The sequence below is a fragment of the Sphaerothrix gracilis Ecp01 genome (genome assembly GCF_030405905.1).
GTDB lineage: Bacteria > Cyanobacteriota > Cyanobacteriia > Phormidesmidales > Phormidesmidaceae > Sphaerothrix > Sphaerothrix gracilis.
Genome location: NZ_JASATW010000011.1, coordinates 1 through 54,707, shown reverse-complemented (window position 1 = coordinate 54,707; position 54,707 = coordinate 1). Strand labels below are relative to the sequence as shown.

Genomic DNA, 54,707 nt, shown 5'->3' with positions numbered 1-54,707 from the left:
TCTAGTGATGATTCATCACAACGTCTTAGAACATCTCCCTGGCCAGTCTGCCAGCGCAATGGGCCAGCGCTACATGCTAAAGAATGCCGCAACTCTGCGATCGCGCCTTCAACAGGTCAATGCGCTTTTGCTCACCGGCCATCTGCATATACAGGACATTGCCGAGCACAACGGTCTGTGGGAAATCACAACGGGTTCTCTAGTCAGCTATCCCCATCCTTACCGCATCGTTGAACTGACAACCGAGCCCCAGGGGCGATCGCAGCTCTCTGTGGCAACTCACTGGATCAATTCAGTGCCGGAATTCCCTGACCTGCCAGCGTATTCGCGTCAGTGGATGAGCGATCGCGCTTTACCGTTCATGAGTAAGCTGCTGACCAGTGCGCCGCTAAACCTGTCACCCCAAGAAGCTGAGCAAATTGCGCCTCATCTGCGGCAGTTTTGGGCCGCGATCGCAGCGGGTGATGCCCAGTTTGATTTTGCTCACCTGCCCGATAGAGTACAGCGGCACTTTGAGCGCTTTAGCGCAGTGGATGCTCAGGGACAACCCCGGCTAATTGACAACGCAGCCACCCTAGAACTCTCATCAAACCCAGCTCAGTCAGTTTCCTCAATTCTCAGCTCATAGATATTCCACAGCATGGTGGTTTCTAAAGCCGAATACTGTACGCCTTTAACCTGATCGCGCACCGCCGCCATGGCAATTGGGTTGACCGTGTAGATCAAAGGCAAATATTCCAGAGCAATTTGCTGAAATTCAGCATAGAGTGCTTTGCGCTTTGCTTCATCGAGTTCCTGCGCCGCCCGAATGTAGAGATCTTCAATTTGCCGCTCCCAGTCGGTAATTTCTCGCCCTGTAATCGGCTCTTGCCCTGCCGTAGCGCTGAGATTAAACATGTGCAAACGCCCTTCAGGCAGCCAGAGATTGGCCGCACTGTTGGGTTCTACGCCCCCCGTAAAGCCCAAAAATACGCAGTCCCACTGCATGGTGTTGTCGATTTTATCGACCAGGGTGCTAAAGGTGACAAACTGCAGGTCGATTTGAATGCCAATGGCCTCCAGATCTTGCTTGATCTGAGAGGCAATTTGATCAACGGTTTGGCTGCCTGTATAGGTCGTGAACGTGAAGCGAACCCGATTGCCTTCAGCATCTAAAAGCTGGCCGCGTGGATTGTACTGAAAGCCTGCCCCTAGCAGCAGTTCTTTGGCTTTTTCCGGTTCGTATTCATAGACCTTCAAGCCCTCTTCTGGAGAGAGATAATAAGGGCTTTGCACCGTGACTGGAGAATATTGGGGGGCACCAATTCCCCGATAAAGGTTATTGATCATGGTGCCGCGATCGATGGCATAGGCGATCGCCTGCCGAAAAGCCACTGTGTTGAACCAGCCCGACTTAATCGGATCAACGAGGGGCGCACCGCTGCGGCTACCTTTATTCAGATTCAGCATAAAAAAGCTGATGCCAGCCGCAGGCCCACCAATATGAATCGTAAAGTTGCCCCGATTTTCCTCTTTCTTCAGCAGCGAATAGTTAGAAGGAGACACCCCCTGAGCGTCCAATCCGCCAGAGCGAAACTGCAGCAGCGCCGTATCCGACTCGTCCAAAATCGGCCGCACTACCCGCTCAATGTAGGGCATCGGATTGCCCGCAGCATCCTGCCGCCAGTAATAAGGATTGCGCTCAAATACCAGCCGCTCATTGGGCTGATAGTCAGTGATGATATAGGGGCCGTTGCAGACAATTTCTAGCGGATTGGTGTCTACTCCCCAGGTAGATAAAAACAGCAGATTACCGTCGGCGTCTTTGGTTTCGATCGTTTCCGCCAGGATATGTTTTGGCATTGGCGCAGTGCCGCCAACGGTACGCAGCAGCGGCGCAAAGGGTTCGGGAGAAATGACTTGCAGGTGGCCTGAATCCAAGGCCGTGATTTCAGGCAGCAGCCCTTGGGCACCTACCCGCAGCCCGTCCCGACCGTTTACCGGAATCGCTTCGTTGTAATAAATTTCGTTGAAAGTAAAAGCAAAGTCTTCTGCCGTCAGCGGTTCACCGTCTGACCAGCGCAAATTGTCTCTTAGGGTGAAGACAACGGTGCGGTTGTCCTCTGAAATTTCCCAAGACTCGGCCAGGGCAGGTTCTAGCTCTCCGGTAATACCGTTTTGCCCTAGCAGCCCTTCATAGGTGAAGTAGTCAAAAACGTTGGGGCGCTCAGCGCTGAGCGCGGCGTTGAAAGTTTTAGGATTTTCGGAAAACGCAACCACAAGCTGAGAAGTTCTAGCGGCGCTGGCCCGGAACTGATCGAGGCTACAGCCTGCAGACGCGATCGCCAAAATACCGCTCAGGGCGATCGCGACCATCTGACGCCACCGCCCCGCTGTTTGCCCAATTAATGATTGCAGCACTGACAACACTGAACCCATAGTGAAGAAAACCCACCAAGCTTAGAGATTCAGTGTACAAAATTCCTCACCACATCATCACTGCCGTATCGCCGGTCGAGAAGTTGTAGTAGAGCCGAATCCGCAAGACATACTTGTGACCCTTAGTCAGCCGCACCGTAAACTGAGCGTTCAAGTCAGTACCGCTGTCGTCATCTCCTGCCAGGAAGCGCAGTTCGCCGTCGCGCTCTTCAAACAGCACCATCACCGTATCTGACTCCCCAAACGTGCGGAAGCTATAGTGGCGGGTGGCAGTTGGAATAACATTGAAGTTCTTTTGCTCTCCGGCTTTTAGTGAAAGCGTCTGAGACTCCAGCGGTCGCAGTTCAGGATAGATAGGCTGTTGCGGCGGATAGAACAGTTTGACCTGGGCAATGTCATTTTCAGACAGGCCGGGTTTGGGGTAGAGGCCACTGCTGTACTGGCTGGGCTCTTTAATCATGCCCGCCGCAAAGGGGTAGTGCATGATAGAGTCGGGATCCCAATCAGAGCCTTCTACCAGCGCTGGCTGAATTTTGCGAATGATGTTGTGATAGGTGACTTCTCTGGGCCAGTAGTTGGGCGGCCCCGCTAGGTCTTCATAAACCGCGTCCTCATTCCAAACAATTCCGGCATTCGGATTTTGGTGCTCGTGCGGAAAGCCCAGGGTATGCCCAATTTCGTGGACAGCCGTGTCAATTTCGTCGGGGTGGTCGGTGAGGCTCCAGCCAAAGTTCATGGTGCGCTCAAACTGTCCCTGGTTCAAGATGTCGCGGCCCAGGTAGGACCAAGCGCCATCTCCCTGTAGAAAACCAATACGGATTTCCGCTTCTTCAATGGCAGTCACTTCCTTAAATTCCAGCCCAATGCCCAGTGATTTCCAAATTTCAAATGCCCGGCGGACAACCGCTTGCTGATCGTCCGTTGTGCCCCAGGGATCGCCTTCAAAAAAGTAGTAGTGCAAAATTGTGCCGTTGACCCACTTGTTCGACATGACGCGAATCAGGCGGGCGCGATCTGCCGATACATCAGGGCCGAATTCCCGCTCCGGCATTTTAGGGACCTGGCAGTAGTGCGGCGCTGAGTTGAGGCGATCGCCTGCCTCTTTACCCTTGGGTGGCGACTGGACTAGCAAACGAGTTTCTAAAGTTTCTAGACGGATCGCTAGTTCTTCCAGCCGCTCGGCGAGCGTTTTTTTATCAGCCATGAGCCATGCTCCAATTGAGTAGTGCCAGCTAGCAGCGGTGCAGTTCACCAGTGCTGTTGCATAACTCCAGCGCGATCGCAATGGGCTTCTGATTTTCGATAAAAATCGTAGCGTTTACAAGGATTTGAGAGTCTCGATCGCGCTGCGATAGAGCGTGGCTAGCTCAATCTCATCTACGCCAGCCGGATTGTTCCAGGTAGTAGTTAGGCAGTAAGCGGTGCCGTCTGCGGCAGTGAGGTGGGTGGTAAAGTTGAGGACCCCGGCTTCCGAACCGCCCTTATAGGCCACCTGTGCCCAGTCCTGCGGCTCGGCAATACCAGGATTGACCTGCATCAGGGGTAAATCAGCCACTGAGGCGATCGCCTGGCACAGCTCCTGTCCTGACAAAAACCACTCCACGTCCAACGCCAGCGGCCCACCTTCAAATAGATTTACGTTGGGCAGTGACAGTTCGGTGAGGCTGTCTAAAGTCTGTCTGCGCTCTGCTGGGTTCTGGCGGTAGCGCTCTAGCAGAGCCGAATTTTGCGGATCTTTGAGCACGAAAAGTTCTCGCGTTGTCAGAAAGGGCTGGTTGCGCGGCGACAGAGCTATCAAAGCCTCCTGGCCAACTAGGTGAATTAAGGCGTCAGTGGCCGTATTGTCGCTGAGAGAGATCATCAGCGTGGCTAGGGTTTGCAAAGTTAAAGGCGCGTTTGCGGGCCAGGTTTGCAGCAGGCCGCTGGGCAAGCTACGCCATTCAGGTTGGAGCTGAATCACCTCATCCCAGCGATGCTGCCCGGCCTCGATTTGCTGCCTGAGCGCCTGCAGCACAATTAGCTTAAAAGCCGAACCGACACCCAGCGGTTTTTCTGGCTGATAGCTGGCAATGTCTGTTCCGTTTTGCTGAATGAGCAGGCTCACTTCCCCCGGAAGCTGGGCAAAGCGCTGGGCGATTTCGTCGAGAGTCAAACCGCTGAGGGCAGGCGGTTGAAACAGTAAACCGGTAATTTGGCCGCGAGCGTTGAGCGCAATCTGGGCCTCAACTGTGCCCCGCTCAAAGGTAACTAAATAGCGATCGCCCTTTGCTTCTGTGCTCTGATAGGCACCCAAACTCGCCTGCATACCCTGCAGAACCTGCTCTACCTGAGCCAGCGATACCTGAGACAAAAAGCTCTCGGCAAACCAGCCCGTCTGGAGCTGAGGACTAGTCAAGACCCGTTCTAGCGCAGCGATAGAATCTAACATGGGGGCCTGAGCGAGATAGCTAGAGGACACAGCAAGAGAGGGCAGCGGCGCGGCGATGGCTACGGGCATACTCCCTAACTGAACAATCAGCATCCAGAGAATAATTTTCAAAAATAGCGCAGCTCTTTGCATTGGCCTCTCATCCCGGCTAAAAGACACTCTCTAAATCTAGAGAAATAGCTCTCTGCCGATCGACAATATGGCAAAATCTTCTCTGCTGCTGCCAGAAATTAGTATTTTGTAACTGCGGGCGATCGCCTTTCAGCGGCTGCATTTTTCTGACACAGACGCGCAGCTAGTGGCGCGACACATCTAAGAATTGGAGCTTTTTAGATGCCTCTGCCAAGCTGGCTAGGCTCAGGCGCTTCTAGTAGAACAGGCTGCAGCGGCTGACCTTGCTGGCGATTGACCAAAACGGTTTCTGACAAAACCGCGATCGCTCTGGCATATTGCGGATCGGAATTGGTTGCTAGCAAATCGGGGTTAGCCTGTAGCTGCTGTACCTGCCGCGCCGTTAGATCGATTTCAATATCGGGGGTAATGCCCTTGCGGCTAATGTCGGTACCGTTGGGAGTATAGTAGTGGGCCACAGTCACCGCCAAACCAGAGCCGTCTGAGAGGCCATGCAGTGACTGAACCAGCGCCTTACCAAAAGTGGTGCTGCCAATTACCGTGGCGCGGCCATTGTCGCGCAGAGCCCCCGTCAAAATTTCACTAGAGCTAGCTGAACGACCATCGACAAGAACCGCTAAAGGGAGTTCCGTTAGAGCCGTGCGGTTGGCGGTGATTTGGTCGTCATTGCCGGAGCGATCAACGGTGCGAACGATTGAGCCACGCTGCAGCCACATACGGCTAATTTCAATACTGGACTGCAACAGCCCCCCCGGATTGCCGCGCAGATCTAGCACAAAGGCGTCAACCTCTTGTTCCAATAGCTGAGCGATCGCGGCCTCCATTTGCTCAGTCGCGTGAGCATTAAACTCAGCTAGGCGAATATAGCCAATGCGTGTATCGCTTTCGGCTTTAACAGCGTACTGCACCGTATCAACCGCAATTAGAGTCCGCGTCAAGATAACGGACTGCCGCTCTCCCTGACCGTTGCGACCGGCAATCGTCAGCGTTACCTGACTGCCTTCCTCGCCGCGAATTAGCTGGGATACTGCCTCTACCGTCAATAGGTCAGTTGAGCGACCATCGACCATCAGCAGATGATCCCCTGCCCGAATACCAGCTTGCTCAGCCGGTGAGCCTTCTATAGTCTCAACCACAATAATTTTTCTGGCGGCGCTGTCTCGCTGTAGCCTGAGCCCGACGCCTGAAATTTCACCTGCTGTTTGATCGGTTAGCTCTGTGTACTGCTCAGGGTCTAAGAACCGGGTATAGGGGTCGTTGAGCTGCCGCAGCGCCTGCCGCAGCGCCGCATAAGCCTCCGCTGATGAGGAGTAGTCCCGTTCTAGCAACGTTTGACGCACTACTTGCCAGTCAACGTGGTTGAAGTCACCGTCTACATAGTCTCGATTTACAATTTGCCAAGCTTCGTCAAGAACCGCTTTTGGACTGTCTTGAAAAGTTTCACTAGCGCTACTGCTCAGAGCGGGAAAAACGGGCGAAAATACAGTAGCGGCGGCGATCGCGCCGCTGACAAGGCACAGTTGCGACAGATAGCGAAAATTGAGGGCTGGGTTCATGGCAAGCTTTGGAGATGACTAGGCAGTATGGAAAAAGCGAGGTCAACGTAACGCAGACTAATCATGACAAGACAGCCAGCGAGTTAAGGGCAGCTATGTGCCAGTCTAGCGATCGCACAGCGCCTGAGAAACAGTAATCTACCGGAATTCTACTTAAATCACTAACTTGCATTCTTAAGATAGCGATTTCAGCAAACCTATGGCTATAACTGTTAAAAAAATTCCGTTTTGGTCCCTGATAGTATTCCGCGCTCAAATTCCTCTGGCTTATCCCTGTGTTCTACCGTTTTCTGGCTTCTAGGCGGCTGCGGCGCTATCTGGGGCGTGGCGGCTTGTTCTTAGTGGCGCTGATCTTTTGCGGATTGATCAGCCTTGCTTTGCGGCTGCAGCAATCAGCTCAGGCTCCGGTTGATACCCTGCTGGTTTTGGGCGGCAGCATTCGCCGGGAAATTCATGCGGCTGAGGTCTGGCACCAGTTTCCTCAAGCACAGGTTCTAGTTTCTTCCGGCTCTCAGCCCCCCTGCATTTGGCTTCTGTTCACCCAAATGCAGGCTCCTTTGGATCAGGTGTGGCTAGAAAATTGTGCTGAGTCCACTTTTGGCAATTTTTATTTCAGCTTGCCCGTACTGCAGCGCTGGCAGACTCAGCGAGTGCGGTTAATTACTTCCTCCACACATTTGCCGCGATCGCTGTGGATGGCCCGCATTATCTTAGGCGCTCACGGCATCTGGGTTGAGCCTGAAATTGCGGCAGAGACAGGTGTACCGGGCAATAGTGAGCAGCCCTTGAAAACAGCCTTAGATATTACCCGCAGCGTTTTCTGGGCGATCGCCAGCCAGGTCTATACGCCTCAGTGTGCAGACGTTTTATCCTTAGCCACAGTGGATTTGCAAGCTTGGCGACAGCGGGGATTCAAGTGTGAGCATCAAGCTGAGATTGAAGGCTCCTAAAAAGCCTCATAGAACATAGCGGTAGTAAAGGCGGTAATAAAAACAGATGCAGATTGAGTGGGAAACATTCACGGTTCATAAGCGAGTACCGCTAACCATTAGCCGAGGTACACACGCTAGCTCAACCAACCTCTGGCTGCGCCTGAGTGCAGATAGTTTTACCGGCTGGGGAGAGGCGACACCTTTTTCAATTGGAGCTGAAATTCAGACAGCAGAAGCGATCGCCGCTGAGCTAGCTCAAATCCAGCCCGACCTAGAAAAGCTGCATCCGCTGCAGCACCAGCTGATTACCAATCTGATACAAGCGGCTAGCCTCAGTTCCGCCACCCGCGCCGCCCTAGATGTCGCCCTGCATGACTGGCTAGGCAAGCGAGTGGGGCTACCGCTGTGGCAGCTTTGGGGCCTTGATCGCGATCGCATTGGGCCTACCGCCGTCACCATTGGCATCAGCTCACCTACCGCCGCCGTTGAGCGCTTGCAAAGCTGGTTGGCCCTGTTTCCGGCCCGCTCAGTTAAGGTAAAGCTGGGCAGTTCTGAGGGTCTTGAGGCCGATCAGGCCATGATGCAGGCTCTTTTAGCGGTCATACCCGCTCAGGCTAAAGTCAGCGTCGATGCCAATGGCGGCTGGTCTTTGGCTGAGGCTGTAGAAATGTCGAACTGGCTGGCAGAGCGAGGCATTGCCTATTTAGAACAGCCTCTACCAGTTGAGCGGTTTGCTGAATTTGCTGCCCTTTATCAGCGATCGCCCCTGCCTATCTTTGCCGATGAAAGCTGCTTCACCAGTCAGGATATTCCTGGCCTAGCCGACTGCGTTCACGGCATTAATATTAAGCTGATGAAAGCAGGAGGACTTAGCGAAGCCAAACGGATGATTGACGTAGCTCGCGCCTGCAAACTGCAGGTGATGTTTGGCTGCTATTCCGACAGCATTTTGTCTAATACGGCCTTGGCCCACCTCGCCCCCTTGGCCGATCATCTTGACCTAGACAGTCATCTCAATTTGCAGGACGATCCGTTTTTAGGCGCTAGCCTAGAGGACGCCTGCCTACGACCCAGCTATCAACCCGGACTAGGAGTTGTCCATGCGTCTAACCCATGAACACCGCATTGCTATTCTGCTTCACGGCGGCACGCAGGGAGCCAAAGGTAAGACAGGCTTAGCCATGCTGCGCTACAGTCCTCTCCCTATTGTGGCTGTCATTGATCAAGACTGCGCCGGACAGCCCTTGGAACAGCTAACAGGCATTAGTCGGAAGGTGCCCATTGTGGCCTCCATTGAGGCGGCGATCGCTTATCAACCCACGGTTTTAGCTATTGGCATTGCCCCTTCTGGCGGAGCGCTGCCAGAAGCCTGGTATCAGGAGGTTAAACGGGCTGCTGCTGCCGGACTTTCTATTGTCAATGGCCTGCATACGCCCATGTCAACAGATGCTAGCTTGACAGCGGTGATGCAGCCAGAGCAGTGGATTTGGGATGTCAGACGCGAACCTCCCGGTCTGACAGTCGGCTCAGGTCAGGCTAAACATCTCAGCTGTCTGCGAGTCCTAACTGTTGGCACCGATATGGCCGTGGGTAAAATGTCCACCAACCTGGAACTCCGTAAAGCTTTGCAGCAGCAGGGCGTTAAAACCAAAATTATTGCAACCGGACAAACAAACTTAATGCTGGGCGATGATGGCGTGGCGTTAGACGCAGTGCGGGTTGACTTCGCCGCCGGGGCAATCGAGCGGCTGATGCTAGAGTATGGCCCCGACCACGATGTCCTGCTAGTCGAAGGCCAAGGTTCGCTCATGAATCCGGCCTCAACCGCTACTCTGCCACTGCTCCGAGGCTCCCAGCCTACTCACCTGATCTTGGCTCACCGGGTTGGGCAGACTCATATTCACAACTTCGCTGAATTTGAAATACCGCCGCTGCCCGAAGTGATTCGAGTTTACGAAACTGTCGCCAGCGCAGGCGGCACATTTGCCCTGGCTCCGGTTGTAGGTATTGCGCTTAACACCGCCCATCTTTCAGAACCGGAGGCCAAAGCAGCGATCGCTCAAACGCAGGAAGAGACAAAGTTACCCTGCACGGATGCTGTCAGATTCGGAGCTGAGCCGCTCTTAAAGGCTATTCTAGAGACGCCATAAGCTTTAATTACTTTTTGCGCAGTCGGTAGGTAATGCGCCCTTTACTCAAGTCATAGGGCGTTAGCTCCACCTTGACGCGATCGCCCGGCAAAATTTTAATATAGTTGCGCCGAATTTTACCTGAGATATGAGCCAGGACATTAAATCCGTTATCGAGATCCACGCGGAACATTGCGTTTGGCAATGACTCCGTCACGGTCCCTTCCATTTCAATTAGATCTTGCTTAGACAACTAGCATTTCCTCAATTCAACAAAACCGTGCAGCCAGTAGCATAAAAACTTACTGATCTACCAGCAGCCAACCAAAAAGACAAAACTGCTCGATCAAGCAGCTCAGCTTTCAACTAGACTTGCCATTCAAAAGTAACAAATATTAGGCCCAACTCGTACCAGACTTAGGAAAGACTTCGCCTCAATCGGTTGATCAGACACTGACGATTTTTCTCAGCTCCTCAGTCACCACTTCCATCGGCTGATTTCCATCTACCGAAACCAACTGCTGACGGCTGCGATAAAAATCGATCAGCGGCTCAGTTTGTTGACGATAGACTTGGAGGCGATTGCGAATAACATCCTCCGTATCATCATTACGGCCTCGTTTCAGCAGCCGAGCAATAATCACTTCGTCAGGCACGTCCAAATTGACCACAAAGTCATAGGGCTGTCGCATTTCTTCCAGCAGCTCGTCTAAAAAAGCGGCCTGAGGTACGTTGCGTGGAAAACCATCTAGCACCCAGCCATTAACGGCATCAGCCTGAGAAAGTCGCTCACGAATTAGACCCAAAATCAGATCGTCGGGCACCAGTTCACCCGCATTCATATAGAATTCGGCTTTTTTACCCAAATCCGTTTGCGCGGCTACGGCAGAGCGGAGAATATCACCTGTAGAGATATGAGGAACTTCACAGATTTCAGAAAGGGCTACGGCCTGGGTCCCTTTGCCAGCACCAGGCGGACCGAGAAAGATTAATCGAGTCACTACTGCTTCACCATTCCCTCGTATCGCTGCGAGATGACGTACGTTTGCACCTGTTTGGCGGTATCAATTGCAACCCCCACTAGAATCAGCAGAGAAGTTGCGCCTAAACCTCTGAATGTTTGAACTCGCGTTGCGCTCTCAACAGCACTCGGAATGACAGCAACCAAGCCCAAGAAAATAGCCCCCAAGAAGGTCAATCGGTTCAGCACTTTACCGATATATTCGGTTGTAGCCTTACCAGGGCGAATACCAGGAATGCTCGCTCCCATTTTCTTCAAGTTGCGAGACATGTCTTCAGGATTGACAATCAGCGAGGCGTAAAAGTAGCTGAAAAACAAGATCAGCAGCAAATAAAGCCCTACGTATAGCCAAGAAGTCGGGCTGAAGTAGGTATTGACAAACTGAGCAAATCCAGGGTTAGCAATATACTGGGTCAAAGAAATGGGAATGACCAGTACGGCTGAAGCGAAAATAATCGGCATTACGCCGCCCTGATTAAGCCGGAGAGGCAGATAATTACTTTTCTCTAGATATAGTTTTCTACCAACCTGACGCCGGGCAGAAATGATGGGAATTCGCCGCGTTCCTTCTTGCACAAAAATAATGCCGACAATCATAGCTAGAAAAACCAGCATGAGAATCAGAATGCCGCCGACAATGCTGCGATCGCCGCTCTGAGCCAAATCGATTGTCTGCCCTAGCGATCGCGGCAGCGAAGAAACAATATTGACGAAAATGAGCAGCGAAGCGCCATTGCCCACACCTTTTTCCGTGATCAGCTCGCCTACCCACATGACGAACATAGAGCCTGCGGTCAAAGCCAAAACCGTTTCCACGATAAAAGGAACGCCCGGCTCGCTAGCAAACTGCATCAGCAGGAATGACGAAAGCAGCGTACTCTGCAAGACTGCCCAGCCCAGAGCCACATAGCGCGTAATCTGAGACAGCTTACGGCGTCCGGCCTCCCCTTCATTCTTTTGCAGATCCTCTAGGGCTGGGATTGCTGCAGTCAAGAGCTGCAGAATAATGGATGCATTAATGTAGGGCAGAATACCCAACGCAAAAATACCCAGCGCTGAAAGTCCGCCGCCCACGAAGATGTCAACAAATCCAAGTACGCCACCAACGCTGTTGCTTTGGAGATACTGATTAAACGCGACCCGGTCAATTCCGGGAACGGGAATAAAAACCCCCAAGCGAACTAAAATCAGCAGTCCCAGCGTTACCAACAAACGGCTTCTTAGACCTGCGGCCTGAGCCATTTGCATAAACGTTTCCTGTGCATTAGGCGACTTGCCGCGACTAACGACCATGTGTAGTACCTCTACCTGTGCTTGCGATCACCTTCGATGTCTTTATACTAGCGACAATCGGCTACAGAATAAATCAGCGCTGGCCTCTGCCGATCCGACAAGATGCCAGGAGTCCCAAAAACTAAATCACTTCGCAGCTACCGCCTGCCGCCTGAATCTTTTCCTGAGCAGAGCGAGTAAACGCAGCGGCTTTAACCGTCAATGCCTTAGAAATTTCCCCGTCTCCCAAGATTTTGAGAGGGCCGTTTTCGGTCGTCAGTAGACCTGCCTCTAGTAGCGATTCCAAGGTCACTTCAGTGTCAGCAGCCAGCACGTCTAAAGCACCTACATTCAGAATGGTGTAACGCTTCTGATTGACAATGGGAAAATGCTTGAGCTTAGGTAACCGCCGATAGAGAGGAAGCTGCCCGCCCTCAAAGCCAGGCCGTGTGCTGCGTCCCGATCGCGATTTTTGTCCTCGCATACCAAAGCCGCCGCTTGCGCCTTGTCCAGCCGAAATACCGCGACCGACCCGCCGCTTGCGCCGTTTGGAGCCTGGCTTAGGCTGAGCGTCTTGTAGTCTCATCAATCAATCCTCTATGCAGCAAAGTAAATTTCTTCTAGCTATACGTACAGTTTCTCAACCGAGACGCCTCTTTCTTCAGCCACATCTGAAAGCGTCCGTAAAGCAGACAGGGCGCTGATAGCGGCTCTAGCATTGCTTAGAGGGTTATCTGAACCTAGCTGCTTTGCCAAAATATTGCGAACACCGGCCAGCTCTAGCACCGTCCGCACCGCCCCACCAGCAATTACCCCTGTTCCAGGAGCAGCAGGCCGCATCATAACCTTAGCGCCCGTACCGACACCATAAGTAGGATGGGGAATAGAGTTAGATTTAGTCAGCGGCACATCCACAATGTGCTTCTTTCCATCGGCAACGCCTTTGCGGACGGCACCAATAACGTCGCTGGCTTTTCCGACACCCACGCCTACCTGACCGCGCTCATTGCCAACAACGACAATGGCTCTAAAGCTTAGCTTTTTACCCCCTTTGACTACTTTGGTGACGCGGCGAATCTGTACGACTCGCTCTTGCCAATCCGTTTCCTTTTCCTTACTGCGATTGTTCTTGCGACGATTCGCCATAGTCTCTAAACCTAAAAATTTGTGCGAAAGTTATAGTCGAAAAATTTGGGTTAAAAATCTAGGCCCGCTTCTCTAGCTGCATCCGCCAAAGCCGCGACTCGGCCATGATAAAGGTTGCCACCGCGATCAAACACAACCTGCTTAATGCCTTGCTGTAAGGCTCGCTCAGCAATAAGCTTGCCCACCTGAGCCGAGGCGTCTTTGTTGGCACCTTTCTCTAGAGTAGCTTTCAAATCGGTGTCTAGCGTTGAAGCTGCGGCTAAAGTCCGATGCTGAGTATCGTCAATCACCTGAGCGTAGATGTGCAGGTTAGAGCGAAAGACGGCAAGCCGAGGTCGCTCAGAGGTACCTTTGAATCGGCGTCGAATACGCGCATGACGCCGCCGCGTCTGTTGTTTACGAGAAATTTTCATAAGTTACTTCTTCCCTGCCTTACCAGCTTTGCGTCTAATTACCTCACCCGCATAGCGAACGCCTTTGCCTTTGTAGGGTTCTGGTGGACGAGCAGCCCGGATTTTGGCAGCCATGTTGCCTACAATTTCTTTGTCAATGCCGCTAACGGTAACATTGGTATTGCCTTCAACTGCAAACTGTATTCCTTCGGGCGGCTCAAATTGCACTGGATGGCTATAGCCAAGGCTTAGGGTCAAGGTTCGTCCTTGTACCTGCGCGCGATAGCCAACTCCCTGAATTTCTAAGCGCTTTTGAAAGCCCTGAGAAACACCTTCCACCATGTTGGCAACCAGGGTACGACAAAGACCGTGCCGCTGGCGGCAAAGTCGCGAGTCATTATTGCGATTCACAACAATCGTGTCGCCTTCTTGCATGACGCTGACCCCTGTTGGCAGCGTTCTATCAAGTTCTCCTTTAGGCCCTTTCACAGCCACATGCTGACCGTCGATAGCAACAGTCACCTTGCTCGGCAAGGAAATAGGGCGCTTACCAATTCGAGACATGGGAACAAATACCTCCTAAACGGCGATCGCCTACGACAGAGTACTGAATATCGAGGAACGACCGTAACAACCTACCAGACATAGCAAAGCACCTCTCCACCAATGCCACGACGACGAGCATCGCGATCGGTCATTATGCCGCTAGACGTTGAAATGATGGCAATGCCGATACCGCCTAAAACCCTAGGAAGATCCTTGCGGTTAGAGTAGACTCGTAAGCCAGGCTTACTGACGCGAGTCAGATTTTTAATAATAGGCTCACGAGTTTTACCCCTGTATTTCAGAGATACAACCAGGAAACGCTTCACGCCTTCTCCGGCCTCGTCAAAGTCGGCAATAAAGCCTTCTTCCTTCAGTACGTGAGCGATACTGCGGGTCATTTTCGTGGATGGAATCTCTACTCGCTGATGCCGCGCTAGGGTAGCGTTTCGAATGCGCGTGAGCATGTCCGCAATGGTGTCGTTAGCCGCCATAATCCTCTTTAAATCTGTAAAGTTTGCCTAGTTCTCTCGAAATGGCATTCCCATTTCTTTCAGCAAGGCTCGTCCCTCTTCATCTGTATTAGCTGTCGTGACGATGGAGATGTCCATGCCCCGCACCTGATCGATGCTGTCATAGTCGATCTCAGGAAAGATGAGCTGCTCACGCAGACCTAGCGTGTAGTTACCGCGACCATCAAAACTTGTAGAGCTAACCCCCCGAAAGTCACGAATCCGGGGCAGGGTTAAATTGATCAGACGATTGAGAAACGCATACATCCGTCCAGAGCGCAGCGTAATCATGACGCCTACAGGCATACCCTGACGCAGCTTGAAGCCTGCGATCGCTTTCTTAGCGCGAGTCACCACGGGACGCTGTCCGGTAATAGTTGCCAGTTCGCTGACAGAAGATTCTAGCGCTTTGGCATTCTGTGAGGCTTCTCCCAGTCCACGATTAATAGTGACCTTCACCAGCTTAGGAACCTGATGAATATTGCTGTATTGGAATTCATCCATCAGCTTAGGAACTATTTTTTCGTGATATAAAGTTTTGAGCTGATCAGTCATCTTTTTTACTTACCTTTCCCTGGGCTTGGTCAGGGATTTGACAGTTACTGAATTGAATCCGGGCCTAGTCGATTACTTCACCCGTTTTCTTCAACATGCGCACCTTACGCCCTTCCTCGTTGAAGGTATAGCAAACGCGGCTGACAACCTTTTCCTTTTCGGAATAGAGCATCACGTTGGAGCTATGAATCGGAAATTCAGACGTTGTGATTTGACCTGATTCTCCTTCCTGGCGGGGTTTGACATGCTTAGTGCGAATATTAACGCCTTCAACAATTACCCGACTTTGCTTGGGAAAAACGGAAACAATTTCCCCAACTTTGCCTTTGTCACGACCGGAAATTACCTGCACGGTATCTCCTTTCTTGACATGCATCTTTTGACGAGTAGACTGGCTCTGCTTGGTTTTCATGATTTACTAAAGCACCTCTGGAGCTAGCGACACAATTTTGGTAAAACTTTTATCGCGCAGCTCTCTAGCAACAGGGCCGAATACTCGCGTACCCCGGGGATTGCCTTCGGGATTGATGATGACCGCAGCATTGTCGTCGAAGCGGATACTCATGCCGCTGCTACGCCGCAAACCTTTGCGAGTGCGCACGACAACAGCCCGTACGATGTCCGACTTTTTAACAGCCATATTGGGAATCGCGTCTTTGACCACAGCGATAATCACGTCCCCGACATTGGCATAACGACGATTGCCGCCCAGAACACGAATGCACATTAGCTTTCGTGCCCCACTGTTATCGGCTACGTTGAGAATAGACTCTTGTTGAATCACGGCTGGCCTCCTTTAAGCTACGCCTCAAATATCTATGCCTCAGAGGCTCGGTCGAGGATGTCTGCAACAATCCATCGCTTGGTTCGACTGAGCGGACGGGTTTCCCGAATGCGAACGCGATCGCCCGAACGACATTCATTGTCCTGATCGTGAACCTTATAGCGTTTGGTGCGCACCATAACTTTCTTATATTTCGGATGAGGTACGCGGTTTTCAACTGCAACCACTACCGTCTTATCCATCTTGTCGCTGACTACAAGGCCAACTCTTTCCTTAACCGCCATCTGCTTGACTCCTATTCCTCTGTTTCGGCAGGCTCAGCAGATTCAGGCAGCTCAGCGGATTCATTTGCTTGAACGCTAGCTGTCAGTTGCCGCTGCCGCTGTACTGTCATCAACTGAGCTAATCGATGATTGGTATGCTTAAAGCGATGAACTTCCGTTTCTAACTGTCGGGTTGCTTTTTGAAAGCGCAGCTGAAACAGTTCTCGTTTTACCGCAACTATTTCGTCGGCTAGCTCCTGATCGCTCAGTTTTCTAGCATCTTCAATCTTTGGAAGTGGCATAAGCTTAAGTCTCCTTGACATCCCGTGTAACAAACTTAGTTTTGAAAGGAAGCTTGAAAGATGCCAAACGCATAGCTTCTCTAGCAGTCTCTTCCGGGACACCAGCAATTTCAAAAATGATGCGACCGGGCTTAACCACGGCTACCCAAAACTCTGGGTTTCCCTTACCAGAACCCATACGAGTTTCGGCAGGTCGCATCGTTACAGGCTTGTCTGGGAATACGCGAATCCAGATCTTACCGCCCCGGCGGATATAGCGAGTCATCGCCCGCCGTCCAGCCTCAATTTGACGCGAGGTTAGCCAGGAAGGCTCGATTGCCTGCAGGGCAAAATCACCAAAATTCAGTTCGTTGCCACGCTGAGCCATACCTCGCATACGACCACGATGCTGCTTACGAAACTTTGTTCTCCTTGGACTTAGCATGGGTTACCACTACCGTAGATTGCAATGCTGAAACGCTAGAAAGACTAGCTATAAAACTAATTAGATGCTTAATTGTCGCTAGAGCGATCTTCAAACTGCTGACGCCGCCGCTGCTGACGTCGTCGAGGTTGATTGTTGTTATTGACAGGCTGCTCTTCTTGCCCTGGAATGACTTCGCCCTTAAAGATCCAGACCTTGATGCCAAGAACACCGTAAATTGTTTGAGCCGTACGGTACGAGTAGTCAACGTTGGCTCGAAGCGTATGGAGAGGAACCCGACCTTCACGAGTCCATTCAGTCCTGGCAATCTCAGCTCCATTGAGCCGACCACTGACCTGAATTTTGATGCCTTCAACGCCTGCCCGCTGTGCCCGCTGAATAGCCTGACGGACTACGCGGCGAAAAGAAACTCGGCGCTCTAGCTGCTGCACAATGTATTCGGCCACTAAAGCCGCATCTGCATCGACGCGCGCTACCTCAACTACGTTGATGCGAATTTGTCGATTGTTATCTTGCAGAATCTGCTGCAGTCCTGTTCTCAGGGATTCAATGCCGGTACCGCCCCGGCCAACTACGACTCCGGGCCGCGCAGTCTTGATCTCTAAGTCAATTTGATCGGCTTTTCGCTCAATGCGAACTTCAGAGATACCTGCATTACTGAGATTTTTCTCAATATGCTGGCGAATTTTATGATCTTCTTGCAGCAAATCAGGATAGCGAGTGCTGTCAGCGTACCAGCGCGAGCGATGGTCTTGAATGACTCCCAAACGGAATCCAGTTGGGTGGATTTTTTGTCCCACAGGTGTGTCCTCTAATCAGATGAAGGCAGAAACGTAAGGCTTAGGCTTTATTCGGCTGCAGGGGCTACAGCAATCGTGATGTGACAGGTTGGCTTACGAATTTGGTAAGCTCGGCCCTGAGCGCGGGGACGAAATCGCCGCAAGGTGGGACCTTGGTCCGCGTAAGCTTCACTTACAATTAGGCCCGCTGGATTTAATCCTTCGTTGTGCTCAGCGTTGGCAACCGCAGAACGCAAGACTTTAAGAATTGGTTGGCAAGACCGATAAGGCATGAACTCTAGAAGAATCAGAGCCTCTCGGTAAGAAAGCCCCCGAATCTGATCGAGAACTCGTCGCACTTTGTGTGGCGACATCCGGACATATCGGGCAACGGCCTTCACCTGTGCAGACGTATCAACAGCCATCTCTATCTACTCCACTCAATGCTTTTCTATCGACGGGCTTTTTTATCGCTCTTGGCGTGACCCCGGAAGGTACGGGTAGGGGCAAACTCCCCTAACTTGTGCCCAACCATTTGCTCACTCACGTAGACAGGAACGTGTTGCCGACCGTTGTGAACCGCGATCGTATGTCCAATCATCTGAGGCAAGATGGTAGAAGCCCGAGACCAGGTTTTAATAACCTGCTTTTCTCCTTTGGCATTCAGCGTTTCAATCTTTTTCAAAAGATGGTCAGCCACAAAGGGGCCTTTTTTCAACGAGCGAGACATAGGATTACCAACTCAACAGGATTGCGTTTCTGACAGGCTGCCGTGCAGCTAATCGACCAGACAAATCTTTAAGCGCTACGCCCACCCCGGCCTCGCTTAGAAGCACGGCGACGGCGACGGACGATCAGTGCATTACTAGCTTTCTTCTTTTTGCGAGTTTTCAGGCCGAGAGCTGGCTTACCCCAAGGCGTAACAGGGCCGCTACGACCAATGGGTGCTCTACCTTCACCGCCACCATGAGGGTGATCGACCGGGTTCATAACGCTACCGCGAACCTCAGGTCTGCGACCGCTCCAGCGCTTACGCCCTGCTTTGCCGAGCGTGACGTTGCGTACATCAGCGTTGCCCACCTGACCGATTGTGGCGTAGCACTCACAGCGAATCATCCGGACTTCACTAGAAGGCAGCTTCAGCGTGACGTAGTTGCCATCCTTGGCAACGAGCTGGGCAGAAGTGCCTGCTGCTCTGACAATTTGGCCCCCACGACCAGGGATTAGCTCAACATTATGAACCTGAGTACCCAAAGGAATATTAGATAAAGGCAGCGCATTGCCGATTTCTAAATCCGCACCGGGACCTGAAACAACAGTTGAACCCACGGCCAAATTAGCGGGATGCAGAATGTATCTCTTTTCGCCATCCTCATAGTGCAGCAGAGCAATTCGAGCATTGCGATTGGGATCGTATTCAATTGCCGCAACCTTGGCCGGAACGTTGTGCTTGTTGCGCTGAAAATCGATGACTCGATAAAGCCGCTTGTGCCCACCGCCGCGATGACGACAGGTGATGACGCCGCGATTATTTCGGCCCTTGGCTCGGTGAACCGAGCGAGTCAGAGACTTTTCAGGTTCACTTCGAGTAATCTCGGTGAAATCTGAAACAGTCCGCTCTCGCGTTCCAGGGGTGTATGGCCGATATGAACGGATTCCCATGACTCAAATCCTCGTTTGCACTACCTAACTTCAGCTCTAAAAAATCGTGACAATATCTGCAATGGAACGCGGCTACACTTCAGGAAACAGCGTAATAGTGTCCCCGATCGCCAAGGTGACTACAGCCCGCTTGTAGGTTGGCTTATACCCTAAGAAACGACCGAAACGGCGCTGCTTGCGAGGCGGATTCACCGTGCTGACGCCAGTTACCTTAACGTCAAATAGCTGCTCGATCGCTGCTTTAATTTCTGGCTTAGTGGCTTTGGGGGCAACTTCAAACGTGTACTGATTGTTTTCTAACAGTAAGGTTGCCTTTTCAGTCACGATTGGGCGGCGAATGATGTCTGCCAAAATGCCAGGATCAAAAGACTTAGTCATTGTAAACCTCCTGGATCTTTTCAAGGGCTGACGCTGTCACAATGAGGCTGTCTGCTAGCAGCAGGTCGTACACATTGAGGTTGGTAGCCGAAATGAGCTTTAGGTTAGCGACATTGCGTACAGACAGATAAAGGTTTTCTGGTAGGTCTGAAGCAATGAGCAAAATTTTGCTGTCGGGATCGACATTCCACCGGGCGATCGCCTGCATTACCTCTTTAGTTTTGGGGCGAGAGAGCTGCTGGGCAAAATCTTCCACCACGACCATGTCTTCAGCCCGACTCTGGAAAGCCGTTCTTAGGGCCAGACGCCGTTCCTTGCGGTTCATTTTGATCTCGTAGCTGCGCGGCTTGGGGCCAAAGATGACGCCGCCGCCCCGCCACAGTGGAGAGCGATTAGAACCTGCACGGGCGCGCCCTGTTCCTTTCTGTCGCCAAGGCTTACGTCCACCCCCGCGCACTTCAGCCCGGGTTTTAGTCGAAGCCGTCCCCTGACGCCCATTGTTCATCTGCCGCACAAGCGCTCGATGCACAATGTGGGAAGCATTTTCTTCCTTGGCAACCTTAAGTTCAAAGGCTGCTGTTCCAGCTTCCTGACCTTGCCAGTCACGGATTACACAATCAACCATAATGCTTTAAACTCTCTGCCCCTCAAGTGACACTGACGCTGCTGATTAGACTTAAAATCAGCAAAAATTTTGTTGGCCTGCTTCTACCCAACGAGGTTAGCCGGAGCAACGCTGAGCAAAGCACCCGGCTTTCCAGGCACGGCTCCCTTGATCAAAATCAGGTTACGCTCAGCATCCACCTGCACAACCTTCAGCTTACGGACAGTTACCTTTTTGTCTCCAAGCTGGCCTGCCATACGCTTACCCGGATAAATTCGCCCCGGTGTTGTTCCAGCGCCGGTTGAACCCGGTGCTCTGTGATTTTTAGAACCGTGAGACATGGGGCCGCGCTTAAAGTTATGGCGCTTTTGATAACCGGCAAAGCCGCGACCAATACTGGTGCCTGCTACGTCTACTAATTGACCTGGCTCAAACAGATCAGCGGTGAGCTGCTGGCCTAGCTGAAACTCATTTTCCGTCCCCGTCATCGGATATTCCTTAAGATGCCGTAGGGGAGGAGCATCAGACTTGCTGAGGTGCCCTAACTCTGGCTTATTGAGCGCCTTAACAGCCACTTCGCCATAGCCAATCTGCACCGCAGAATAACCATCAGTTTGCTTAGTTTTGACCTGAGTGACGACGCAGGGACCGGCTTGAATCACCGTGATGGGGATTGCATTCCCTGCTTCATCAAAGATCTGGGTCATGCCAAGCTTTGTTCCAAGAATACCGACAGACACGATGAGATCTCTCCGTTTTTACACAGTGCAAGGCAGCAGCCTATCAGATAGTCCGCACACCAAAACAGGACGCTTCGAAAACTATTAAAAATCTGCGTTGGCTGCTCAGCAGCAGATTACAGATTTGCTAGTCGTCGCGATCGCTTAAACCTGACCAACCTAGCCTGTCTGCCCAAAAACAAAGATGAGGCTCAAACAACAGCAGATACACGGTCAAAAATGGTAAGCAGTCACCTGGACTTGAACAGATATACCGCTCAGTATCCGTTTTTGGCGACAATTAAATAGCTTACTGATTCGGCAGCGCTTTGTCTAGGGGGGGTAGCTTTTTTCTTTTTTCTTTTAGCGGTTTTTGCCGCCTAAAAGCGTCAGAACTGAAATAACGCTTGCTGGTCTGCACTGGGTCGAAGCTCACCTACGGACTGACGCGAATCTAGGTGATATATATTTAAGATGACTGTACAGTTATTGCACTTTAAGCAGCTACTCGCTATCTATGTCACTCCTGATTACGGGCAAAAAATTCATTCAAGGGTTGGAGCAATCTGGGGCCTTGGCGGTTAAGGTGCCGCTAGAGGGAGGGTTTGAAGGACGCTATCGGCGGCGGCTTAGGGCTGCAGGCTATGAAACCTTCAGCATTACCGCTCGCGGACTGGGGGATCTTTCTGCTTATCTGATGGGGGTGCACGGCGTTCGACCGCCCCATCTGGGCAAGAAGACGACGGGGCAGTCTGCTGCCGTAGGCTATACCTACTATGTGCCGCCTATTTTGAGCTATCGTCTTGAGTCTTTACCGGCCCAGTCGAAAGGGCTGCTGGTTTGGATTTTAGAAGGCAATATTCTTTCCCATCAGGAAGTGCAGTATTTGACGAATCTGCCCAAAATTGCCCCGCAGGTAAAAGTGGTAGTTGAAATGGGAGGCGATCGCGTTTTTAGCTGGATGCCTTTAGCGCAGGCTCTCTAAGCCACCTGACATATTGTTAGCCTACGAGCTGCTGCGGAACGGCTATAGCGATCGCCTCATTTTTGCAATAACCCATTAGCATAGAAGGGTGAGCAAACTGTATTCTCCTCTGACTGCCCTCAAGGAAGGTCACTGGTTTAAGCTTATTTGCGGCGCCAGCTATCAGCACCTTCCTGCTGTAAGAAATTTAGCGCTGGCCTATGCGCTAGCAGGAGCTGACTGTATTGATGTTGCGTCAGATCCGGCTGTGGTGGCAGCGGTTAAGGCGGCTCTCGATGTCGCCGAAAATTTAGCAACTACTCAGGCATACTCTCCCGCTGCGGCTGAATTTGTTCGCCCCTGGCTCATGGTCAGCCTCAACGATGGGGAAGATCCGCATTTTAGGAAGGCCGCTTTTGAGTTCAGCGACTGTCCTCCGGGCTGTCATCGTCCCTGCGAGTCCGTTTGTCCGGCTGAGGCTATCACCTTTCCCAAGCAGAACAGCAGCAGCTTTGCCGGCGTTATTAGCGAACTTTGTTACGGGTGTGGGCGCTGTCTGCCGGTTTGCCCCAGTCAGCACATTACCACTCAAACCTACGTTTCTACTCCTGCAGCCATAACCGCTTCAGTTCTGATGGGAGTCGATGCGATTGAAATCCATACGCAGGTTGGCCGGGAAGCAGACTTTGAGCGCCTGTGGCGGGTTATTCGTCCTCACCGCTCGCAGCTAAAGGTTTTGGCGGTGAGCTGCCCTGACGCACCGGGCTTAGGACGCTATTTGCAGCATCTGTGGGAAATGATGCAGCCGCTAGACAGGCCGCTAGTTTGGCAAGCTGACGGTAGACCGATGAGCGGTGATATTGGTAAGGGCACAACGCACGCGGCGATCAGGCTAGGACAGAAGCTTTTAGCCACTGATTTGCCGGGGTACGTTCAGCTAGCAGGAGGGACTAATCAGCACACGGTGGATAAGCTGCGATCGCTGGATTTGCTGCCCCACCCACAGCGCCTGACAAAGTTGCCTACCGTAGCTGGCGTTGCCTACGGCAGCTACGCGCGATCGCTATTAGCGCCAATTATCAATCAGCTTGAACCGCCTCTTCCCTCAGCTGTCTCAGCTCAGACATATCAAAAGCAACAGCAGCAGCTAGAAGATTCCCCCAGGTTACTCAAGCAAGCAATCGACTTAGCCACAGGCTTAGTCGGACAGCTCAAGCAGGCAGCGCCGGTCATCTTATCGATCGCAACAGCTTGGATTTTACCCAGTTCGTTTTTCTGGATTGCTCTAACTTTTAGTACTTATTTCATCACCTGATAGGCTTATGGTCAGTCCGAACAGCAACACTGCTTCCGACATGAATGCCAATATCTCAGCGAATTCGGATCAGACCGCCGTTATCTCTCAAGCGGCTGTTACAGATGATTTGGATCGGCTCATTGAGGTACTTCCCGTCAGCATTCGAGAGGCTGTAGAGCATCATCCCCAGCGCAACCAGTTAATTGAGATTGTGATGGATTTAGGGCGGTGGCCTGAAGCGCGTTTTCCAGAAGGGGCCGAATATTTATCGGAGGAAGTTGTCTCTAAAGCTGACCTCAACCAGTGCATCGACCATATCAGCCATTTCAGCGGCGATAATCGAGCTGGCATTGAGCAAACTTTGCACCGCATCAGCGCTATGCGCAACCGTTCTGGGGAAGTGATTGGTCTTACCTGCCGGGTGGGCCGCGCCATCTTTGGCACTATTGGCCTGATTCGAGATTTAGTGGAAACCGGCAAATCTATTCTGATGCTGGGGCGTCCGGGGGTAGGAAAAACGACGGCGCTAAGAGAAATTGCTCGCGTCCTAGCCGATGACTTGCTCAAGCGAGTAGTCATTATCGATACGTCTAACGAAATTGCGGGCGATGGCGATATTCCTCATCCGGCCATCGGTCGGGCGCGGCGGATGCAGGTGGCTCAACCGGAGCTGCAGCATCGAGTCATGATCGAAGCGGTGGAAAATCACATGCCGGAAGTAATTGTGATTGATGAAATTGGCACAGAGCTAGAGGCTTTGGCTGCTAGAACTATTGCTGAGAGAGGCGTGCAGCTTGTGGGTACCGCCCACGGTAATCGAATCGAAAATCTGATCAAGAATCCTACCCTATCTGACCTAGTCGGCGGCATTCAGTCAGTGACGCTAGGAGATGATGAAGCGCGGCGGCGGGGCAGTCAAAAAAGCGTCCTAGAGCGCAAAGCACCGCCCACGTTTGAAATCGCGGTTGAAATGATGGAGCGTCAGCGCTGGATCATCCACGAAGACGTAGCGAACACGGTAGATATCCTGCTGCGAGGCAGACAGCCTAATACCCAAGTCCGTACGATTGGCGAAAACGGCAAGGTCAAAATCACGCACGAGCTGCCTAGCGGCTTTAACGAAGCAGCCAGTCCGTCGCGATCGCGCAGCGGCAATCGCGGATGGCGCGCCTCCGGGCGGATGACCCCGGTAGCTACTAGCCCTACCTTGTCCAGCAGGGCCTATCCGATTGCAAAAGAAAGTCAGCCGGTGACAGCAGAACAGCAGTACTTTGAGCAGTCGATCCGCAGCTCTATTCCAGAAGACGGCTTTGCTCAGATGCAAGATGTTCTGACTACTGAGGAAACAGCGCCTAGATTTGGCCTGGAAGGAGAGGACATTGTTCAGGTTTATCCCTACGGCATTAGCCGTCATCAGTTAGACCAGGTTATTAGCACGCTGCATCTGCCAGTAGCTTTGACCAAAGACTTAGACAGCTCAGATGCCGTCTTAGCGCTGCGCTCTCATGTTAAAAACCACTCCAAGCTGCGTCATATTGCTAAGTCCAGGCAAATTCCTATTCAGACCGTCAAGTCAAACAGCGTGCCTCAAATTATCCGAGCTTTGCAGCGTCTCCTAGATATTGAAGAACCCAATGGGCTTTCCACCGCTACGAATCTGCAACTGTTTTCACGCAACGGTTCCGATGACGAATTAGAGGCTCTTGAAGAAGCTCGATTGGCAGTCGAGCAAATTGTGATTCCCAAAGGGCAGCCTGTAGAACTGCTGCCGCGCTCGGCTAAGGTACGTAAGATGCAGCATGAGCTGGCCGAGCATTACCGCTTAAAGTCTTCTAGCTTTGGTGACGAGCCCAATCGCCGACTTCGCATTTATCCTGCTTAAGACTTATGCGCCAAATGCACCTTTTCCCTATGATGAGCTGCAGGATTAAGATCAGCAAAGTATCTCATTCCCAAGATAGTCTTTGAACTAAGCTATAGCCTATCCTTTATCCCATTGAGGTTTTTATGAGAAAGATTTTTTCATGCCTATTTGCCCTCGTTTTAGCCTTTTCAATTGGCTTGACGGGGTGTAGCGCTGCCGATACAACTGCTAGCTCAAGTGACGGCCTGACTGGCAACTACCAGCAGGACACGCTAGCGCTCATCAGCAGTCTTAGAGAAGCGATTAGCGCCCCGGCTGATGCTCCCGATAAGATGGCAACTGAAGCAGAAGCCAAGAAAATGATTAATACCTTTGCTTCACGCTATCGCCGCGACAACTCAGTTGCAGCTCTCAGCTCTTTTACAACCGTTCGCACCGCGCTTAACGCTTTGGCCGGTCACTACAGCTCCTACCCCAATCGGCCCATCCCCGAAAAGCTAAAAAACCGATTAGAGCAAGAATTTAAGCAGGCAGAAGCAGCTCTCAGACGAGAATCTTAGCCGCTTTAATAGCCTTCCAAGCTCGCTGTATGAATGCAGCGAGCTTTTTAATAAATTTATGGCTGTAATCTAATTTGACGAATTGGCAATCAATTTAGTAGGATAGTCATTCTGTAGTAAAGTGCGAAAATTCTGGACATGAAAGTCCGTCCGTCTGTTCGAAGAATGTGCGAAAAATGCCGCGTCATTCGTCGTCGTGGTCGCGTTATGGTTATTTGTTCTAACCCGAAGCACAAGCAGCGTCAGGGTTAGTAACTTTTTCTTTTTGGTTTTCAAGTCTAGAAAATTTGCTTTGAGGTCATAGCACCTCGTTAAGGTAACGGTTCAATTTTTGGGAGATTAACCTGTGGCACGGATAGCTGGCGTTGACCTTCCACGGGATAAACGCATCGAGATTGGGTTGACATACATTTACGGAATTGGCCTGAGTCGTTCTCAGGAAGTCTTGGCCAAGACTGGGGTTAATCCTGATATCAGAGTCAAAGAGCTGAGCGACGAAGACGTTGCGAAACTGAGAGAAACAGTTGAGAACGACTATCAGATAGAGGGAGATCTCAGACGCTGGGAAAATATGAACATCAAGCGTCTGATGGATATTGGCGCTTATCGAGGTCGTCGTCATCGGGCTGGGCTACCTGTTCGGGGACAGCGGACTCGCACCAATGCCCGCACACGCCGAGGTGCTCGCCGCACGGTTGCGGGTAAGAAGAAAGCGAAGTAGGGCTGGTTAATCTCTCTCTTTTGCTGACCGAAAAGCGCTGCTGTATAAGTCAGCAATTTTTTTTGGAGACTGCTGGCAAATCAGCTTGTCTGGCCTCAATGGCTCACTGAGATTTCTAAATTTGGCAACTACTTGCGTTCAGCTCTACTAAATGGGTCGCTCAGCACCCAGTCATTCTCATCGATTCACTTAGGTTTTAACTGTTATGGCGAAACCCACTAAAAAGTCAGGCGCTCGGAAGCAAAGAAAGAATATTCCCAGCGGCGTAGCTCATATTCAATCCACGTTTAACAACACAATTGTAACTATCACCGACACTAACGGTGAAACTGTATCCTGGGCCTCAGCTGGTTCTAGCGGCTTCAAAGGAGCTAAGAAAGGCACTCCCTTTGCCGCTCAGACCGCAGCGGATGGTGCTGCCCGCCGAGCTATGGATCAGGGAATGCGGCAAATCGAGGTGATGGTGAGTGGTCCTGGGGCTGGTCGAGAAACCGCTATCCGAGCTTTGCAAGGAGCCGGTTTGGAAATTACTTTGATCCGCGATGTGACGCCGATTCCCCACAATGGTTGTCGTCCCCCCAAGCGCCGTCGGGTTTAGAAAAAGGCTTTTGCCGATAGCGGGCAGGAACAGGGGGTAGAAGCTTGGGCGGCCATTTAGCAGCCTGAAGGTTCTAGATTTTAAATTAAAAGCCTAGTCAAATTTCTAACAGGTTACGTGTTAGAGCTGCAAGGAAAAGGGAGGTTGCGCCATGGCACAGTTTCAGGTTGAGTGCGTAGAGTCAATTATTGAAGACGATAACGGTCAGTATAGCCAGTTCGTTATTGAGCCTTTAGAAAGGAGTCAAGGTACCACGGTTGGCAATGCACTCCGCCGAGTTTTGCTGTCTAATTTAGAAGGGGCGGCTATTACTGCGGTGCGAATTGCTGGGGCAACCCATGAATTCTCAACGATTCCGGGCGTTCGAGAGGATGTCTTAGACATTCTGTTGAATATGAAAGAGGTCGTTTTAAGCAGCTATTCAAATCAGCCTTTGATTGGCCGTGCTATCGTGCATGGGCCAGCGGCGGTCACTTCAGATGACTTTGATTTACCAGCCGATGCCGAGCTGATCAATCCCGATCACTACATTGCAACCGTTGCCGAAGGCCACACTTTGGAGATGGAATTCAAGGTGGAGAAGGGGCGCGGCTACCGGGCGATTGATCGCTCTCGTGACGATGCAGCGGCGCTAGACTTCATGCAGATAGATGCGATTTTCATGCCCGTCCGCAAGGTCAACTACACGGTTGAAGATGCAATGGTGGCAGGTTCGCTGGAAAAAGACCGTTTGGTCATGGATATTTGGACTAACGGTAGTCTGACACCTCAGGAAGCCATGAGTCAGGCCGCAGCAATTCTAGTGGATTTGTTTAATCCTCTGAAGGATGTGACGCTAGAGCCTTCCCAAGAGGAAGAAAAAGAGAGCGAAGATCCGACTAACCAAATCCCGATTGAAGAGCTGCAGCTTTCAGTGCGGGCCTATAACTGCCTGAAGCGAGCCCAGATTAACTCTGTTTCAGACTTGCTGGACTACAGCCAGGAAGATTTGTTAGAGATCAAAAACTTCGGCCAAAAGTCTGCCGAGGAAGTTATTGAAGCTCTACAGGTTCGATTGGGTATTACGCTACCCCTAGAAAAACCTGCTAAATCTTCTTGATTTTCAAGCTTTTGCCCCTTCGTGCAGTTTGAGCTGAAGGGGCTTTTCCCGAAGCCGATAGTAGCGCTTCTTTTTTAGTGTTGATTTTCCTAAAGTGAGCCATTATGCGTCATCGTCGTCGTATTCCCAAGCTTGGCAAGCCTGCCGACCAGCGTAAAGCCCTCCTGCGATCGCTGACCACCGAACTAATTCGGCATGGTCGGATTAAGACCACAAAAACTCGGGCGAAGGCCGTTCGCTCTGAAGCTGAGCGGATGATTACCTTAGCTAAAGAGGGATCTTTGGCAGCCCGCCGTCAGGCAATGGGCTATCTCTATGACAAGCAGCTCGTTCACGCCCTGTTTGATCAGGTGCCAGAGCGCTACAGCGATCGCCAAGGCGGCTATACCCGCATCGCCCGCACGGTTCGCCGTCGGGGAGATAACGCTGAAATGGCCGTCATTGAGCTTACCTAGGGAAGTTAAAGCACTCAGGATGTCGGCAACCCCAGACAGCATTGGTCAGCAAATTCAATCCGAGCGCAGTGGTCGCTGGGATCAGACACAGCGCATTGCTCTGGTGATTCAGTATGTAGGCACCCATTTTCATGGCTGGCAGCGGCAGCTCAACCAGCGAACTGTTCAGGGAGACATTGAGCAGGTTTTACGAGAGGTGCTGGGCTACCAGGTGACTTTACACGGCGCGGGACGTACCGATGCAGGCGTTCACGCAGCAGCTCAGGTTGCTCACTTCGACGCCCCCCAGGTTATTCCGGCAGCTCGCTGGGCGGCCATCCTAAATCATCGCCTACCGGCAGATATTACTGTGCGTGCCTCGGCTCAGGTTGACGGTGACTGGCACGCCCAGTTTTCGGCCCAGTGGCGACGCTACCGATATACGCTTTATACTGATTCTCGCCCTAACCTGTTTATCAGTCCCTATGCTTGGCACTACTATTACCAGCCTTTGGACGCAGCTTTAATTCAGTCGGCCCTGTCACCCCTAGTGGGCAAGCACGATCTGACAGCTTTTCATCGGGCAGGGTCAGGTCGCGCCCATTCTTGGGTAGAAATTCAGGCAGCAGAATGCTATCGGCGTAATAGCTTTCTGTACGTCGAACTGCAGGCCAGCGGATTTCTCTATGGCATGGTGCGGCTCATTGTAGGGCTGATTGTGCAGGTAGGGCAAGGCCAGCGATCGCCTGAAAGCTTTACTCAGCTATGGATGACGAAGCGGCGTGACTTAGTCAAGTATTCTGCCCCAGCTCAGGGACTTTGCCTACTGAGGGTAGGTTATCCTAAGTTTCCCTTTGCGCCTGAAGTTTGGTTTGATACCCAGCCCCTGCTGTCTTTAACCTCTGTACCCACAGCAGTCTAGCTTTACTACCTCGTCTGATTATAAACACCATACTCATGTTGACTAAAACCTACGTTCCATCACAAGAATCTATTGAGCGCAAGTGGTACGTTGTCGATGCTACCGATCAACGTCTTGGCCGCCTAGCGACTGAAATTGCTTCTGTTCTAAGGGGCAAGAACAAGCCGACCTTTGCCCCCCATATGGACACCGGCGACTTCGTCGTTGTGATCAATGCCGAAAAAATTGCCGTTACTGGCAGAAAGCGAGAGCAAAAGCTCTATCGCCGTCACTCTGGTCGCCCCGGCGGGATGAAAACTGAAACCTTTGCTCAGCTCCAAAACAGAATTCCTGAGCGCATCGTGGAAAAGGCCGTTAAGGGAATGCTGCCTAAAAACAGCTTAGGCCGCAAGCTATTTACTAAGCTCAAGGTCTACACGGGGCCTGACCATCCCCATCAGGCCCAGAAGCCTGAAACTTTGATCATCAACACCATTCCTGGAGGAGACAAATAATGCAGGCTACTGATCAGTCAGAAAGAGCTGTTTACTGGGGTACTGGGCGTCGAAAATCAGCCATTGCCAGAGTTCGCCTAGTTCCCGGCAGCGGGCAAATGACTATTAACGGCAAGCCGGGAGAACTGCATCTGCAAGGTAATCCAGCTTACTTAACCGCAGCTAAGGCTCCTTTGGAAACCCTTGGCCTAGAAAATGACTACGACATTTTAGTCAACGTGCGGGGAGGGGGACTGACCGGACATGCCGATGCCATTCGCCTAGGCGTTGCGAGGGCGCTGTGCGAACTGGATCCGGAAAACCGTAAGCCGCTTAAAATTGAAGGCTATCTCACGCGAGATCCTCGCTCCAAAGAGCGGAAGAAGTATGGATTGCGCAAGGCGAGAAAAGCGCCTCAGTACTCTAAGCGCTAACGGGCTTAGCTCAGGAACTGCGATAACCTCGCTACACTGTAGAGAGACATACTTAACAAATTAGTTATTGCTACTTGAATTTGACGACGTTGAAAAATGCCTAAATCTGACATTCATCCTACCTGGTACCCCGATGCCAAAGTTTACTGTAATGGCAAGCTAGTCATGACAGTAGGTTCGACCAAACCTGAGCTCAGCGTAGACGTTTGGTCAGGCAATCATCCTTTCTACACGGGCACTCAGAAGATTATTGATACTGAGGGTCGAGTTGAGCGCTTCTTGCGGAAGTACGGCATGATGGATAGCAATCAAGAGCAGAAGGACGACGCTGCCGAGCAATAGCCTCAGCGATCGCCGCTTTGCTTTCCGAGTGATTGATCAATCACTCGGAGATTTTTCATATGTTATGTCTGTTATCTAACTGTGTCCGGTGTCATGGCTGAATCTTACCTAATCGATAAGCTTAATTCGGTTGAGCAAACCTTTACAGAACTGACGCGACGTTTAGCAGATCCCGATGTCGCTACAGATCCTGATGAGTTTCAGCGTATCGCCAAAGCCCGGGCTTCTCTGGAAGAAACAGTCACGACTTACCATACCTGGAAGGAAACGCAGGAAGAACTAGAGGGGGCGCGCGAAGTTTATAAAGAAGCCGCTAGCGATCCTGAACTGAAGGAAATGGCGTCTCTAGAGGTAGAAACGCTAGATCAGCGGCGTGAAAGCTTAGAAAATCGGCTGAAAGTCCTGCTGCTGCCGCAAGATCCCAATGATGATAAGAACATCATGCTGGAAATCCGGGCTGGTGCCGGAGGAGACGAGGCCAGCATTTGGGCCGGGGATTTAGTGAGAATGTATTCTCGCTATGCGGAAGGTCAGGGCTGGCGGGTCAAAATGCTGAGCGAGTCTTTGGCTGATATGGGTGGCTTCAAGGAAGCCATTCTGGAAATTCAAGGAGAGCAGGTCTATAGCAAGCTGAAGTTTGAAGCGGGCGTTCACCGCGTACAGCGCGTGCCCGTAACCGAAGCGGGGGGGCGAGTTCATACCTCAACAGCAACGGTGGCCATCATGCCCGAAGTGGATGATGTGGAAGTTGAAATTGATCCGGGTGAGATTGAAATGTCAACAGCCCGTTCTGGCGGCGCTGGCGGACAGAACGTCAACAAAGTTGAAACCGCCGTTGATCTATTTCACAAGCCGACGGGCATCCGGATTTTCTGTACGGAAGAGCGATCGCAGCTACAGAACCGTGAGCGGGCTATGCAGATTTTGCGGGCCAAGCTCTACGAGATGAAGATGCGAGAGCAGCAGGCTGAAGTGACTTCGATGCGGCGATCGCAGGTAGGCACAGGTGCTCGCTCTGAAAAAATTCGCACCTATAACTACAAAGACAATCGCATTACCGATCATCGCCTGAATCAGAACTTCTCTCTCTCTCCGGTCTTAGAAGGTGATATCGAAACCATGATTCAGTCTTGCATTTCTCAAGACCAGCAGGAACGGTTAGAAGAACTGGCAGCCTCCAACTCAGCTACTGTCTAGCGGTTAACGAATATTTTCTGAGGAGGGTACAGTATACCTGTACCCTTTTTGCGTGGCAAAATCCTAAGATGGCTCGTTTTTTGCACCTGGCCGATATTCATCTAGGCTTCGATCGCTACGGTAGCTCAGAGCGGACAAAAGACTTTTTCAAATCTTTCAATGATGTTATCGAACGCTACGCCATCGATGCCGCAGTAGATTTTGTTTTAATCGCCGGGGACCTATTTGAGCACCGCAATATTCAGCCCGCGATTTTGAATCAGGCGCAGATCGCGCTAAAAAAGCTGCAGGCAGCCGCAATTCCGGTTTTGGCGATCGAGGGTAATCACGATAACCGGCCCTATGGAACGCCCACGAGCTGGTTGAAATATCTGTCAGACTGGGGCTTACTCAAGCTGTTAGAACCCAATCCAGCTACAGACGAAGCGGCTTTCTATCAGCCCTGGAGCGATCGCACCCGTCGCGGCGGCTACATCGATTTAGAGTGCGGCGTGCGCGTACTGGGATCGAGCTGGTACGGGGCTGCCGCTCCCCAGGCTATTCAGCAAATTGCTAACGGGCTGCAGCAGCTGCCGGTTGGCCCCGCCCACACCGTTTTAATGTTCCATCACGGCCTACAAGATCAGGTAGCTCGCTACGCCGGAGCGCTGCGCTATGAGGAAGTCCGTCCCCTCAAGACTGCCGGGGTTGACTACCTCGCTCTAGGACATATTCACAAAAATTACGCCGAGGAGGGCTGGATCTTCAATCCGGGTTCTTTGGAAGCGAACAATATCGAAGAAAGCCAATATCAGCGGGGAGTTTACCTAGTTGAGATCAACGGGCAGGGCATCCAAGCGACGCTGAAGCAGGATTACCATCAGCGGCCTATTGTCCGCTTAAATTTGAAGGTGCGAGGCCAAGAAACCCTAGAAGACGTTGAACAAATGGCGATCGCGGCTGTGACTACTGCTGTTGACACCGGAGAGATCAAGCCAGATTTACAACCCATTGTAGAGCTGCGAATTGAGGGCCAGGTTGGCTTTGAACGCTTAGATCTCGATATCCGCCAGTTGCAAAATCAGCTTCAGCAGCAGAGCAACGCCCTGATTTTTCTGCTGAAGTATGAGGTTGATCAAGTCGCTTATGCTTCACCGCTCAGCGATGAAAGCCACCGTCTCCAGGTAGAGCAAGAGGTTTTTCATGACCTGCTCAGCGCTAACAACGTCTATAAAAAGCGAGCGCCTATGCTGGCTCAGGGTCTGATTGATCTCAAGGATATGAGCTTAGAAGATGCAGCGGAAGCAGCTCAGTACGCCTTTTTGCAAACCCTACTTGATGATGAGCCAGCCTGATCTCAAGCATGAGCCAACTATTAGAGTTTTGCGTACCCTAGAATTTATCGCTCGTGACTTAACGCGCTATGGCCCCTGACTCTACTGCAGATTCTCCAACGCCGCTTTCTCCTGAGCAGCAAGCCGCTCTCTTTGCTCAAGCAGTTGCGGCCCTGAAGCAACAAAAATACGAAGCCGCCACTGCCATTCTGCAGCAGCTACTCAGAGGCACAACCAGCCGCCGCTATCAGGCCAAAGCGCAAATGGGACTGGTTAGAGCGCTTGCCGGTCAAGGAGATATCGCAGCGGCGATCGCGCAGTGTCAAGCACTGCAGCACCATGCCAGTCCTCAAGCGCAAGCCTGGGCCAAGCGGACTCTAGCCGAATTGCAGATCCAAGCAGCGACAGCCGAGGCCGTAGAACCCCCTCCGGGCCAAGAAGATTTAAGCGGGTTTACGCCACTTGAGGCTGACGCAGCCCCTACGGCTCCTGAGAAAGCATTCCCGGCTCCAAAGCCTACTCCTGGCGACATCAGCGGTTTTACCCCTTTAGAAACTTCCGCATCCCAGCCATCTGAGCAAGATTTGCAGTCGCCTCCTATTGCCCCCACTTCCTCAACGGCTGATAGCTTTGACGGCAGCGGTTCTCTGTTTCAATATGAACGGCTGAATGCGGCTACGGGTTCTCCGCCGCCTATCCAGGCAGCCTCCACGCCCATCTCCGCTCCAACTGTTGAACCTCAGACGGAGACAAATCTCCCTGCTGCAGCCCCCCAACTGCCTAACCAGACTCAGCTGCCAGATAGGCTGCGATCGCCTCAGACCTTATCTAGCGCTAAACCAGTTGATGTGTGGTTGTTGAGTGCGATCACCGCGATCGCCTGGGTATGGCTATCAACCTGGCTGCTGCATCGAGTCACCCTAGCCCTCAACAGCCTCTTGGCCCTGATCCGCTGGCCTTTCAATCCGCGACCGCTGCTCTTTTTCTACCACAGCCATCCTTTTTTAGTTTTTCTCTTCTGTTTGGGGTTAGTCTTGGCCTCTCCTTGGCTGTTTGACGAACTGCTGAAACGCCTATATCAGCTTAAGTCGTTCTCCACGCGGCAGCTAGAAGTTCACAGTCACGAAGCGGTGCTATTGCTGCGCCGGGTCTGTCGTCAGCGTAACTGGCTCATGCCCGATCTTAAACTGCTGCCGACCTCCATACCGCTCTGCTTTAGCTATGGTTTCAGTCCACGCTATGGTCGTTTGGTAATTAGCCAGGGGGCTTTGGAGCAGTTCAGCGAAGACGAGCTAACCGTACTCTATGCCCGTGAGCTGGCGCGGATGGGCCGGGGGGACTGGCCCATCCTTTCAGGATTGGGACTTTATCTACAGTTTTTTTACCAAGGGTACGTGTGGTTAGCCCAGCAAAGCGATTGCCAAACCGCACCTACCTGGCAGAAGCTACTGGGCGCGGCTTCAGCGATTTGCTATAGCCTGTACTGGCTGATGCGCAAGCTGGGACTAGGGCTAGCTCGACTCGGCACAGCCAAGAGCGATCGCGCTGCTGCCCGGCTGACTGGCAATCCCAATGGCTTGATTAGGGTTTTGCTGAAAACAGCCCGCCTTACGGCCACCCATATTCAAGCCCAACGACAGGTGCCTACTTTGCTTGAAAGCATTGATTTACTCACCCCACTGAGCGCTCAGGTGGCTATTAGCCAGGGCAGCTTTGCTGAGACTCTGCCCTGGTCTGAAATTTTGGTCTGGGATATGCGCAACCCCTATCGCCACTGGCTGACCTTCAATCAGCCCCAACCCTTGCTGGGTGAGCGGATTCAGTGGCTGAGCCAGATGGCTGAACAGGAGGGCCTGAAAAGGGCGATCGCAGAAGTTGCCATGGATTCCCCCGCCGTTCAAATCAAATCCTTCTCCGCTTTTTATCGCTACTGGCAGCCCCTCGTAAAGCAGGGTGGGCCAATTGTAGGACTGCTGATAGGCGGAGCCTTGGCCTTAATTCTGTGGTTTATAGGCGGCATTGCCAGTGCCTTTAACATTTGGCAGCTTGACTGGCTTTATCAGGATCAATCGCTCCTGCAGGGTAGTCTGCTAATGGGTTTTGGGATTGGCACACTTCTACGGATCAATCAGCTTTTCCCCGATATCAGTCCGACCCGCAAGCCTTCTAACCCCGACTTAGCAGCGCTTTACCGTCGTGACGAACTTTTACCCATCGACAGCATTAGGCTCATCGTCGAGGGCCAGCTTCTAGGACATCCGGGCAGCCTCAACTTGCTGGGCCAAAGCCTACTGCTAAAAACCGATCAGGGCCTGATCAAGCTACACTTTTCTACTGCACTAGGGCCGCTAGGCTACCTTTTCCGGCAGAGTCAACATCATCCGGCTAGTCTGATAGGACGTTCAGTCACAGTGGCGGGCTGGCTGCGCCGGGGTGGACTGATTTGGTGTGATATTGAGCGTCTTCAGACCCAGACAGGCAAAACGATTCGGGGACAAGCGCCTATTTTCTTGACCTGGATTAGCACAGCCGCCACGCTCATGGGTATCTACATTATCTTTCGAGGTGGCTAAAAGTTAAGAAACATTGCGGCAATGGGCAAAAAGTGTTAATTTTTGTATAGGACTCCAGTACACCTAGGTGTGACTTACTTTTTAACGAGGTCGCATTTGCCCTTAAGGGGTAATAGGTATCAGGTTCTCCTACTCTCAACACAGCAAGATTGACCAGCCGTTGTGCGGCTGGTTTTTTCTAGGAGCGTCTGTTCTGGCTGCAAGAGTGTCCTGAATCGCTCCCGCCTGTCTATCCAGCCTCTTAAAAAAATATTCGTTTTTTCCTGCGGTTGAAGTTTATTTTCCTTAAAATGAGAATAGGACTCGCAATTGGTAAAGTTGTAGGCGATCGAGGACTGACTGCTGGTTTTGAGCCTCGAACTTTACTTTGTACAGCTTGCTTCTTTGTTTTGGATCTGCTTGAATTAGAGTTCTATGGCGCTTTAAACCTGCTTTTCAATACCTACCCTGGGTCGTGGTACCTTAGTGATTGGCGCAATTCGTTGGTAAGCTTTCTAGGAAAATTAACGTTGTCCGAATCACTTTATGCGGATAGTTCATCGCTAACAGCTCAAATTGGCCTGCGGTTTGATCAGCTATGGCATAGGTTAGCTATCTATTTTCAGGCTAAAGGCGATGTCCTCCCACGAAGTTCAGCGTGCGTATCTTCCATTCCAGCGGCGATAAGTTTTTCTCAAATTGCAGATATTAGCCTGTGGGTACCTGAGCGTTTTGGTTAAGTGCTCTACGGTTTTGCTGTTTAACAAAGTGTTGTGTCCTAATTAGGTTAGAGGTATCTTTTATGTCAGTTCGTTTATACGTGGGCAATTTGCCTAAAGAGCTAGAGCGTGAAGAGTTGGAGGCTATTTTTGCCGACTACACCGAAGAGATTGTATCTATCAAGCTGATTTCTGATCGGAAGACGGGCAAATGCCGTGGTTTTGGCTTTGTCACCGTCAAGACCGATGAGCAGGCAGACGTGCTAGTGGAGAAATTCAACGGCTATCAGATTCAAGACAGCTCTCTCAAAGTTGAGAAAGCGCTGCCTCGTAGCAAAGGCGGCAAGTCTGATGCAGAGTCTAGTGAAAGCGGCGGGAGTGCCCCAAATCGCCGTGGTAAGAGCAAAAGCAAGGCTCGTGGCGGCAGCTCTACTTCCACTTCTACTGATGCTGCCCGTCCCGATCCGCGCTGGGCGGATGAGCTTGAGAAGCTGAAGGAACTGCTGGCAGCGCAGACAACGTCTTCATAGCGGCAGTTTTCCAAAGCGATTGTTAATAGGCTTTTTTGATTGAATCAGCCTTATTAATAATTTTCTCAAAGCAAAAATTTTTCCAATTAAAGCGGGGACATCGTTAAAAATGTCCCCGCTTTTACTAGTTTCTAAAAATTGCTCCAGGTTGCTTGCAGGCTTAGCCGCCGTACTGCCAGCCCGTATCTTCAAGCAACAGGGGCTTACCTTCTCTATGCAACGCAGCGCCGACAACTTCACCCACAAAGACGGTATGATCGCCGTGTTCTACGCTCCCAACCACATTGCATTCTACGTAGCCTAGCGAATCTTTGATCACTGGACAGCCAGTTTCTTCGCCGGGGTAAAATTCAATATCTTCAAACTTGTTGCCGACACGACGTAGCGGCTTAAAAAAGTTTTGGGCAATTTCTTTTTGTCCGGCTTCCAGGAAGCTGATCGCAAAGACGCCGCTAGATTTGAGCATTGTATGAGAGGTGGAGTCATTTTTGACGCAGTTGACCACCAAGGGCGGTTGGAAAGACGCCTGCATCACCCAGCTTACGGTAAAGCCATTTAAATCGTCCCCAGACTTTACGCCACAGACATAAATGCCGTGGGGAATTTTGCGCAGCAGTGTCTTTTTAGCTTGTTCATCTAACAAGGTGTTTACGTTCCTTTGCTAACTACATGGCTCAGTGTATTACAGATGATTTTCACCCAGCTATCTTTCGGGCGGCAGAAGTCGCTGGCCCAATTAGCGCCGAGCCACACCAGCATCTCTAGCAGCCTGCTGCACCGCAGAAGCAACTGCAAGGGCGACCCGTGAATCAAACACCGAAGGAATGATGTGTTCTGGACTCAGTTCGCTGGAGTTGACCAGAGAGGCGATCGCGTGAGCCGCCTCTAGGTACATGGTGGTGGTAATCGCCTGAGCCCGGCAGTCTAGGGCACCGCGCAAAATCCCCGGAAAGGCCAAGACGTTATTAATCTGATTAGGGTAATCGCTGCGACCTGTCGCCATCACCGCGACAAGACCTTCCACCTGCTCTGGCTGGATTTCCGGAATTGGATTAGCCATAGCAAACACAATTGGATTGGCCGCCATCGCTTTGACCATTTCTGGTGTCACTACGCCAGGAACGCTCACGCCTAAGAAAACATCCGCATCTCGCAGCGCATCTGCTAATGTGCCTGGTGTAGCCACGGCAAAAGCCTGTTTTTCCGGCGTGAGCTGGGAGCGATCGCTCGAAATAATTCCTTTCGAGTCGCACATAATGATGGTGTTAGCGCCCGCTTTCTTCAGCAGGCGAGCAATCGCAACCCCGGCAGCCCCAGCGCCATTGATCACAATTTTGATGCTTTCTAGGGATTTATTGACCAGTTTCAGGGCATTGAACAGCGCGGCTAGAGATACGATGGCCGTACCGTGCTGGTCATCATGAAATATGGGAATGTCTAGTTCTTGCGCCAGGCGAGCCTCGATTTCAAAACAGCGCGGGGCGCTAATATCTTCCAGATTAACGCCGCCAAAGACGGGAGCAATGCGCTTGACGGTTTCGACAATTTCGTCCGTATCCTGGGTGTCTAGGCAAATGGGAAAGGCATCTAACCCCGCAAACGCCTTAAATAGCATGGCTTTACCTTCCATCACTGGCAAAGCCCCGGCTGGCCCCAAGTTTCCTAAACCCAGAACGGCGCTGCCGTCGGTGACAATTGCCACCGTGTTGCCTTTGATTGTCAGGTCGTAGACTCTTTCTGGCTTGGCGGCGATCGCATTGCAAATTCTGCCCACTCCTGGCGTATAGGCCATTGCCAGGTCTTCCTGATTGCGCAGCGGCATCTTACCTTCCACGTGGATTTTGCCACCTTTATGCAGGTTGAAGGTGCGATCGTGAACGTTCAGCATCTCAATGCCATGCTGCTTTAACTGACCAATAGCATCGGTAATTTTTTCGGCATGTTCTGTACTAGCTGCATCAACGCTGATGTCCCGAATCACTGAATGACGCGATCGCTCAATGAGATCAAGCTGTCCGAGATTGCCACCGGCCTCGGCGATCGCCTGAGTGACTCTGGCTAACATACCTGCCCGATTTGGAATTTTTAGACGAAGCGTTAAGCTAAAGCTGGAGTTGGGAGTGAGTTGGACCATAAGACGCTTGAACGGCTCTTTTGCCTAGATAACTTAATAAATGTTAAGCCCAATAGGTAATTTCTATTGAACTGACCTAGTTTCTAGTCTGGCTAACCGACTCTCTTTACACTGTTCCTTATGGACGAATCTGCTTCGCGCCTGCTGCTCCCGCCATGCCTAGTTTGTACGCCGAAATTGAAATTGAAGCCGCCCGCGAAAAAGTATGGCAGGCTTTGATTGCGAAAGAAAAATGGTACTGGTGGAATACTTTTTTGTTTGACTGTGACCCGCAGCAGCCCTTTCGCGAAGGGGCGTCTGTGCTGCTGGCACTGCAGCGGCTGGAAGGAGACGAAGAAACAGAATTTCAGCCAACGATTGTGCGGCTACAGCCCCCTCTCCAGCTACGATGGGTTTCAACAGCCCCTGGGTTTAAGAGCGAACACCTGTTTGAGCTGCAAGATATTGGTCCCAACCGCACCAAATATAGCCACCGCGAACGGGTTTCAGGCGGGCTGGCTAGATTCTTTCTGCCCTTTATTCGAGATGACGAAAAGCGCGGCCTCAAGCGGATGGCGCGGCAGCTCAAGCGCTATGTAGAGCGGGGGCCAAAATCTCCCTACCAGAGCGATCGCTGGTGATGGTTCCTACTGCTCGGCTTTTTGCCGCTACTACCGCAGCCAACATAGAATCAGCCCTTTTGATGCGTATTGAATCAAAAAGGCTGACCTAAGCGATTGAGCTTGAATATTTGTCAGATGGCAGCGCTTGCGGACTACGCTGATTTCTGTAGTTGCCATTGACAGACCAGATTACCGTCAACAACGCTCCAATGAGCGGCTAAACGCTTTTTTTCGGGATGATTGGGCTGACTAAACTGAGCATCAATTCCTAGGCTGTCGGGTTCACGCAGCAGAGGCAGGGGACGTTCAGCCGAATTATAGGGCAGGGGGAATGGCATGGACTATTTCCTCGCTTGAATAACAAACTTAGTCGTTACGTATAGATACGGAGGAAATATCCGTCATTTCGCTGAGTCCTTTGTGACATTGCTGTGCAAGCACAGTGAGCTTAATCAGCTCAAAATGTAATTTAAATCACCCAGCCAATCTAACGAACTGCCGACGAAGCCGTATCTTGCAAATACTGAGCAAAAAACTCGGTCGTCTTGGCCCAAGCATCCGCTGCGGCCTCTGGCGCATACCGCTCACCGGAAGGATTGGCAAAGGCGTGACCCGCCTCTTCGTAGATATAAATTTCTGCAGGCTTGTCCAGCGATTCTAAGGCGGCCTCAAATTCGCGCACCTGCTCTACTGGAATGGCCTGATCTTCAGCCCCAAAAAAGCCAATAATTGGCATCTGTAATGGTTCTAGCTGCTCCGGTTCAGTGACGAGACGACCATAATAAATTGCCAAAGCGTCTAGCTGTTGCGGCAGCAATAACCCCGTCTGCAGTGACCAGCCACCGCCAAAGCACCAGCCAATTGAACCAATAGCAGAGGCTGCCTGCTCCGTGGCCAGATAGTCAAAAGCTTGCTGCAAATTAGCTTCAGCAGGCTCAGGGTCATTCATTACCGCCTGCATCAGCTGCCGAGCGGCTGCAGATGTATCAGCGACCTGGCTATTGTAGAGGTCCACGGCCAGGACGGTATAGCCCTCCCCGGCTAGCCGCTCTGTCATGGCGCGAATATTGTCGTTTAGGCCCCACCATTCATGAATAGCAATGATGGCGGGCAGCCCGGCTTCTGCGCCCTCAGGCTGGGCCAGATAGCCCGTGATAGGCTCCCCCGCCACGGTGGCATAGGTGACTGCCTCTGCTGTGACAGGCATAGCAGGCTCTAGCAGCGCTGCCTCAGTAGCTGTAGGCGTTTCACCGCGATGCTCCTGCTCCATGCGATCGCTGAGATTAGGCGCTGACTCAGGAGACGTAGAATTGGTGTCACTGCAGGACTGGAATAGAAGAGTAGTGCTGAGAGCTAAGCCAAATAAAACGGTAAAGAGCGATCGCAAACGCATAGTCTTTAAATGTAAACTGGTTTGCCATCGTAGCCGTTTTATCCCGCAGTCACCTCCACTAGAAGGGATAGGTTAAAACGTAGGACTTGCAGCGGCTAGGTACAATCGCGCTGATGCGGGGGGAACAGGATGCGGTAATATATTTTGCCTAAGACGGGATCGCCTTAATCAATCAGGTTGGAGTGTCAGCGTATGCCTCATATCATCGCAACTGCCAATATGAAGGGAGGCGTTGGCAAGACAACGCTGACGGTTAATTTAGCGGCGTGTTTAGCCAGAAACCATCAGCAGCGCGTCCTAGTGGTAGATCTCGATACTCAGATTAGCGCTACCCTCAGCCTGATGTCACCGGCGGATTTCGCGAAGCGGCGCAAGGAGAAACGAACCCTGCGTCACTTGGTCAATCAGATACTCTATCCAGACAAATATTTAACGCGATCGCCTTCTGAAGTCATCCGGCCTAGCAACCCGGATGCGCCTAACACGGCTAATGCGATCGCCGGATACCTCGGCAACGTCAAGGGCTTAGACCTGCTGCCCGGCGATATTGAACTCTACGATGAGTTCATGGTTTCCAAAATGCTGCACGAGCAGACTAACGCTAGAGGTGAAGAAGGACGTTTTGAAGCAACCTGGAACCACTTTGAGCAGCGGCTGATCTACTCGATTCTGGAGCCTGTCTTCAACGACTACGATTTTATTATTTTAGACTGCGCTCCCGGCTATAGCCTGCTGACTCGCAGCGGCCTCTTAGCCAGCGATTTCTACATGCTACCAGCGCGACCTGAACCGCTTTCAGTTATTGGGATTCAGCTTCTGCAGCGCCGGATTGAGCGCCTGAGAACTACCCACGAGGCCGACAAGATTCGTCAGATGCAGCTTTTAGGCATCGTCTTTACCATGTCCGGCAATCTGCTCACCGGGCGCTATTACCGTCAGGTGGTCAATCGGGTACGACAAGACTTCAGCGGTCAGCAACTATTTAGCGTCCATATTCCTAGCGACGTGCGGGTGGCCAAATCAGTCGATCGCTATCTGCCCGTCGTCCTCACCGATCCAGAAGCAAATGCCTCTAAAGCCTTGGCCAAGCTCACCCGTGAGTTCTTAAGCAAGCTGAAGACAGCTCAGGGATCTAAAGCTCAGGAATCTAAGCTCAGTCTGTCTGAGCTAGAGTAAGCAGCTCAATATCGATACGGGTAGTAGTTATAGTTATTATTGAGCGGGGCAACGTTACTACGCTGCAGGTTGTAGATATTGTTCAAGCTGCGGTGAGGCCGCCGAATCACCCGTGTCCGGTGGATAACTCGCCCGGAGCTGCCTGAACGAAAAACAGGATTGATCAAGGTTGAGTTGTTGATTTCTGAGTTGATAATCACGGGGCGATTAAGAGTGGCATTATTGATGCGAGCGCCGTTGATTACCGTTCTAGAACCATAGGGGGAATAGGTGGGATAGTAGTAGCCAGGATGGTTGCCCACTGAAATGCCAAAGTTTGACGTTCTGATGCTAAAGCCGCCGTTGGAAATAACGACAGTATCAGCCGCCGCGGGTTTGGGGGTTGCCACCAGCAAAGTTCCGGCGATCGCCCCTAAAACAGCCAGTCCCCAGCGAGAGGGTTGTCCTAAAGCTAGATTGAAGGAGGTAAGCATAATTCCTCTACTCAGTTGACTCACAACACAGTGCAGGCCGCATCCCTGACCCAAAAACTCATCAGTCCCCATCGGACTCCAGAGTTTTTTAGAATCCATATATATCTATGATGTCTGCTGAACCGCAAAAAGTTCAAATAATGGGGACTGAAAACACAAATTTTGCCAAAGTTGAGTTTGCTTCGGGGCTACAGCTTTTTGAGCGCGGCGACTATCGCCGCTCAATCACACATTTTGAGAAAGCACTGGCTCTCGCCAAGTGGCAGACGCTTTTGGGGGGAGAAATCCAAACCTGGCTGGTAAATGCCTATGCCGCTTGCGATCGCAGCCGCGAAGCGATCGCCCTCTGCGAAAAACTAACCCTACATCCGGACTTAGAAACCCGCAAGCAGGCCAAGCGGCTGCTGTATATTCTTAAAGCACCCAAACTCAAAGCCCGTCCGGAGTGGCTGAGCGAAATCCCAGACTTGGGCGCTATCGACGAAAAAGATCGCGATGCGATGCCTAATCTTAGCCGCTATGGGCAAACTAGCATCCCCGTCAAGAAAAAGAAGCCTCAGCCCCAGCTGGAACCTTTGGATCTCAGTCAGGTGAACACGCAGGATAATTTATTTCTCTGGGTGGCGCTAGGAGCGGCAGCGCTGGTTGTCGGTGGGCTGGTTTGGTGGGGATAGGAGAGGTAGGGAAGGCGAGGAGATGGGGAAGATGTGGCGGCGGTGGTGGTTGGCGGCATGTATAGGGCTGATGGCGCTGTTGCTGTCGGGATGTTTTCAGTCGGCGATTGATATTCGCTTTGCTAGCCAGACTCACGGGATGATCAGCCAGCAAGTCCGGCTAGAAGAACGGTTTACCCGGCTGAGTGCAGCCCAGGTGCAGCAGTGGTTTGATCAGGCAGCGCAGCAGGCGCGATCGCTAGGAGGGTCTGCCCAGCACAATGCCCTAGAAACCTGGCAGATTAAGGTGCCGTTTAATAATGGCGCAGAGCTGGTAGACAAGTTCAACCGGCTGATGGCGGCTGAGACGAGTGGCCTGCTCGCTGAGGTACTGGGGACTGCTGCAGTGCGATCACAGCTCAGCCTGTCGCAGAATAACCTGATATTTGCCCTGCGTAATCACCTGAACTGGGATTTGGATCTACGGGCAGTTGAAGCAGCTCAGCCCACAGGCGGCGTTTTATCTAACATTGAGCCTTTAGACCTGCGCTTCAGCCTGACGACACCCTGGGGCATTAAGAGCCTGACTGCTCAACCTGGCGAAATTTTACAATCGGGGCGATCGCTGCAGCTCGGCCAGCTCAATCAGATTGAAGCCGTCTTCTGGGTGCCTAGCCCAATTGGCATAGGGGCGGCGGCGATCGCGCTGCTGGTGCTGCTCGGCTGGTTTGTGCGCGATCGGGTTCTAGGTCCCTGAGGCCACGACCTACAAAATTGTGAGCTGCTGCTCCCCTAGGGATAGGCTATTGGCCTGCACCTCATAGCCCAGATGCCGACAGGCCGCAGGCGTCACCACCCGACCGCGCGGCGTCCGCTGCAGATAGCCAATTTGCATCAGATACGGCTCATACACCTCTTCAATTGTCTGGGCATCCTCGCCAGTAGCCGCTGCCATTGTGTCTAGCCCCACCGGGCCACCGCTGAAATTTTCAATCATCACGGTTAGCAAACGCCGATCCGTCCAGTCCAACCCACAGGGATCAACGTTAAAGAGCTGCAGCGCTTCCGCCGCGATGCCCTCAGTAATTGCGCCGGAGGCTTTTACCTGCACATAGTCCCGTACCCGCTTCAGCAGGCGATTGGCAATTCGTGGCGTCCCCCGCGATCGCCGGGCAATTTCTCTAGCGCCGCATTCCACAATTTCTGTGCTTAAGACCTTGGCCGTGCGCAGCACAATTTCGCTTAGCTCATCGATTTCGTAAAATCGCAGCCGCTGCACCAAACCAAAGCGATCGCGCAGAGGAGAGGTCAGCGCCCCTACCCGCGTGGTCGCACCGACTAGGGTGAAGGGCTGTAGCGGAATACTGCGGGTGCGGGCGCTCTGCCCTTTGCCGATAGTGATATCTAGCCGCGCATCTTCCATCGCCGGATACAAAATTTCCTCTGTTACCCGTGGCAGGCGGTGAATCTCATCAATAAACAGCACGTCCCCCGGACGCAGATTCACCAGGAGCCCCACAATATCGCGCGGACGCTCTAGGGCCGGGGCAGTGGTGATTTTGCAGCTTACCCCCATTTCCTGCGCCAGAATCAGGGCCATTGTGGTTTTGCCCAGGCCGGGAGGGCCGTAGAGCAGGAGGTGATCGAGAGGTTCCTGGCGCGACTGAGCCGCTTTAATTGCAATGTCGAGGACTTCCTTGAGTGCCTTTTGGCCGATGTAATCAGCAAACTGATGGGGCCTGAGGCCCTCTTCCTGACGAGGCGTTTCTTCCCCAGTGCGTTCTCCAGACAGCGACGACGGCGTATCGGCACCGGGCGATCGCGCTTTGTCCCCTGGCAACGGGGATGAATTTGACTCTGGCTGCTGAGAAGAAATAATGGCCATCGGCTCAAGGCAGCATCAAGAAACAGCTATAGGGCAAATGTACTCATAAGTCGGCCATCTTGCAACTGCAGCCGCCCCTAGCGCAGTAAAAATTGACTTCTAGACGCCGCTGATTTCGAGTAAGTCTGTCAGCGTGGGACAGTAAGGCTCCAGCCCCAGGGTAGCCGGATTGACCGGAGCTTGATAGGTAAAATGGCGGTAGCGCAGGCAGAAGCGATCCCAGTCGGCCATGCGAATATGAAATACCGAAATTAGCACGTTGGCTAGGCCCAAAGACAGCGGCAGCCGAATGCAGATGTGCTGGTTCAGGTACTGGCAGGTTTCTTCAATCGCCTGATCAGCGGTCATGGCTGGGTTGCCCAGCACCCATTCTCGCGGAGCCTCAGGCGGTTGCTCAACCAGATGGCTCACAACTCTGGCAATATCTTCGGCATGAATGAAGTGGAAGCTGCCATCAGCCTTAAAGAAGCGAATTAGCTTCATCCACTTGACCACGTCAGCCAGTCCGCCGGAAATGTGAGAAAAGGGCTTATCCTTATCGCCACCAAAGACCAGCGTTGGAAAAATTGTGGTGATTTTGGGGGCGATCGCCAACTGCTCTAGCTTCTCGTGGCAGATGTACTTGGTGCGAATGTAGTCAGTGCCAATTTCGCCCGCTTCCTTAAAAGGCTGATTGTCTTGATCGAGGATGCTGGCAGTGGAAAAATAGATCACCTGCTCACAGCGATCGGGATCGAGCAGCTCCATCAGCCGCAGGGTTTGGGTGACGTTAATCTCATAGGTAATCTGCGGATCGCCCCAAGCCGCCGCCGTCAAAATCGCCACATCCATAGTGCCAAGTAAGTCGGCGAAGCGGTCAATCTGTTTGAGATCCCCCTCGATGACGTGTACCTGGGGATAATTTTCAATATTGAGTAAAAGCTTTTGGGGATTGCGCAGCAGCAAAAATAGTTCGTGGGGCGTTTCCTGCATGAGCGCTTCCACAATGTAGTGACCAATGCAGCCACTAGCTCCAGTAATGAAAATGCGCTTAGGCGATCGCGGAGAGGACGCTACAGCAGGCTGGGATTGAGCGTCAGAAGATAGGGAATCGGTTGACACGAGAACGCTACAGTACGAGGCTGGACGCTAGCTCAGATACCTCTAAGCTAACGTCCAGCTTAACCCCAAACCTACAGAACGCCTAGAAAAATGCTGGGGCGTATTGCTAAGCAGAGGCTGCCAGCAACTGATCGACCTGCTTGGCGGTTTCAAAGAAGTGGGCGGCATTCTCTTCAGGCGTCCCCGGCAGAATGCCGTGCCCCAAGTTGAGAATATGACCGCGATCGCCCGCTTTGCGAATAGTATCGAGAATGCGATCGCGAATAAACGCCTTAGAACCAAACAAAACGCCTGGATCAACGTTCCCCTGCACTATCCTATCTGGCCCCAGTCGCCGCCGGGCATCGGCCATATCTACCGTCCAGTCCACGCTGATAATATCAACGCCAGATTCCCCCATCAGCTCTAGAACGCCAGCGCTGCCGCTGATATAGAGAATTAAGGGCGTATCGGGATGGGTCGCCTTCACCTGACGCACAATCTGCTGCTGATAGGGCAGCGCAAAAGTCTTATAGTCTTCCGGGCTGAGCTGTCCGGCCCAAGAGTCGAAAAGCTGTACCACCTGAGCGCCACAGTCAATCTGGTAGCGCACGTAAATAGCAATATTGTCGGCAATCTTGCTCAAAAGCTGGTGCAGCATCTGCGGCTCCGAAAACGCCATGCCTTTAATCACGGCGTAGTTCTTAGAGCTTTTCCCCTCAATCGCGTAGGCAGCTAGGGTCCAGGGAGAGCCGACAAAGCCCAGCACGGCTGCCTCGCTGCCCACTTCTTGCCGCAGCGTTTGCAAGATAGTGCGAATAAAAGGCAGAGCTGTCTCTGGGTCTAGCTCATGCACCTGATCAATTTGCTCCTGGGTGCGAACCGGCGGCATGATCATGGGTCCTTTGCTCTCCACGATGTCAAAGGGAATGCCCATCCCCGGTAGCGGCGTCAAAATATCGGAAAACATGATGACGCCATCAGGCTTAAAAGCTCGCCAGGGCTGCAGGGAGATCTCAATGGCCAAATCTGGATTTTCAGAGCGTTCTCGGAAAGAAGGATGCTTTTCCCGTAAATCTCGATAAACCTTCATGTAGCGACCTGCCTGCCGCATCATCCATACCGGCGGTCGTGATAGTTTCTCTCCCCGCGCGGCCCTGAGCAAATAAGGAACCTGATCTAAGCCTGTCATTGAAACGCCACCGCTACTAAGCGAACTTTTTAAAGTGCATTCGTTAGCTTACCATTGTGTGATTCTGGCCCATCAGTGGATTGCTCGATCGCCCCCCTATTCAAGTCCCATTGCAAGGGTCAGCAATAGGCTTAGAATGAGGAAACGTAAGCTCTATAGTCATAAGTCAAACGTCTGTCATGGAGATTGTGAATTTTTTTGAAAAACTAGCCGGTAGCTGGTTCTCTCAGCGCACCACGCACTACGTCTCCACCCAAACGTCTCAGGCAGGACAGTCAGATTTGCAAATGGAGCTAGTTGACTCGGAAGACCCAGAAGTCACTCAGCTCTGCCAGCAGCTTGGAGCCGAGCCGCAACAGGCTTTATTAGGAATGCGAGTTACTCAGGACAGTCAGCTCATTGGCGAAACGCAGCGGCAAACGAGTTCTACCTTTTTAGTGCTGCTCAAACCAGATGCCGAAATGAGCGGGCAACTGCTGAGACAGGAATCTACTGACTTCAAGTCTCCAGTTGCCGGACGCTATACCCTAGCCGATGAGGTACTCACCATCGTCACGGCTAACGAATCTCTCAAGGTGGAAGAGCGCCTCTGGTTTGCCAATCCCAATCTGCGAATGCGCACCAGCCTGCTAGAAGCGGCAGACGGCTCTAGCCTAGCGTCCTTCTGTTCTGAAATTCGTCGCGGCGTCACAAAACCACCGTCAGAGTCATAGCCGCTATCTGGGCTAGCTGATTTTTAATTGGCTTGGTGAGCAACCGCTCGTAGCTTGGTGTAGAACTCGGAATGCTCAGCGGGCGGCACAAACTGATGAATTGGAGCCGGAGAGGTTCCTAGCTTGGCGGCGCTTGCAGATAGCTCAGGCCAAGATGACTGCGATCGCCCAGACAGGAAGGGATTAGGCTGCGATCGCGGCTGATCTTGCATCGGCTCCATTGGTCTTGACGCTAACTCATTTGGGGGATGAGGTTCCGCTTCAGAAGCTGCCTGAGCGGAAGCAGGGCTTTGACTCGCTTCTAAACAGTTGTCAATCTGCTGATAGCCATAGGCAAAGCGATCGCCTAGAGGACTACAAATCATCCGCTCAAAATCGTGACTGAAGTGACGAATCGGTTCCTGCCGTCGCTGCCAAGCCCGCAAAAGCTGATCAACGGAGATAGCTTTATAGCGTCCCTGATGTAAAGCTTCAATCACCGCGGCGCGAATCCAGTCTGCCGGGATAGTGCGCTGCTGCCACAGGTGAACCCACTGGGTAGCAGAATAGCCCATCAAATCAAAGCTGTAGTGATTCAACAGAGAAACTGCCTGATCCGCGTGAGCATCTGTCATCACCATGATTTAGCACTCGCGTAGAAACTCAATTGTTAAGTGTAGCGTGGGCATCTAGAGAGAACATCCCCCTACTTCATAAATTAGGTGACAGGCAACTAGCCAACCGCATTACTGAATGACCCCTCCTTCAACCCGTCGCGCACCTCCCCCCAACGGCCCCGGATCGCCAGAATAATCAAAATTACTGAGCCGAAAGCCGACAAATCCGCTGTTTTGCGTGGAGTTGTAGCGCACAATCACGCCGTAGGTTCGACGGCTATACTCCAGGATGTAATCTAAATTGATTGGCTGGCTGTTGTCTAAGTTAAAGCTTGTCTGAATACCAGCTCGAAAAGGACCGTATATTTGCTGAATGATGCCAAAAGAGATGCGTCGCTGATCGGCATCACGGTCAAATAGGAAGGGGGACTGATCGCCGCGAGCAAAGTTTTCAGAATAGGCCAGATTGATCCGCGTGTAGTCCAGATAAGGCCGAGAGAAGTGGCCAAACTGCATATCTACGCCAACGGTACCCGCCAGCGTTTCCTGCAGCGAACCGTCGGTGTAGTAGGTGCCTACGCCCCGTAAACCCGTAAACAGAACGACATAGGGTACGACGGGCGTAGGCGTATAGCGCAAGCCCTGGTCTGGGGTAGCGGGCAATCCTTCTCCCTGCCAAAGCAGGAAGCTCTTGCTGAGAAAAACGCCTGCCTGGAAGCGCCCTAGGCTGATCAATCGGCGATTGTCATCATCGCTGGGATCGATGAAGCGAGCTAAGTCAGTATTGGCAGTCACGTACTGGCCGCCTAGCTGATAGCTGAGATTGATTCCCGTATCCCCAAGCTGGAAGACCGGAGAAGAGAGGACAGCGCCAACGGAACTTTGTACGTTCTGGAAACCTAAGGAACCGTTAAAGAGGCGATTGCGATAGCTGGCTTCTAGGGCTAGGGTATGGCTGCCTAGAGCCTGCCGAAGACGAGTACTGGCCCGCAGGCGATCGTCGATATTGCTGAGATCTAGCCCTGGCACGCTGGCGACCGCTCTCAGCTCGGTATCGGGGCCAAACTGGCGGGTGAAGCGGGTGACAAAGCCGAAATTCTCCAGAGAACCCACCTCAGAATTGTCAAAAAATCGACCCAGATAAAATTCTGGTGTGACTTGCAGCTTGGTCGTTCCGGAATTGATCAGGTTGATGTCACGACCGACAAAAAGGCCGTCGCGATCGCGGTTATCGATGCCTATATCCGTGGGCAGCAGGCTGAACTCATCGCTTTCAACCTCGCCTCGATTGATAATAAAGCGCGATCGCGGCAGCGGCAGCGAGAATCCCTGATCAAAGACAACGCGCCCGTTGTCAAAAACCAGTTCATCCTGAAACTCCGAAATTCGCGTTAGCCGAGCCGAGTTGGCCCGAAATTCTAGCTCTGGTGGCGAAAAAGGATCGTTGGTTAAGCGAATTTGCTGGGCTTGCCAACCTTCAGCATTAACGTCAATTTGTTCGGTTTCAAACCGTAATCGGCGCAACGCCGACGCTGAAACCTGGTTATCGCCTTCAGTGCCAAATTCTAGATTAGTGGGATTTGTGACTCGACCGACGGGCTGGTAGCTGGTGGCGCGAGTGCTCAGCGGAATATTAGAGCGGGCCAGGACATCGTTGTCCTCTGCGGTGGAAAGATCATCATCAAGGGTAGGCAAAAATAAGACACCAGCGGCATCAAAAACCGTTCCCGCTGACTGCAAGAGGTTGTACTCAGCCCGCCCTCCCCGAATAACCTGATCGCCCCGCACCAAAGCCACGTTGCCCTCTGCCACGGTGATGCGATTGTTTAGGTTTACCCATAGCCGATCGGCGTCTAGCACGGCATCGGGCAATGTCAAAACAACGTTGCCATAGGCAGAAACCACCTGACGGATCTGATCATATTCTTGCTGGTTGGCCCTAATTTGAACGGGCGTATCTGCCGATTCTGGTTCCTCACCAGGAACATCCGTGACGTCAGGAATTTCGGGCTGCTCAATATCGCCCGGCTCTACCTCGTCAGTGGGTTCTACGAGTGGCGCTGTCGGTCTGACTACGCCATCCTTCCAGACGCTGCGATTGGTGGAGGGAGCCGCTTCAGGCAGGGGTGAAATCGGTGGCACCGCCTGACTCAGCTGCGGTGCTGTAGCCTCGGTGATGACCGAATCCGCGATCGCCGCTGAATCAGCCCTCTCTACCCAGTCCTGAGACGCTGTTTGAACAAACTGGCTAGAAACGCTGTCAGGCTGATCTACGGCAGGGCTGAGCTGAATGACTTCTGCTGAGTCTATGCTGGCCTCAACAGAAGTCATTTGCAATGGAGCCGCCGAAACATCAGCAGCAACAGGGGGCAGAGCAGGGGGAACAACCGGGTAGGGCATACCAAATCTAAAACATCTCAAAAAGATAGCCCGACCAGGCGGGCTACTTTTGTTGGGTTGCTAATCGCTGACAGTTCAGCGTTGAGCTTTATTCAAAGTCTTGGCGTCCGGGGTTCCGAGACGGGTCTCCGCTGAGGAATCCAAAAATAAACAAGCCAATGAAAAAGGCTACAACCAAGTAGACAACAATCTTAAGGGTTAGCATGGAGCGCTCTCCAAATAGGGGATTTCTACTATGGCTATCATATCGCCAAATGTTACTCGCCTTTTTGAGGGATTTTATCTAGGTGATTCGATTGACGCGGCCAAATAGAATCAGTTCCGCAAAATACAAATTGTAGAGCAAGCAAAGAACGTTTTTATCCAACATGGCTTACGGCTAGAACTCTTTTTGTCTCTGGGTTTCCAGTTTCTAAGTCGCCGCATCTTTACCTTTGTATTCCTCCTCCTGGATCCCCTCTGAGGCGATCGCGCAGCCGCTCAAACCACTCCTCCAGCCAAAGCAGGCCCTGATCAATCCAGCGCAGCAGCTTTTCCAAAGGATGCTCGATATACTCAATCACCGTCGCCGTAGTTTCAATCCAATCAGGATTTGCGGTAGCAGCGCCAGCGGTAGCTTGAGTCATCTGAATGGGGCTGCGACTAGTGTGAGACAGCGGGATTACTCGGTTCGTATGGACTGAAGTGGATGAAAACTGAGACTCACGTACATCCAGCACGCTGACGGAGCTGGCCCCAGCCACGGGCGAGCGGCTAAGCAGCTTGTCTAGTTGAGCAAGCATAAAAGGCCGTTTAGGAGAGGCGAGCGGCTGAGAAGAGGCTGGTGGAACTTGGCGCAGCGACTGAGGCTGACGCAGCTTGGCTAGCAGCGACATTAGCCGCTGGCGATAAGAGAATAACGGAGGCTGTGGACACTCAGCCGTAAGGGAGGATGAATCAGGCGTGACAGCAAGAGTATTTTGCCATCCGCGCAGTCCACGTAAGAACTGCCTTATCTGCTGACCATAGGGGGCAAGCTGCGGCTGGATTAGTCTTGGCGGCGAAAAACTGGATTCGGGTAGGCTCAAAGCGGGCGATCGCTGATGTGTTGTGATCCGTCGTCGCCAGCCCAAGGCCGCAACCAGCTCAGATTCTTTGAAGAGGTTGGTGGCGATCGCCACCGGACTGGTCTGCATCCAGCCCATAAGCTGACGAAACAGCTCTACCGGCGGCAAAGCCCGGCTCTTACGGCGAGGCAGCGGCAAGATTCCGGCCTGAGCCTGAGCAAAGGCCCGCGCCTGCCGCTGGGCGTACCAGTAGTGAGCGATCGCCCAGCTAATGTACTTGCTCAGCGCCGCCTGCTGCTGCGCGGTGAGAATATCTAGTTCGGCGTTACCCGCCGCGATTAGGACTAAACGGCGATCGCCCAGGTATGAGGCAATTCCCTGAACCTTGAGAGCGCCGATGGCAGCTTGCTCAGCCGCTGATTTTGCTAAAGTTTGGGGCAGCCCGGTCAAGGCCGTGACCGTTGCCGGTGCGAGAGCGCCATCTTCCACGGCAGCTTCTGGCAGCGTCAGGCGATCGCGCGGTGGCGCAAATAGCTGCAGCACCTGCAAAATCGGTTCGGAAGCCTGGGGCGATTCTGGCACTGCTGCCGCTTCTGGCTCAGCCGGACGCCCAAACAGCCGCCCTAAGAGCGATCGCTTCGGCTGGGGAGCCTGACCAAACTGCCGCTTCGCCACGCGGCTGGTTTGAAACAGGGCATAGACCGGATAAAGTACAACCTGTGCCCCCCAAGTTGCGGCCACCTTAAGCTGTCGCAGAGAGCGCTGATAGCGATCGCTAACCTGGTGTACTTGGCGCAGCACCCCCTTTAACAAACGGCTTTGATAAGGACGTGAAGAAGAAGCCATGTCAGCGCTGCTCAAAGTAATCCACTGCCCTGATCTTACCGAAAGTCATGCCCCACTCCGGAAATCCGTTGAATTGTAACGCTGCGATCGCGGCACAGCTTACCGAGACACAGCAGCAGCTTCGCAGCCTCAGCCAGCAAGACATTCAGGCTCAGTGGCAATACTCTGAGCAAGATTGGGAAATTGCCGATTTGGTCGAGTCGCAGGCTGACGCCAACTGGGCGATCGCGCCTCTAAATGAGCGGCAGCACATTGCCTGGGATAAAGGCCAAAAAGTGCTCTGGCTGTGGCAAACCCTGACCGTACCCGCCAAGCTCAAAGGCTATCCGCTCACGAGCCTAACACTGCGGCTAGGACTGACCTGGTGGGCCGTACAGGCCGACATTTTTATTAACGGCCAGCTCGTGCAGCAGGGCGACCTCTTCGACTGCTTCACCCGTATCCGCCTCACCTCAAATGTGCAACCAGGCGAACAATTTCAGTTGGGGCTGCGCTTGGTGAGTCCGGGGCATGATCCTGGCGCTCTGGTGCGATCGCAGCTATTTTATGAACTCTCTGACCGCCCAGATCAAAGCTGCCCCGAACCCGGTTTTGTCGCTGATGAACTGGCTGTTCTGCACCGCTACCTGAGCCAGTTTAAGCCGGAGGCGCTGAGCGAAGTTGCAGAAGCCACCCAGCTGGTTGACTGGCAGCAAGTTAGTCAGCGCGATCGCTTTCAGCAGTCCTTGGCTCAAATGCGCGATCGCCTCCTGCCCTTTAGCCCCTGGCTAAAACAGCGGCAGATTCACTGTATCGGTCACGCTCACCTAGACCTCGCCTGGCTGTGGCCCATCGCCGACACCTGGGAGGCCGCCCAGCGCACCTTTGAATCTGTGCTCAATTTGCAGAAAGACTTCCCCGAACTGACCTACACCCACTCCAGCCCAGCCCTTTTCGACTGGTTAGAACGTCACCGCCCCGACCTGTTTCAGCAGATTCAGCAGCAGGTGGTAGCGGGCAGATGGGCGATCGATGCTGGTCTCTGGGTAGAACCGGAATTCAACGTCATCAGCGGCGAATCCATCGTGCGCCAAATTCTCTACGGTCAGCGCTACTGTTTGGAAAAATTCGGCAGCTACAGCCCTGTAGCCTGGCTTCCCGACAGCTTCGGCTTTTGCTGGCAGCTACCCCAGCTGCTGCAACTGGGCGGGATGCATCTTTTCGCTACCCAAAAGCTGCGCTGGAACGACACCACCCAGTTTCCCCATGAGCTATTTCACTGGCAGGCTGCCGATGGCACACCTATTCTCAGCCTCAATCTTCCCCCCATCGGCAGCGACATTGACCCGCTTAAAATGGCCGACCATGCCTGCTACTGGGAGAGCCAAACCCAGCTTAACCAGTCTCTCTGGCTTCCCGGCATGGGCGATCACGGCGGCGGCCCCACCCGTGACATGCTAGAAAAATTTCGCCGATGGCAGACGTCGCCCTTCTTTCCCAGCTTGAAGTTTTCGTCGATGGAGGCGTTTTTGGCAGAGGGGGTGGGGATAGTGGGTGGTGGGGATAGGG

66 protein-coding genes (1 of these 66 running past the window's edge) are annotated in these 54,707 nt (G+C 52.4%); 28 read left to right on the top strand and 38 right to left on the bottom strand.

Features of this window, described 5'->3' with window-relative positions:
* On the top strand, positions 1-628 hold the 3' portion of the coding sequence (locus QJQ48_RS13865) for a metallophosphoesterase family protein (protein ID WP_346291834.1). 512 nt of this gene lie to the left of the window's left edge; only the last 628 of its 1,140 coding nucleotides appear in the window; its start codon lies beyond the left edge, outside the window; the stop codon is at positions 626-628.
* Here the strand turns inward: QJQ48_RS13865 and QJQ48_RS13860 are convergent.
* The 5 genes from QJQ48_RS13860 to ctpB form a co-directional block, all read right to left on the bottom strand.
* Positions 598-2,418: an ABC transporter substrate-binding protein gene (locus tag QJQ48_RS13860; protein ID WP_346291833.1), complete on the bottom strand. Its 1,821-nt coding sequence runs from the start codon at positions 2,416-2,418 to the stop codon at positions 598-600. The two genes, QJQ48_RS13865 and QJQ48_RS13860, sit on opposite strands and share 31 nt — an antisense overlap.
* Positions 2,419-2,464: 46 nt before the next feature.
* On the bottom strand, positions 2,465-3,622 hold the full coding sequence (locus QJQ48_RS13855; RefSeq protein ID WP_346291832.1) for a M12 family metallopeptidase: 1,158 nt from the start codon (positions 3,620-3,622) through the stop codon (positions 2,465-2,467).
* A gap of 114 nt (positions 3,623-3,736) precedes the next feature.
* Complete coding sequence (locus QJQ48_RS13850; RefSeq protein ID WP_346291831.1) at positions 3,737-4,978, bottom strand: serine hydrolase; 1,242 nt, start codon at positions 4,976-4,978, stop codon at positions 3,737-3,739.
* Positions 4,979-4,994: 16 nt separating this feature from the next.
* The gene (locus tag QJQ48_RS13845) at positions 4,995-5,120 is read right to left on the bottom strand and encodes a hypothetical protein (protein ID WP_346291830.1); all 126 of its coding nucleotides are present in this window, start codon (positions 5,118-5,120) and stop codon (positions 4,995-4,997) included.
* A 55-nt stretch (positions 5,121-5,175) separates the two neighbouring features.
* On the bottom strand, positions 5,176-6,534 hold the full coding sequence (gene ctpB, locus QJQ48_RS13840) for a carboxyl-terminal processing protease CtpB (protein ID WP_346291829.1): 1,359 nt from the start codon (positions 6,532-6,534) through the stop codon (positions 5,176-5,178).
* Between the two features lie 275 nt (positions 6,535-6,809).
* Between ctpB and QJQ48_RS13835 the strand changes: the two genes are divergently transcribed.
* The 3 genes from QJQ48_RS13835 to QJQ48_RS13825 are packed head-to-tail and all read left to right on the top strand — an operon-like array spanning position 6,810 to position 9,616.
* Positions 6,810-7,484: a YdcF family protein gene (locus QJQ48_RS13835; RefSeq protein WP_346291828.1), complete on the top strand. Its 675-nt coding sequence runs from the start codon at positions 6,810-6,812 to the stop codon at positions 7,482-7,484.
* 46 nt (positions 7,485-7,530) lie between these two features.
* Complete coding sequence (locus QJQ48_RS13830; protein ID WP_346291827.1) at positions 7,531-8,583, top strand: dipeptide epimerase; 1,053 nt, start codon at positions 7,531-7,533, stop codon at positions 8,581-8,583.
* The gene (locus QJQ48_RS13825; protein WP_346291826.1) at positions 8,567-9,616 is read left to right on the top strand and encodes an N-acetyltransferase DgcN family protein; all 1,050 of its coding nucleotides are present in this window, start codon (positions 8,567-8,569) and stop codon (positions 9,614-9,616) included. The genes QJQ48_RS13830 and QJQ48_RS13825 overlap by 17 nt, the downstream gene beginning before the upstream one ends.
* A gap of 7 nt (positions 9,617-9,623) precedes the next feature.
* Here the strand turns inward: QJQ48_RS13825 and infA are convergent, their stop codons facing one another.
* From infA to rplC, 21 genes are all read right to left on the bottom strand, one after another.
* Complete coding sequence (infA, locus tag QJQ48_RS13820; RefSeq protein ID WP_006196724.1) at positions 9,624-9,848, bottom strand: translation initiation factor IF-1; 225 nt, start codon at positions 9,846-9,848, stop codon at positions 9,624-9,626.
* Between the two features lie 193 nt (positions 9,849-10,041).
* A complete protein-coding gene (locus QJQ48_RS13815) occupies positions 10,042-10,596 on the bottom strand; it encodes an adenylate kinase (protein WP_346291825.1) in 555 nt (184 codons plus the stop codon).
* Positions 10,596-11,909: a preprotein translocase subunit SecY gene (secY, locus tag QJQ48_RS13810; protein ID WP_346291824.1), complete on the bottom strand. Its 1,314-nt coding sequence runs from the start codon at positions 11,907-11,909 to the stop codon at positions 10,596-10,598. Before secY ends, QJQ48_RS13815 begins: the two co-directional genes overlap by 1 nt.
* 121 nt (positions 11,910-12,030) lie before the next feature.
* Complete coding sequence (gene rplO, locus QJQ48_RS13805; RefSeq protein WP_346291823.1) at positions 12,031-12,474, bottom strand: 50S ribosomal protein L15; 444 nt, start codon at positions 12,472-12,474, stop codon at positions 12,031-12,033.
* Positions 12,475-12,512: 38 nt separating this feature from the next.
* Positions 12,513-13,034, bottom strand: a complete 522-nt coding sequence (gene rpsE / locus QJQ48_RS13800; RefSeq protein ID WP_346291822.1) for a 30S ribosomal protein S5 — start codon at positions 13,032-13,034, stop codon at positions 12,513-12,515.
* 50 nt (positions 13,035-13,084) lie between these two features.
* Complete coding sequence (rplR, locus tag QJQ48_RS13795; protein ID WP_346291821.1) at positions 13,085-13,447, bottom strand: 50S ribosomal protein L18; 363 nt, start codon at positions 13,445-13,447, stop codon at positions 13,085-13,087.
* A 3-nt stretch (positions 13,448-13,450) separates the two neighbouring features.
* Positions 13,451-13,990, bottom strand: a complete 540-nt coding sequence (rplF, locus tag QJQ48_RS13790) for a 50S ribosomal protein L6 (protein ID WP_346291820.1) — start codon at positions 13,988-13,990, stop codon at positions 13,451-13,453.
* Positions 13,991-14,061: 71 nt separating this feature from the next.
* Positions 14,062-14,463 carry a 30S ribosomal protein S8 gene (gene rpsH, locus QJQ48_RS13785; RefSeq protein WP_346291819.1) on the bottom strand — a complete coding sequence of 134 codons (402 nt, stop codon included), beginning with the start codon at positions 14,461-14,463 and terminating at the stop codon, positions 14,062-14,064.
* A 27-nt stretch (positions 14,464-14,490) separates the two neighbouring features.
* Positions 14,491-15,036 carry a 50S ribosomal protein L5 gene (gene rplE / locus QJQ48_RS13780; RefSeq protein ID WP_346291818.1) on the bottom strand — a complete coding sequence of 182 codons (546 nt, stop codon included), beginning with the start codon at positions 15,034-15,036 and terminating at the stop codon, positions 14,491-14,493.
* A gap of 64 nt (positions 15,037-15,100) precedes the next feature.
* Entirely contained in the window at positions 15,101-15,448 is a 348-nt protein-coding gene (rplX, locus tag QJQ48_RS13775) for a 50S ribosomal protein L24 (RefSeq protein ID WP_346291817.1), read from the bottom strand.
* A gap of 6 nt (positions 15,449-15,454) precedes the next feature.
* Positions 15,455-15,820: a 50S ribosomal protein L14 gene (gene rplN, locus QJQ48_RS13770; RefSeq protein WP_346291816.1), complete on the bottom strand. Its 366-nt coding sequence runs from the start codon at positions 15,818-15,820 to the stop codon at positions 15,455-15,457.
* 32 nt (positions 15,821-15,852) lie between these two features.
* Positions 15,853-16,104 (bottom strand): 30S ribosomal protein S17, encoded by a 252-nt coding sequence (gene rpsQ, locus QJQ48_RS13765; RefSeq protein WP_346291815.1) that lies wholly within the window; start codon positions 16,102-16,104, stop codon positions 15,853-15,855.
* A gap of 11 nt (positions 16,105-16,115) precedes the next feature.
* Positions 16,116-16,385 (bottom strand): 50S ribosomal protein L29, encoded by a 270-nt coding sequence (gene rpmC, locus QJQ48_RS13760; RefSeq protein WP_346291814.1) that lies wholly within the window; start codon positions 16,383-16,385, stop codon positions 16,116-16,118.
* 4 nt (positions 16,386-16,389) lie between these two features.
* Positions 16,390-16,809 (bottom strand): 50S ribosomal protein L16, encoded by a 420-nt coding sequence (rplP, locus tag QJQ48_RS13755; protein ID WP_346291813.1) that lies wholly within the window; start codon positions 16,807-16,809, stop codon positions 16,390-16,392.
* A gap of 68 nt (positions 16,810-16,877) precedes the next feature.
* A complete protein-coding gene (gene rpsC, locus QJQ48_RS13750) occupies positions 16,878-17,609 on the bottom strand; it encodes a 30S ribosomal protein S3 (protein WP_346291812.1) in 732 nt (243 codons plus the stop codon).
* A gap of 47 nt (positions 17,610-17,656) precedes the next feature.
* Positions 17,657-18,013, bottom strand: coding sequence for a 50S ribosomal protein L22 (rplV, locus tag QJQ48_RS13745; RefSeq protein ID WP_346291811.1), 357 nt, complete (start codon positions 18,011-18,013; stop codon positions 17,657-17,659).
* A 26-nt stretch (positions 18,014-18,039) separates the two neighbouring features.
* Positions 18,040-18,318, bottom strand: coding sequence for a 30S ribosomal protein S19 (rpsS, locus tag QJQ48_RS13740; protein ID WP_346291810.1), 279 nt, complete (start codon positions 18,316-18,318; stop codon positions 18,040-18,042).
* Positions 18,319-18,386: 68 nt separating this feature from the next.
* On the bottom strand, positions 18,387-19,250 hold the full coding sequence (gene rplB, locus QJQ48_RS13735) for a 50S ribosomal protein L2 (RefSeq protein ID WP_346291809.1): 864 nt from the start codon (positions 19,248-19,250) through the stop codon (positions 18,387-18,389).
* A 72-nt stretch (positions 19,251-19,322) separates the two neighbouring features.
* A complete protein-coding gene (locus tag QJQ48_RS13730) occupies positions 19,323-19,628 on the bottom strand; it encodes a 50S ribosomal protein L23 (RefSeq protein ID WP_346291808.1) in 306 nt (101 codons plus the stop codon).
* Positions 19,621-20,253, bottom strand: a complete 633-nt coding sequence (gene rplD / locus QJQ48_RS13725; RefSeq protein ID WP_346291807.1) for a 50S ribosomal protein L4 — start codon at positions 20,251-20,253, stop codon at positions 19,621-19,623. Before rplD ends, QJQ48_RS13730 begins: the two co-directional genes overlap by 8 nt.
* 83 nt (positions 20,254-20,336) lie before the next feature.
* On the bottom strand, positions 20,337-20,972 hold the full coding sequence (gene rplC, locus QJQ48_RS13720) for a 50S ribosomal protein L3 (protein WP_346291806.1): 636 nt from the start codon (positions 20,970-20,972) through the stop codon (positions 20,337-20,339).
* Between the two features lie 496 nt (positions 20,973-21,468).
* Between rplC and ndhN the strand changes: the two genes are divergently transcribed.
* The 18 genes from ndhN (at position 21,469) to QJQ48_RS13630 (ending at position 36,970) form a co-directional block, all read left to right on the top strand.
* Positions 21,469-21,936, top strand: coding sequence for an NAD(P)H-quinone oxidoreductase subunit N (ndhN, locus tag QJQ48_RS13715; RefSeq protein WP_346291805.1), 468 nt, complete (start codon positions 21,469-21,471; stop codon positions 21,934-21,936).
* Positions 21,937-22,024: 88 nt separating this feature from the next.
* On the top strand, positions 22,025-23,230 hold the full coding sequence (ldpA, locus tag QJQ48_RS13710; RefSeq protein ID WP_346291804.1) for a circadian clock protein LdpA: 1,206 nt from the start codon (positions 22,025-22,027) through the stop codon (positions 23,228-23,230).
* Positions 23,231-23,237: 7 nt separating this feature from the next.
* The gene (locus QJQ48_RS13705; protein WP_428843051.1) at positions 23,238-25,094 is read left to right on the top strand and encodes a R3H domain-containing nucleic acid-binding protein; all 1,857 of its coding nucleotides are present in this window, start codon (positions 23,238-23,240) and stop codon (positions 25,092-25,094) included.
* 125 nt (positions 25,095-25,219) lie between these two features.
* Positions 25,220-25,636 (top strand): photosystem II protein Psb27, encoded by a 417-nt coding sequence (gene psb27, locus QJQ48_RS13700; RefSeq protein ID WP_346291803.1) that lies wholly within the window; start codon positions 25,220-25,222, stop codon positions 25,634-25,636.
* A gap of 138 nt (positions 25,637-25,774) precedes the next feature.
* Positions 25,775-25,888: a 50S ribosomal protein L36 gene (rpmJ, locus tag QJQ48_RS13695; protein WP_346291802.1), complete on the top strand. Its 114-nt coding sequence runs from the start codon at positions 25,775-25,777 to the stop codon at positions 25,886-25,888.
* A gap of 94 nt (positions 25,889-25,982) precedes the next feature.
* Entirely contained in the window at positions 25,983-26,357 is a 375-nt protein-coding gene (gene rpsM, locus QJQ48_RS13690; protein ID WP_346291801.1) for a 30S ribosomal protein S13, read from the top strand.
* Positions 26,358-26,562: 205 nt separating this feature from the next.
* Positions 26,563-26,955: a 30S ribosomal protein S11 gene (gene rpsK / locus QJQ48_RS13685; RefSeq protein WP_346291800.1), complete on the top strand. Its 393-nt coding sequence runs from the start codon at positions 26,563-26,565 to the stop codon at positions 26,953-26,955.
* A 151-nt stretch (positions 26,956-27,106) separates the two neighbouring features.
* Positions 27,107-28,054 carry a DNA-directed RNA polymerase subunit alpha gene (locus QJQ48_RS13680; RefSeq protein ID WP_346291799.1) on the top strand — a complete coding sequence of 316 codons (948 nt, stop codon included), beginning with the start codon at positions 27,107-27,109 and terminating at the stop codon, positions 28,052-28,054.
* A 104-nt stretch (positions 28,055-28,158) separates the two neighbouring features.
* Positions 28,159-28,509 (top strand): 50S ribosomal protein L17, encoded by a 351-nt coding sequence (gene rplQ, locus QJQ48_RS13675; RefSeq protein WP_346291798.1) that lies wholly within the window; start codon positions 28,159-28,161, stop codon positions 28,507-28,509.
* Between the two features lie 19 nt (positions 28,510-28,528).
* Complete coding sequence (gene truA, locus QJQ48_RS13670) at positions 28,529-29,410, top strand: tRNA pseudouridine(38-40) synthase TruA (protein ID WP_346291797.1); 882 nt, start codon at positions 28,529-28,531, stop codon at positions 29,408-29,410.
* 38 nt (positions 29,411-29,448) lie between these two features.
* A complete protein-coding gene (gene rplM / locus QJQ48_RS13665) occupies positions 29,449-29,904 on the top strand; it encodes a 50S ribosomal protein L13 (protein WP_346291984.1) in 456 nt (151 codons plus the stop codon).
* On the top strand, positions 29,904-30,317 hold the full coding sequence (gene rpsI, locus QJQ48_RS13660) for a 30S ribosomal protein S9 (RefSeq protein ID WP_346291796.1): 414 nt from the start codon (positions 29,904-29,906) through the stop codon (positions 30,315-30,317). The genes rplM and rpsI overlap by 1 nt, the downstream gene beginning before the upstream one ends.
* Positions 30,318-30,413: 96 nt before the next feature.
* The gene (rpmE, locus tag QJQ48_RS13655) at positions 30,414-30,659 is read left to right on the top strand and encodes a 50S ribosomal protein L31 (protein WP_346291795.1); all 246 of its coding nucleotides are present in this window, start codon (positions 30,414-30,416) and stop codon (positions 30,657-30,659) included.
* A gap of 93 nt (positions 30,660-30,752) precedes the next feature.
* Positions 30,753-31,856 (top strand): peptide chain release factor 1, encoded by a 1,104-nt coding sequence (gene prfA, locus QJQ48_RS13650; RefSeq protein ID WP_346291794.1) that lies wholly within the window; start codon positions 30,753-30,755, stop codon positions 31,854-31,856.
* A gap of 68 nt (positions 31,857-31,924) precedes the next feature.
* The gene (locus tag QJQ48_RS13645; protein WP_346291793.1) at positions 31,925-33,190 is read left to right on the top strand and encodes a metallophosphoesterase family protein; all 1,266 of its coding nucleotides are present in this window, start codon (positions 31,925-31,927) and stop codon (positions 33,188-33,190) included.
* A gap of 68 nt (positions 33,191-33,258) precedes the next feature.
* The gene (locus QJQ48_RS13640) at positions 33,259-35,742 is read left to right on the top strand and encodes a hypothetical protein (protein WP_346291792.1); all 2,484 of its coding nucleotides are present in this window, start codon (positions 33,259-33,261) and stop codon (positions 35,740-35,742) included.
* 269 nt (positions 35,743-36,011) lie between these two features.
* Positions 36,012-36,461, top strand: coding sequence for a hypothetical protein (locus tag QJQ48_RS13635; protein ID WP_346291791.1), 450 nt, complete (start codon positions 36,012-36,014; stop codon positions 36,459-36,461).
* Positions 36,462-36,523: 62 nt separating this feature from the next.
* Positions 36,524-36,970, top strand: a complete 447-nt coding sequence (locus QJQ48_RS13630; RefSeq protein ID WP_346291790.1) for an RNA recognition motif domain-containing protein — start codon at positions 36,524-36,526, stop codon at positions 36,968-36,970.
* Between the two features lie 160 nt (positions 36,971-37,130).
* On the opposite strand, the gene QJQ48_RS13625 is transcribed toward QJQ48_RS13630, so the two are convergent.
* Together QJQ48_RS13625 and QJQ48_RS13620 are read right to left on the bottom strand one after the other, a co-directional pair.
* Positions 37,131-37,613 (bottom strand): flavin reductase family protein, encoded by a 483-nt coding sequence (locus QJQ48_RS13625; RefSeq protein ID WP_346291789.1) that lies wholly within the window; start codon positions 37,611-37,613, stop codon positions 37,131-37,133.
* Between the two features lie 93 nt (positions 37,614-37,706).
* Positions 37,707-39,104 carry an NAD-dependent malic enzyme gene (locus QJQ48_RS13620; protein ID WP_346291788.1) on the bottom strand — a complete coding sequence of 466 codons (1,398 nt, stop codon included), beginning with the start codon at positions 39,102-39,104 and terminating at the stop codon, positions 37,707-37,709.
* A 155-nt stretch (positions 39,105-39,259) separates the two neighbouring features.
* Between QJQ48_RS13620 and QJQ48_RS13615 the strand changes: the two genes are divergently transcribed.
* Positions 39,260-39,724, top strand: coding sequence for an SRPBCC domain-containing protein (locus QJQ48_RS13615; RefSeq protein WP_346291787.1), 465 nt, complete (start codon positions 39,260-39,262; stop codon positions 39,722-39,724).
* Between the two features lie 134 nt (positions 39,725-39,858).
* Here the strand turns inward: QJQ48_RS13615 and QJQ48_RS13610 are convergent, their stop codons facing one another.
* Together QJQ48_RS13610 and QJQ48_RS13605 are read right to left on the bottom strand one after the other, a co-directional pair.
* Complete coding sequence (locus QJQ48_RS13610; RefSeq protein ID WP_346291786.1) at positions 39,859-40,044, bottom strand: hypothetical protein; 186 nt, start codon at positions 40,042-40,044, stop codon at positions 39,859-39,861.
* 149 nt (positions 40,045-40,193) lie between these two features.
* The gene (locus tag QJQ48_RS13605; protein ID WP_346291785.1) at positions 40,194-41,099 is read right to left on the bottom strand and encodes a dienelactone hydrolase family protein; all 906 of its coding nucleotides are present in this window, start codon (positions 41,097-41,099) and stop codon (positions 40,194-40,196) included.
* A 192-nt stretch (positions 41,100-41,291) separates the two neighbouring features.
* Here QJQ48_RS13605 and QJQ48_RS13600 point away from each other — a divergent pair, with 192 nt between their 5' ends.
* Positions 41,292-42,275, top strand: a complete 984-nt coding sequence (locus QJQ48_RS13600) for a ParA family protein (RefSeq protein ID WP_346291784.1) — start codon at positions 41,292-41,294, stop codon at positions 42,273-42,275.
* 5 nt (positions 42,276-42,280) lie between these two features.
* Here the strand turns inward: QJQ48_RS13600 and QJQ48_RS13595 are convergent, their stop codons facing one another.
* Complete coding sequence (locus QJQ48_RS13595; RefSeq protein WP_346291783.1) at positions 42,281-42,847, bottom strand: hypothetical protein; 567 nt, start codon at positions 42,845-42,847, stop codon at positions 42,281-42,283.
* Positions 42,848-42,855: 8 nt separating this feature from the next.
* Between QJQ48_RS13595 and QJQ48_RS13590 the strand changes: the two genes are divergently transcribed.
* Together QJQ48_RS13590 and QJQ48_RS13585 are read left to right on the top strand one after the other, a co-directional pair.
* Positions 42,856-43,422 (top strand): hypothetical protein, encoded by a 567-nt coding sequence (locus tag QJQ48_RS13590; RefSeq protein ID WP_346291782.1) that lies wholly within the window; start codon positions 42,856-42,858, stop codon positions 43,420-43,422.
* Between the two features lie 22 nt (positions 43,423-43,444).
* Positions 43,445-44,158 (top strand): DUF3153 domain-containing protein, encoded by a 714-nt coding sequence (locus tag QJQ48_RS13585; protein ID WP_346291781.1) that lies wholly within the window; start codon positions 43,445-43,447, stop codon positions 44,156-44,158.
* Positions 44,159-44,167: 9 nt separating this feature from the next.
* On the opposite strand, the gene ruvB is transcribed toward QJQ48_RS13585, so the two are convergent.
* The 3 genes from ruvB to hemE all read right to left on the bottom strand — a co-directional run bounded on the left by ruvB (position 44,168) and on the right by hemE (position 47,558).
* Positions 44,168-45,286 carry a Holliday junction branch migration DNA helicase RuvB gene (gene ruvB / locus QJQ48_RS13580; RefSeq protein WP_346291780.1) on the bottom strand — a complete coding sequence of 373 codons (1,119 nt, stop codon included), beginning with the start codon at positions 45,284-45,286 and terminating at the stop codon, positions 44,168-44,170.
* 99 nt (positions 45,287-45,385) lie between these two features.
* A complete protein-coding gene (locus tag QJQ48_RS13575) occupies positions 45,386-46,387 on the bottom strand; it encodes an NAD-dependent epimerase/dehydratase family protein (RefSeq protein ID WP_428843050.1) in 1,002 nt (333 codons plus the stop codon).
* Positions 46,388-46,493: 106 nt separating this feature from the next.
* Positions 46,494-47,558: a uroporphyrinogen decarboxylase gene (gene hemE / locus QJQ48_RS13570; RefSeq protein WP_346291779.1), complete on the bottom strand. Its 1,065-nt coding sequence runs from the start codon at positions 47,556-47,558 to the stop codon at positions 46,494-46,496.
* 179 nt (positions 47,559-47,737) lie between these two features.
* Between hemE and QJQ48_RS13565 the strand changes: the two genes are divergently transcribed.
* Positions 47,738-48,271 (top strand): phycobiliprotein lyase, encoded by a 534-nt coding sequence (locus QJQ48_RS13565; RefSeq protein ID WP_346291778.1) that lies wholly within the window; start codon positions 47,738-47,740, stop codon positions 48,269-48,271.
* Between the two features lie 23 nt (positions 48,272-48,294).
* Here the strand turns inward: QJQ48_RS13565 and QJQ48_RS13560 are convergent, their stop codons facing one another.
* The 4 genes from QJQ48_RS13560 to QJQ48_RS13545 all read right to left on the bottom strand — a co-directional run bounded on the left by QJQ48_RS13560 (position 48,295) and on the right by QJQ48_RS13545 (position 53,159).
* Positions 48,295-48,891, bottom strand: a complete 597-nt coding sequence (locus tag QJQ48_RS13560) for a hypothetical protein (RefSeq protein ID WP_346291777.1) — start codon at positions 48,889-48,891, stop codon at positions 48,295-48,297.
* Between the two features lie 105 nt (positions 48,892-48,996).
* Positions 48,997-51,267: a DUF3769 domain-containing protein gene (locus QJQ48_RS13555; protein ID WP_346291776.1), complete on the bottom strand. Its 2,271-nt coding sequence runs from the start codon at positions 51,265-51,267 to the stop codon at positions 48,997-48,999.
* A gap of 88 nt (positions 51,268-51,355) precedes the next feature.
* Positions 51,356-51,472, bottom strand: coding sequence for a photosystem II reaction center protein I (locus QJQ48_RS13550; RefSeq protein WP_346291775.1), 117 nt, complete (start codon positions 51,470-51,472; stop codon positions 51,356-51,358).
* A gap of 223 nt (positions 51,473-51,695) precedes the next feature.
* Positions 51,696-53,159, bottom strand: a complete 1,464-nt coding sequence (locus tag QJQ48_RS13545) for a hypothetical protein (protein WP_346291774.1) — start codon at positions 53,157-53,159, stop codon at positions 51,696-51,698.
* A 68-nt stretch (positions 53,160-53,227) separates the two neighbouring features.
* On the opposite strand from QJQ48_RS13545, the gene QJQ48_RS13540 reads away from it, so the two are divergent.
* The coding region (locus tag QJQ48_RS13540; RefSeq protein WP_487247699.1) for a glycoside hydrolase family 38 N-terminal domain-containing protein at positions 53,228-54,707 on the top strand (1,480 nt) is incomplete at its 3' end.

Bases quoted from the DNA above. Each gene is read 5' to 3' on its own strand.
- QJQ48_RS13860 (WP_346291833.1), bottom strand. From the start codon at position 2,418: ATGGGTTCAGTGTTGTCAGTGCTGCAATCATTAATTGGGCAAACAGCG.
- rplE (WP_346291818.1), bottom strand. From the start codon at position 15,036: ATGACTGATCAGCTCAAAACTTTATATCACGAAAAAATAGTTCCTAAG.
- prfA (WP_346291794.1), top strand. From the start codon at position 30,753: ATGGCTGAATCTTACCTAATCGATAAGCTTAATTCGGTTGAGCAAACC.
- QJQ48_RS13605 (WP_346291785.1), bottom strand. From the start codon at position 41,099: ATGCGTTTGCGATCGCTCTTTACCGTTTTATTTGGCTTAGCTCTCAGC.
- rplX (WP_346291817.1), bottom strand. From the start codon at position 15,448: ATGAAAACCAAGCAGAGCCAGTCTACTCGTCAAAAGATGCATGTCAAG.
- rplQ (WP_346291798.1), top strand. From the start codon at position 28,159: ATGCGTCATCGTCGTCGTATTCCCAAGCTTGGCAAGCCTGCCGACCAG.
- QJQ48_RS13855 (WP_346291832.1), bottom strand. From the start codon at position 3,622: ATGGCTGATAAAAAAACGCTCGCCGAGCGGCTGGAAGAACTAGCGATC.
- QJQ48_RS13630 (WP_346291790.1), top strand. From the start codon at position 36,524: ATGTCAGTTCGTTTATACGTGGGCAATTTGCCTAAAGAGCTAGAGCGT.
- ndhN (WP_346291805.1), top strand. From the start codon at position 21,469: ATGTCACTCCTGATTACGGGCAAAAAATTCATTCAAGGGTTGGAGCAA.
- QJQ48_RS13615 (WP_346291787.1), top strand. From the start codon at position 39,260: ATGCCTAGTTTGTACGCCGAAATTGAAATTGAAGCCGCCCGCGAAAAA.
- QJQ48_RS13565 (WP_346291778.1), top strand. From the start codon at position 47,738: ATGGAGATTGTGAATTTTTTTGAAAAACTAGCCGGTAGCTGGTTCTCT.
- rpmC (WP_346291814.1), bottom strand. From the start codon at position 16,385: ATGCCACTTCCAAAGATTGAAGATGCTAGAAAACTGAGCGATCAGGAG.
- rplO (WP_346291823.1), bottom strand. From the start codon at position 12,474: ATGAGACTACAAGACGCTCAGCCTAAGCCAGGCTCCAAACGGCGCAAG.
- QJQ48_RS13845 (WP_346291830.1), bottom strand. From the start codon at position 5,120: ATGCAGCCGCTGAAAGGCGATCGCCCGCAGTTACAAAATACTAATTTC.
- QJQ48_RS13825 (WP_346291826.1), top strand. From the start codon at position 8,567: ATGCGTCTAACCCATGAACACCGCATTGCTATTCTGCTTCACGGCGGC.
- rpsK (WP_346291800.1), top strand. From the start codon at position 26,563: ATGGCGAAACCCACTAAAAAGTCAGGCGCTCGGAAGCAAAGAAAGAAT.
- hemE (WP_346291779.1), bottom strand. From the start codon at position 47,558: ATGACAGGCTTAGATCAGGTTCCTTATTTGCTCAGGGCCGCGCGGGGA.
- QJQ48_RS13595 (WP_346291783.1), bottom strand. From the start codon at position 42,847: ATGGATTCTAAAAAACTCTGGAGTCCGATGGGGACTGATGAGTTTTTG.
- rpsE (WP_346291822.1), bottom strand. From the start codon at position 13,034: ATGGCGAATCGTCGCAAGAACAATCGCAGTAAGGAAAAGGAAACGGAT.
- QJQ48_RS13550 (WP_346291775.1), bottom strand. From the start codon at position 51,472: ATGCTAACCCTTAAGATTGTTGTCTACTTGGTTGTAGCCTTTTTCATT.
- secY (WP_346291824.1), bottom strand. From the start codon at position 11,909: ATGGTCGTTAGTCGCGGCAAGTCGCCTAATGCACAGGAAACGTTTATG.
- rpsQ (WP_346291815.1), bottom strand. From the start codon at position 16,104: ATGGCGGTTAAGGAAAGAGTTGGCCTTGTAGTCAGCGACAAGATGGAT.
- rpsS (WP_346291810.1), bottom strand. From the start codon at position 18,318: ATGTCTCGCTCGTTGAAAAAAGGCCCCTTTGTGGCTGACCATCTTTTG.
- rpsI (WP_346291796.1), top strand. From the start codon at position 29,904: ATGCAGGCTACTGATCAGTCAGAAAGAGCTGTTTACTGGGGTACTGGG.
- truA (WP_346291797.1), top strand. From the start codon at position 28,529: ATGTCGGCAACCCCAGACAGCATTGGTCAGCAAATTCAATCCGAGCGC.
- rplV (WP_346291811.1), bottom strand. From the start codon at position 18,013: ATGGCTGTTGATACGTCTGCACAGGTGAAGGCCGTTGCCCGATATGTC.
- QJQ48_RS13850 (WP_346291831.1), bottom strand. From the start codon at position 4,978: ATGCAAAGAGCTGCGCTATTTTTGAAAATTATTCTCTGGATGCTGATT.
- rplP (WP_346291813.1), bottom strand. From the start codon at position 16,809: ATGCTAAGTCCAAGGAGAACAAAGTTTCGTAAGCAGCATCGTGGTCGT.
- rplD (WP_346291807.1), bottom strand. From the start codon at position 20,253: ATGGTTGATTGTGTAATCCGTGACTGGCAAGGTCAGGAAGCTGGAACA.
- QJQ48_RS13730 (WP_346291808.1), bottom strand. From the start codon at position 19,628: ATGACTAAGTCTTTTGATCCTGGCATTTTGGCAGACATCATTCGCCGC.
- QJQ48_RS13830 (WP_346291827.1), top strand. From the start codon at position 7,531: ATGCAGATTGAGTGGGAAACATTCACGGTTCATAAGCGAGTACCGCTA.
- QJQ48_RS13585 (WP_346291781.1), top strand. From the start codon at position 43,445: ATGGGGAAGATGTGGCGGCGGTGGTGGTTGGCGGCATGTATAGGGCTG.
- QJQ48_RS13640 (WP_346291792.1), top strand. From the start codon at position 33,259: ATGGCCCCTGACTCTACTGCAGATTCTCCAACGCCGCTTTCTCCTGAG.
- QJQ48_RS13680 (WP_346291799.1), top strand. From the start codon at position 27,107: ATGGCACAGTTTCAGGTTGAGTGCGTAGAGTCAATTATTGAAGACGAT.
- QJQ48_RS13705 (WP_428843051.1), top strand. From the start codon at position 23,238: ATGGTCAGTCCGAACAGCAACACTGCTTCCGACATGAATGCCAATATC.
- QJQ48_RS13645 (WP_346291793.1), top strand. From the start codon at position 31,925: ATGGCTCGTTTTTTGCACCTGGCCGATATTCATCTAGGCTTCGATCGC.
- psb27 (WP_346291803.1), top strand. From the start codon at position 25,220: ATGAGAAAGATTTTTTCATGCCTATTTGCCCTCGTTTTAGCCTTTTCA.
- rplF (WP_346291820.1), bottom strand. From the start codon at position 13,990: ATGTCTCGAATTGGTAAGCGCCCTATTTCCTTGCCGAGCAAGGTGACT.
- QJQ48_RS13610 (WP_346291786.1), bottom strand. From the start codon at position 40,044: ATGCCATTCCCCCTGCCCTATAATTCGGCTGAACGTCCCCTGCCTCTG.
- QJQ48_RS13600 (WP_346291784.1), top strand. From the start codon at position 41,292: ATGCCTCATATCATCGCAACTGCCAATATGAAGGGAGGCGTTGGCAAG.
- QJQ48_RS13620 (WP_346291788.1), bottom strand. From the start codon at position 39,104: ATGGTCCAACTCACTCCCAACTCCAGCTTTAGCTTAACGCTTCGTCTA.
- rplR (WP_346291821.1), bottom strand. From the start codon at position 13,447: ATGAAAATTTCTCGTAAACAACAGACGCGGCGGCGTCATGCGCGTATT.
- ruvB (WP_346291780.1), bottom strand. From the start codon at position 45,286: ATGGCCATTATTTCTTCTCAGCAGCCAGAGTCAAATTCATCCCCGTTG.
- QJQ48_RS13560 (WP_346291777.1), bottom strand. From the start codon at position 48,891: ATGGTGATGACAGATGCTCACGCGGATCAGGCAGTTTCTCTGTTGAAT.
- rplB (WP_346291809.1), bottom strand. From the start codon at position 19,250: ATGGGAATCCGTTCATATCGGCCATACACCCCTGGAACGCGAGAGCGG.
- rpmE (WP_346291795.1), top strand. From the start codon at position 30,414: ATGCCTAAATCTGACATTCATCCTACCTGGTACCCCGATGCCAAAGTT.
- rpmJ (WP_346291802.1), top strand. From the start codon at position 25,775: ATGAAAGTCCGTCCGTCTGTTCGAAGAATGTGCGAAAAATGCCGCGTC.
- QJQ48_RS13590 (WP_346291782.1), top strand. From the start codon at position 42,856: ATGATGTCTGCTGAACCGCAAAAAGTTCAAATAATGGGGACTGAAAAC.
- rpsH (WP_346291819.1), bottom strand. From the start codon at position 14,463: ATGGCGGCTAACGACACCATTGCGGACATGCTCACGCGCATTCGAAAC.
- QJQ48_RS13545 (WP_346291774.1), bottom strand. From the start codon at position 53,159: ATGGCTTCTTCTTCACGTCCTTATCAAAGCCGTTTGTTAAAGGGGGTG.
- ctpB (WP_346291829.1), bottom strand. From the start codon at position 6,534: ATGAACCCAGCCCTCAATTTTCGCTATCTGTCGCAACTGTGCCTTGTC.
- QJQ48_RS13555 (WP_346291776.1), bottom strand. From the start codon at position 51,267: ATGCCCTACCCGGTTGTTCCCCCTGCTCTGCCCCCTGTTGCTGCTGAT.